The 41,854-nt window shown below is 69.2% G+C and carries 37 protein-coding genes; 15 read left to right on the top strand and 22 right to left on the bottom strand.

All coding sequences use genetic code 11. The annotated features are described in order from the left end of the window. Window positions 1-428: 428 nt before the first annotated feature. Window positions 429-2,369: a M23 family metallopeptidase gene (locus ACUN0C_RS17990; protein ID WP_445467785.1), complete on the top strand. Its 1,941-nt coding sequence runs from the start codon at window positions 429-431 to the stop codon at window positions 2,367-2,369. Window positions 2,370-2,400: 31 nt separating this feature from the next. Here the strand turns inward: ACUN0C_RS17990 and ACUN0C_RS17985 are convergent, their stop codons facing one another. The 7 genes from ACUN0C_RS17985 to ACUN0C_RS17955 form a co-directional block, all read right to left on the bottom strand. Beyond that, complete coding sequence (locus tag ACUN0C_RS17985; RefSeq protein ID WP_445467784.1) at window positions 2,401-3,243, bottom strand: MOSC domain-containing protein; 843 nt, start codon at window positions 3,241-3,243, stop codon at window positions 2,401-2,403. 152 nt (window positions 3,244-3,395) lie between these two features. Further along, the gene (gene clpB, locus ACUN0C_RS17980) at window positions 3,396-5,996 is read right to left on the bottom strand and encodes an ATP-dependent chaperone ClpB (protein ID WP_445467783.1); all 2,601 of its coding nucleotides are present in this window, start codon (window positions 5,994-5,996) and stop codon (window positions 3,396-3,398) included. A 271-nt stretch (window positions 5,997-6,267) separates the two neighbouring features. Beyond that, window positions 6,268-7,059 carry a DUF4167 domain-containing protein gene (locus ACUN0C_RS17975; RefSeq protein ID WP_445467782.1) on the bottom strand — a complete coding sequence of 264 codons (792 nt, stop codon included), beginning with the start codon at window positions 7,057-7,059 and terminating at the stop codon, window positions 6,268-6,270. Window positions 7,060-7,292: 233 nt separating this feature from the next. Beyond that, window positions 7,293-8,147, bottom strand: a complete 855-nt coding sequence (gene prmC, locus ACUN0C_RS17970; protein WP_445467781.1) for a peptide chain release factor N(5)-glutamine methyltransferase — start codon at window positions 8,145-8,147, stop codon at window positions 7,293-7,295. After that, window positions 8,144-9,220, bottom strand: a complete 1,077-nt coding sequence (gene prfA, locus ACUN0C_RS17965) for a peptide chain release factor 1 (RefSeq protein ID WP_445467780.1) — start codon at window positions 9,218-9,220, stop codon at window positions 8,144-8,146. The genes prmC and prfA overlap by 4 nt, the downstream gene beginning before the upstream one ends. A gap of 24 nt (window positions 9,221-9,244) precedes the next feature. Beyond that, entirely contained in the window at window positions 9,245-11,458 is a 2,214-nt protein-coding gene (ptsP, locus tag ACUN0C_RS17960; RefSeq protein WP_445467787.1) for a phosphoenolpyruvate--protein phosphotransferase, read from the bottom strand. A 109-nt stretch (window positions 11,459-11,567) separates the two neighbouring features. After that, window positions 11,568-12,821, bottom strand: coding sequence for an aspartate kinase (locus tag ACUN0C_RS17955; protein WP_445467779.1), 1,254 nt, complete (start codon window positions 12,819-12,821; stop codon window positions 11,568-11,570). Between the two features lie 162 nt (window positions 12,822-12,983). Here ACUN0C_RS17955 and ubiG point away from each other — a divergent pair, with 162 nt between their 5' ends. Beyond that, window positions 12,984-13,742, top strand: coding sequence for a bifunctional 2-polyprenyl-6-hydroxyphenol methylase/3-demethylubiquinol 3-O-methyltransferase UbiG (gene ubiG / locus ACUN0C_RS17950; protein ID WP_445467778.1), 759 nt, complete (start codon window positions 12,984-12,986; stop codon window positions 13,740-13,742). A gap of 6 nt (window positions 13,743-13,748) precedes the next feature. Here ubiG and ACUN0C_RS17945 read toward each other — a convergent pair whose 3' ends face one another. The 4 genes from ACUN0C_RS17945 to ACUN0C_RS17930 all read right to left on the bottom strand — a co-directional run bounded on the left by ACUN0C_RS17945 (window position 13,749) and on the right by ACUN0C_RS17930 (window position 16,128). Beyond that, window positions 13,749-14,189: a DUF1178 family protein gene (locus ACUN0C_RS17945; protein ID WP_445467777.1), complete on the bottom strand. Its 441-nt coding sequence runs from the start codon at window positions 14,187-14,189 to the stop codon at window positions 13,749-13,751. After that, on the bottom strand, window positions 14,186-15,043 hold the full coding sequence (locus tag ACUN0C_RS17940) for a carbon-nitrogen hydrolase family protein (RefSeq protein ID WP_445467776.1): 858 nt from the start codon (window positions 15,041-15,043) through the stop codon (window positions 14,186-14,188). Before ACUN0C_RS17940 ends, ACUN0C_RS17945 begins: the two co-directional genes overlap by 4 nt. A gap of 5 nt (window positions 15,044-15,048) precedes the next feature. Then, entirely contained in the window at window positions 15,049-15,300 is a 252-nt protein-coding gene (gene grxC / locus ACUN0C_RS17935) for a glutaredoxin 3 (protein WP_445467775.1), read from the bottom strand. A 75-nt stretch (window positions 15,301-15,375) separates the two neighbouring features. Beyond that, the gene (locus ACUN0C_RS17930) at window positions 15,376-16,128 is read right to left on the bottom strand and encodes a ComF family protein (protein ID WP_445467786.1); all 753 of its coding nucleotides are present in this window, start codon (window positions 16,126-16,128) and stop codon (window positions 15,376-15,378) included. Window positions 16,129-16,200: 72 nt separating this feature from the next. Between ACUN0C_RS17930 and ACUN0C_RS17925 the strand changes: the two genes are divergently transcribed. Continuing rightward, complete coding sequence (locus ACUN0C_RS17925; RefSeq protein WP_445467774.1) at window positions 16,201-17,088, top strand: methyltransferase domain-containing protein; 888 nt, start codon at window positions 16,201-16,203, stop codon at window positions 17,086-17,088. Window positions 17,089-17,100: 12 nt separating this feature from the next. Here ACUN0C_RS17925 and ACUN0C_RS17920 read toward each other — a convergent pair whose 3' ends face one another. The 4 genes from ACUN0C_RS17920 to ACUN0C_RS17905 are packed head-to-tail and all read right to left on the bottom strand — an operon-like array spanning window position 17,101 to window position 19,891. Beyond that, complete coding sequence (locus ACUN0C_RS17920) at window positions 17,101-17,283, bottom strand: Flp family type IVb pilin (protein ID WP_445467773.1); 183 nt, start codon at window positions 17,281-17,283, stop codon at window positions 17,101-17,103. A 16-nt stretch (window positions 17,284-17,299) separates the two neighbouring features. Then, complete coding sequence (locus ACUN0C_RS17915) at window positions 17,300-17,701, bottom strand: (deoxy)nucleoside triphosphate pyrophosphohydrolase (protein ID WP_445467772.1); 402 nt, start codon at window positions 17,699-17,701, stop codon at window positions 17,300-17,302. A gap of 4 nt (window positions 17,702-17,705) precedes the next feature. After that, entirely contained in the window at window positions 17,706-18,947 is a 1,242-nt protein-coding gene (gene argJ / locus ACUN0C_RS17910; protein WP_445467771.1) for a bifunctional glutamate N-acetyltransferase/amino-acid acetyltransferase ArgJ, read from the bottom strand. 11 nt (window positions 18,948-18,958) lie between these two features. Beyond that, entirely contained in the window at window positions 18,959-19,891 is a 933-nt protein-coding gene (locus ACUN0C_RS17905; protein ID WP_445467770.1) for a peptidylprolyl isomerase, read from the bottom strand. Window positions 19,892-20,114: 223 nt separating this feature from the next. Here ACUN0C_RS17905 and secA point away from each other — a divergent pair, with 223 nt between their 5' ends. Both secA and ACUN0C_RS17895 read left to right on the top strand, forming a co-directional pair. Beyond that, window positions 20,115-22,829: a preprotein translocase subunit SecA gene (gene secA / locus ACUN0C_RS17900; RefSeq protein ID WP_445467769.1), complete on the top strand. Its 2,715-nt coding sequence runs from the start codon at window positions 20,115-20,117 to the stop codon at window positions 22,827-22,829. 105 nt (window positions 22,830-22,934) lie between these two features. After that, on the top strand, window positions 22,935-24,128 hold the full coding sequence (locus tag ACUN0C_RS17895) for an MFS transporter (RefSeq protein WP_445467768.1): 1,194 nt from the start codon (window positions 22,935-22,937) through the stop codon (window positions 24,126-24,128). Window positions 24,129-24,202: 74 nt separating this feature from the next. Here ACUN0C_RS17895 and ACUN0C_RS17890 read toward each other — a convergent pair whose 3' ends face one another. The 4 genes from ACUN0C_RS17890 to ACUN0C_RS17875 form a co-directional block, all read right to left on the bottom strand. After that, window positions 24,203-25,447 carry a L,D-transpeptidase family protein gene (locus ACUN0C_RS17890; protein WP_445467767.1) on the bottom strand — a complete coding sequence of 415 codons (1,245 nt, stop codon included), beginning with the start codon at window positions 25,445-25,447 and terminating at the stop codon, window positions 24,203-24,205. A 155-nt stretch (window positions 25,448-25,602) separates the two neighbouring features. Continuing rightward, window positions 25,603-26,559: an acetyl-CoA carboxylase carboxyltransferase subunit alpha gene (locus ACUN0C_RS17885; RefSeq protein WP_445467766.1), complete on the bottom strand. Its 957-nt coding sequence runs from the start codon at window positions 26,557-26,559 to the stop codon at window positions 25,603-25,605. Between the two features lie 101 nt (window positions 26,560-26,660). After that, window positions 26,661-27,608: a site-specific tyrosine recombinase XerD gene (locus ACUN0C_RS17880; RefSeq protein ID WP_445467765.1), complete on the bottom strand. Its 948-nt coding sequence runs from the start codon at window positions 27,606-27,608 to the stop codon at window positions 26,661-26,663. A gap of 2 nt (window positions 27,609-27,610) precedes the next feature. Further along, the gene (locus ACUN0C_RS17875; protein WP_445467764.1) at window positions 27,611-27,754 is read right to left on the bottom strand and encodes a histidine kinase; all 144 of its coding nucleotides are present in this window, start codon (window positions 27,752-27,754) and stop codon (window positions 27,611-27,613) included. A 121-nt stretch (window positions 27,755-27,875) separates the two neighbouring features. Between ACUN0C_RS17875 and ACUN0C_RS17870 the strand changes: the two genes are divergently transcribed. From ACUN0C_RS17870 to ACUN0C_RS17860, 3 genes are read left to right on the top strand one after another with little or no spacing between them, the layout of a single operon-like run. Further along, window positions 27,876-28,466 (top strand): shikimate kinase, encoded by a 591-nt coding sequence (locus tag ACUN0C_RS17870; protein ID WP_445467763.1) that lies wholly within the window; start codon window positions 27,876-27,878, stop codon window positions 28,464-28,466. Beyond that, the gene (aroB, locus tag ACUN0C_RS17865) at window positions 28,463-29,590 is read left to right on the top strand and encodes a 3-dehydroquinate synthase (RefSeq protein ID WP_445467762.1); all 1,128 of its coding nucleotides are present in this window, start codon (window positions 28,463-28,465) and stop codon (window positions 29,588-29,590) included. The genes ACUN0C_RS17870 and aroB overlap by 4 nt, the downstream gene beginning before the upstream one ends. A 2-nt stretch (window positions 29,591-29,592) precedes the next feature. Then, window positions 29,593-30,870 (top strand): HlyC/CorC family transporter, encoded by a 1,278-nt coding sequence (locus tag ACUN0C_RS17860; protein ID WP_445467761.1) that lies wholly within the window; start codon window positions 29,593-29,595, stop codon window positions 30,868-30,870. 2 nt (window positions 30,871-30,872) lie between these two features. Here the strand turns inward: ACUN0C_RS17860 and ACUN0C_RS17855 are convergent, their stop codons facing one another. Continuing rightward, window positions 30,873-31,154, bottom strand: a complete 282-nt coding sequence (locus ACUN0C_RS17855; protein WP_445467760.1) for a BolA family protein — start codon at window positions 31,152-31,154, stop codon at window positions 30,873-30,875. 67 nt (window positions 31,155-31,221) lie between these two features. Between ACUN0C_RS17855 and ACUN0C_RS17850 the strand changes: the two genes are divergently transcribed. The 4 genes from ACUN0C_RS17850 to ACUN0C_RS17835 are packed head-to-tail and all read left to right on the top strand — an operon-like array spanning window position 31,222 to window position 35,765. After that, a complete protein-coding gene (locus tag ACUN0C_RS17850) occupies window positions 31,222-31,845 on the top strand; it encodes a J domain-containing protein (RefSeq protein WP_445467759.1) in 624 nt (207 codons plus the stop codon). Between the two features lie 59 nt (window positions 31,846-31,904). Continuing rightward, the gene (cobS, locus tag ACUN0C_RS17845) at window positions 31,905-32,891 is read left to right on the top strand and encodes a cobaltochelatase subunit CobS (RefSeq protein WP_445467758.1); all 987 of its coding nucleotides are present in this window, start codon (window positions 31,905-31,907) and stop codon (window positions 32,889-32,891) included. Window positions 32,892-32,895: 4 nt separating this feature from the next. Then, complete coding sequence (gene cobT / locus ACUN0C_RS17840; protein WP_445467757.1) at window positions 32,896-34,776, top strand: cobaltochelatase subunit CobT; 1,881 nt, start codon at window positions 32,896-32,898, stop codon at window positions 34,774-34,776. Continuing rightward, entirely contained in the window at window positions 34,773-35,765 is a 993-nt protein-coding gene (locus ACUN0C_RS17835) for an esterase-like activity of phytase family protein (RefSeq protein ID WP_445467756.1), read from the top strand. The genes cobT and ACUN0C_RS17835 overlap by 4 nt, the downstream gene beginning before the upstream one ends. A gap of 3 nt (window positions 35,766-35,768) precedes the next feature. On the opposite strand, the gene ACUN0C_RS17830 is transcribed toward ACUN0C_RS17835, so the two are convergent. Together ACUN0C_RS17830 and rpmB are read right to left on the bottom strand one after the other, a co-directional pair. After that, the gene (locus ACUN0C_RS17830) at window positions 35,769-36,395 is read right to left on the bottom strand and encodes a VUT family protein (RefSeq protein ID WP_445467755.1); all 627 of its coding nucleotides are present in this window, start codon (window positions 36,393-36,395) and stop codon (window positions 35,769-35,771) included. Window positions 36,396-36,402: 7 nt separating this feature from the next. Then, window positions 36,403-36,705 carry a 50S ribosomal protein L28 gene (gene rpmB / locus ACUN0C_RS17825; protein WP_445467754.1) on the bottom strand — a complete coding sequence of 101 codons (303 nt, stop codon included), beginning with the start codon at window positions 36,703-36,705 and terminating at the stop codon, window positions 36,403-36,405. Window positions 36,706-36,991: 286 nt separating this feature from the next. Here rpmB and ACUN0C_RS17820 point away from each other — a divergent pair, with 286 nt between their 5' ends. From ACUN0C_RS17820 to ACUN0C_RS17810, 3 genes are all read left to right on the top strand, one after another. After that, window positions 36,992-37,741, top strand: a complete 750-nt coding sequence (locus ACUN0C_RS17820) for a DUF3108 domain-containing protein (RefSeq protein WP_445467753.1) — start codon at window positions 36,992-36,994, stop codon at window positions 37,739-37,741. Between the two features lie 320 nt (window positions 37,742-38,061). After that, window positions 38,062-41,364, top strand: coding sequence for a helicase-related protein (locus ACUN0C_RS17815; protein WP_445467752.1), 3,303 nt, complete (start codon window positions 38,062-38,064; stop codon window positions 41,362-41,364). Beyond that, a complete protein-coding gene (locus ACUN0C_RS17810; RefSeq protein WP_445467751.1) occupies window positions 41,361-41,669 on the top strand; it encodes an RNA-binding S4 domain-containing protein in 309 nt (102 codons plus the stop codon). The genes ACUN0C_RS17815 and ACUN0C_RS17810 overlap by 4 nt, the downstream gene beginning before the upstream one ends. Window positions 41,670-41,854: the final 185 nt, after the last annotated feature.

Raw genomic sequence — 41,854 nt, 5'->3', positions numbered from 1 at the left:
CCGCCATATAGGGAACCCGTCACAAACCTGTCAAGGAGCGAAAAGGACCGAATCGCCGCGCTGGTACTCCGTGTCCCCGACAGGCGGATCGCCCCCTCCCCGAGTTGCCGGATCGCCCCCTCCCCGAGTTGCCGGGTCGGCGCCCCAGAGCGCCGGCCCCGGCGAGCGGGTTCGGCGGCTGTCGCCCGCCCCTCGAAGACCTCTCGTTAGGGCCGTGCGCGGCTCGCGCGATGGCCCTTGCACGGCTCCGCGCGACCGCCGCGGCCGCGCGGGGCCCTCCCGCCCCCGCCTCCACCAGCCGGCGCAAGGATTGACAGGCGTCGGCCCGGCTGGCACCTCTGGCCACGAAGCGGACACATTCACGATCTTATGAAGTCGCAGCCGCTTCGAGAGCGAATTGCGGCCTGGAAGGGGGGCTCGGTCCAGGAGTGATAGCTTCGCACGCGCATCACGTCCGGCGCCCGGCCATCGACCTCGGCGACGAGGAACCACTCTACATAGATGCCGTCAGACAGGGACCGCCGGACCGCCGGCGGCTTAGTCTTCGCTGGCTCGCCGCCTCGGTGCTGACGGGCATCGCGGCCATTGCGCTCGGCGGCGGCGCACTCCAGGCTGCGATCGGGCTCGGCGACGACGAGGTCCTGCGGCCGGCGATGAGCGCCGCGCGCCCGATACCGGGCGCCGGCGGGATCGCCTCCAAGGGCGACCGAATGCGGCCGGTGGCGGAATCCCAGATCGTGCGGCGTGTCATTCCGGTCTCCACCGTCACCCGGATCGACGACCGCGACGTCGTGAAGGTGCGCCCCTTCGCCCACATCGCGACCAACCTCGCCGCGCCTGTCACCCCGGCAGTGTCGGCACGTATCCCGTCGTTCAACCCGCTCAAGATCTTCTCCGACGGCGACGAGCCGGTGGAAATGGCAGCGAGCGACGCTCTCTACGGCGCGGACGTGGACGGCGAGGTCTCCATCAAGGTCAGCGACTTCCCGGCCCGCGGCGTCCTCTTCGAGGAAGCCGCGGAGCTGACGCTCGCCGACGTCCGGCGCTCCGTGCGGGAAGCCGCACCCTTCCTCGCCGACGGAGCAGTCGAGGTCGCCTCCCTGCCCTATATCGATCCGGCCCGTTTCGAGGTTGGTGCCACCGATGCGACGGCCGCGATTTCGTCGCTCGCGGTGGCCATCGTGCCGGAGAACGTCTCGCTCGTCGAGAAGTCCGACGAGCCCCAGATCGGCCCCGAGGTCGAGGAGAAGATCGCCACGGTGGGCGCCGGCGACACGCTTGCCGAACTCCTCGAGCAGTCCGGCGCGACGGCGGAGGAGATCGAGGCGGTGCAGACCGCATTCGACGCGAATTTCGGCATCGAGATCGAGCGCGGACAGAAGCTTCGCCTCGGCCTGGCGGCGGACGGCCAGGGCCGCGTCCGCCCGATCCGGCTCAGCCTCTACGGAGCGGACTCGCATCTGGGTTCGGTCGCGCTCGCCGATATGGGCGCCTTCGTGCCGGCCGAGGAGCCGGCCTTCGACGACTCGCTCTTCGCCGAGGAGGCGCCCGCACCCGCGCAGGGCAGCCTGCCCAGCCTCTATGCCGGGCTGTGGGGAACCGGGCTCGCGCTCGACGTGCCGACCCCGATCGTGGAGAACATCGTGCGGATCTTCTCCTACGACGTCGACCTTCAGGCGCGGCTGACGCCGGCGGATACGCTCGAAGTGGTGTACGAGGCCGACGGCGAGGAGGCGGAGAGCACGGAAATCCTGTTCGCGTCGCTCAGCCTCGGCGGCGTGCAGCGCCGGTTCTACCGCTTCCGCACGACGGACGATGGCCTCGTCGACTACTATGACGACGAGGGCAAGAGCGCGAAGAAGTTCCTGATGCGCAAGCCCATCGCCGGCGGGCGCTTCAGCTCCTCCTTCGGCATGCGCCGCCACCCTATCCTCGGCCGCACCAAGCTCCATTCCGGCGTCGACTGGGCCGCGCCGCGCGGCACGCCGATCATGGCGTCGGGCAACGGCGTCGTCGAGTATGCCGGCTGGAAATCCGGCTACGGCCGCCATGTGAAGATCCGCCACGCCAACGGTTACGAGACCGCCTACAGCCACATGAACGGGATCGCCAAGGACGTGAAGGAAGGCATCCGCGTCCGTCAGGGCCAGATCATCGGCTATGTCGGCTCGACCGGCCTCTCCACCGGCTCCCACCTCCATTACGAGGTGCTCGTGAACGATCGCTTCGTCGACCCGATGAAGATCCGGGTGCCGCGCGGGCGGACCCTGCAGGGGCCGGAACTCGCCGCGTTCGAGCGGGAGCGGAAACGCATCGATGCGCTCCTCGTCCGCGACGACGGGATGCGCTACGCCGCAGCCCGCAGCTGACGCCTGCGCCGTTTCGGGGTGCTCTCCCGCCTTAGCCTCGATCGGCGGACGTTCGCCTGAGCGGCCAGCCGGGTCCCCGTTCGAGAACCTCCACGACATCGCCGACCCGCATCCGCCCCAGCCGGCGCGGCACCGCATTCCAGCCGAACAGCAGTCCGGGCAGGCGCCTCTTGGTGGAGAACCGAATCCGCCGCAGCGCTTCGAGCGGCTCGGGCCCTTGCGCCGCGCCGTCCTCCTGATCGACGGTCGTGACCGCGCACCGTGCGCAGGGCTTCACGAGCTCGATCTCCACCTCGCCGATCTGCAGGCGGCGCCAGCAATCCTCGTCCCAGGCCGGCGCACCGCCGATGACGAGGCTGGGACGAAACCGCCCCATTGGAAGCGGCGCGCCCACCTCGACCTGGAGCGAGGCGAGCGATGCCGTCGACGTGACGAGCAGCGGGAAGCCGTCGGCCAGGCTCACCTCGTCGCCGGCGCGACCGCCCCAGTCCGGATCGACGGGCCGGCGCATGTCGTCGGCCTGGAAGCCGAGCCGGAGCGGCATGCCGAACCGGGCCGACAGCCAGGGTCCCGCCTCGGCAGCCTCCCGCAGCAATACGGCATCGTGCCACACCGAGGTCGCGATCACGGCCGCTCCGGCAGACGGCTGCGCCACGCCGATCGCCTCGCCGCCGAAGGCGAGCCGGAGGCCCGGCCCGGACGGCTCCGCCCGCAGGCGCGCGAGCGGCGGCAATTCGCGCTGCGTCACGACGCGGTTCGCGGCATCGACGAGCATCCAGCGGCGGTCGCCGGCGATGCCGCGTCTCTCGACCTCAGCCTCGGGCAGCGTGATGCCCCGCGCGCCCTTCACGGGATAGTATCTGATCTCCGCCACGCGCATGCGGTGCCCCATCCTCGCCGGCGCCGGCATAAGGCCGAAGCAGGCGCGAGTCGATTCGCGGAAACGAAGCGGGGGCTGAGCCGGCGCCGAAACGGAAAGAGGGGCCCGCCCAGGCCCCCCCTCCCCTTCTTCGCCGGTGGTCCGACTCAGGCCGCCTGCGCCGCGGCCTGGTCTGCGACGCGGAACAGAAGCCGGTCCGTTCCGGCCGAGACCGCGACCGTGTCGCCGTCCCGGACGTCGCCGGCGAGGATCCGCTCGGCGAGCGGGTCCTGCACCTGCTTCTGGATGACGCGCTTCAGCGGCCGGGCGCCGTAGGCCGGGTCGTAGCCCTTGTCGGCGAGCCAGCGCCTGGCGCTCTCGTCGAGCGCGACCGTGATCTTCCGGTCCTCCAGCAGCTTCCGGAGCCGGCCGAGCTGGATGTCGACGATCGTCTCCATCTGGTTCCGCTTCAGCCGGTGGAAGAGGATGATCTCGTCGACGCGGTTGAGGAATTCCGGCCGGAAATTCGACCGCACAACGGCCATCACCTGGTCGCGCACGGCGTCGACGTCCTCGTCTTCCCGCAGGGCAGCGAGATATTCCGCGCCGAGATTCGACGTCATCACGATCAGCGTGTTGCGGAAGTCGACCGTGCGGCCCTGCCCGTCCGTGAGCCGGCCGTCGTCCAGCACCTGTAGGAGCACGTTGAAGACGTCCGGATGCGCCTTCTCGATCTCGTCGAAGAGGATCACCTGGTACGGGCGGCGCCGCACCGCTTCCGTGAGCGCCCCGCCCTCCTCGTAGCCGACATAGCCCGGAGGCGCGCCGATCAGCCGGGCCACGGAGTGCTTCTCCATGTATTCCGACATGTCGATCCGCACCATCGCGGTCTCGTCGTCGAACAGGTAGTCGGCGAGGGCCTTGGTGAGCTCCGTCTTGCCGACGCCCGTCGGCCCCAGGAACATGAACGAGCCGATCGGCCGGTTCGGGTCCTGCAGGCCGGCGCGCGAGCGGCGCACCGCGGTGGAGACCGCCTGGACCGCTTCCGCCTGACCGACCACGCGCCGGCCGATCTCGTCCTCCATGCGCAGCAGCTTCTCGCGCTCGCCCTCGAGCATCTTGTCCACCGGGATGCCGGTCCAGCGCGAGACGATGCCGGCGATATGGTCGGGCGTAACGGCCTCCTCAACCATGCCCGACGCGCGGTCGGCGGCCTCGGCCTCCGTGACCTTCCGCTCCAGATCGGGGATGACGCCGTAGGCGAGTTCTCCGGCCTTGGCGAGATCGCCGTGACGCTGCGCACGTTCGAGGTCGAACCGCGCCTGATCGAGCTGCTCCTTGATCTTCTGCGCGGCCGACAGCTTCTCCTTCTCCGCCTGCCAGCGCGCCGTCAGCTCGGCCGATTCCTCCTCGAGGTCGGCGAGTTCCTTCTCGAGCCGGACGAGCCTGTCCTGGGAGGCCTGGTCGGTCTCCTTCTTCAGGGCCTCGCGCTCGATCTTGAGCTGGATGATGCGACGGTCGAGTTCGTCGAGGTGCTCGGGCTTGGAATCGACCTGCATCCGGAGCCTCGCCGAAGCCTCGTCCACGAGGTCGATCGCCTTGTCCGGCAGGAAGCGGTCGGTGATGTAGCGGTTCGAAAGCACCGCCGCCGAGACGATTGCGGAATCGGTGATCCGAACCCCGTGATGAAGCTCGTACTTCTCCTTGAGGCCACGCAGGATGGAAATCGTGTCCTCGACCGTCGGCTCGGAGACGTAGACCGGCTGAAAACGTCGGGCGAGCGCGGCATCCTTCTCGACATGCTTGCGGTACTCGTCGAGGGTCGTCGCCCCGACGCAGTGCAGTTCGCCGCGCGCGAGCGCCGGCTTCAGCAGGTTGGAGGCGTCCATCGCGCCATCCGCCTTGCCGGCGCCGACCAGGGTGTGCATCTCGTCGATGAAGAGGATGATCTGTCCTTCGGCCGACTGGATCTCCGAAAGCACGGCTTTCAGACGCTCCTCGAACTCGCCGCGATACTTGGCGCCGGCGATGAGCGCGCCCATATCGAGTGCCATCAGCCGTTTCTCGCGAAGGCTCTCGGGCACGTCGCCATTGAGGATGCGCTGCGCGAGGCCCTCGACGATCGCAGTCTTGCCGACACCCGGCTCGCCGATGAGGACGGGGTTGTTCTTGGTCCGGCGCGACAGGACCTGGATGGTGCGGCGGATCTCCTCGTCGCGTCCGATCACCGGGTCGAGCTTCCCGTCGCGCGCCTCCTGCGTGAGGTCGCGCGCATATTTCTTGAGGGCATCGTAGCCCTGCTCGGCGCCGGCACTGTCGGCGGTCCGGCCCTTGCGGATCTCGTTGATGGCCTGGTTCAGCGCGGTCGGCGTCACGCCCGCATTGGCGAGGATCTGCGCCGTGCCGGCATCCTTCTCCATCGCGAGCGCGAGGAGGAGCCGCTCGACGGTGACGAAGCTGTCGCCCGCCTTCTCGGCGAGCTGGCTCGCGGTCGCGAACACCTTCGCAAGGGGCTGGGCAAGGTAGAGCTGCCCGGAGCCGCCGGACACCTTTGGCACGCGCGCGAGCGCCGCATCGAGGGCGAGGGCGGCGTCGCGCGGTCGCCCGCCGGCTCGCTCGATCAGGCCGGATGCAAGCCCCTCGGGGTCGTCGAGGAGCACCTTGAGGAGATGCTCGGGCGTAAATTGCTGATGCCCCTGTCCCAGCGCATGGGTTTGCGCCGACTGGACGAAACCGCGGGCGCGATCGGTGTATTTCTCGAAGTTCATGCGTCACCCCTTCTGGTCTGCCGCGCCGGCCCGAAGCACCGGCGAGCGCCTGAATCCGACCCCTGGCGGCGGCCGTCCGCCTGATATGGTGTTGCCGTTCTGCAACTCAACGGGCCAGCTCGGCCGGGCGCGATTTTCGCTATTCCGGCGGGGCGCGCGTTGACTTTGCGCAATCGCGCAAGCGCCGAACCACCGGCCGGACACGGGCCGCGGCGGCGGGGCGGGCACGCCTATGAGAAAGGGCCGGCGAGAGGCCCGCCCTTCGAGCAGTTCAGCGGTCGGGGAATGCCGCGAGCGCGGCTTCGCCGTCGCGCGTGCCGCCGTCGTCGGCCTCGGCCTCCGCGGCCGCCGGCTTGCGGGTGCGGCGGCGGCGCGGCTTCGGGGCTTCGTCGAGCTCTGCCGGCGCCGGCGCCGGCGCCGATTGCACCGGCTGTTCGGAGGAAGCGTCGTCGCCGTCCGAAGCTGTCCGCAGCTCGGCCGGCTGATCCTCGTAGCGCGGCCGGCGACGCCGGTGCGAGTCGCGCTCCACGGGGCGCTCGTCGCCGTCGTCCGCCTGGTTCTCCTGCGCCTCGCGCGGCGGGCGGCGCTGCTCGTCCTGTCCGCCGCGTCGCGGCTCGCCCTGCATAGGCTGACGCTGCTCGTACGGCTGATCGTATTCCGGCCGCTGGAACTGCCGGCCATTGACCATCATCTCGTCGTCTTCATCGTCATCGTAGTCGCGATCGCCGTAGTCGCGCGCAGGATAGGGCTGCGCCGGCTGCACCTGCGACTGCGCCGCCATCACGATGCGGTTGTAATGCTCGGCGTGCTGGAAATAGTTTTCGGCCGCGACGGTATCGCCGGATGAAAGCGCGTCCCGCGCCAGCGTCATATACTTCTCGGCCACATGCATCGCCGTGCCGCGGACCTTCACGTCCGGTCCGTTCGATTCATAGCTCCGCGTGAGCGGATTCGGCCCCTTACGGTTGCGACCCCGCGACCGTCTATTCTGATTATGTCTCATGAAACCGTTCTCGTCTCTGAGGGCTGACACGCCACCGTCCTGATCCCACTTCCGGATCATGATCTGGTCATGCGATCCACGTCCGATGCGACCCAGCCCGAGGCTTTCCCCCGAGGATCCGCTGCACTCGTTTTTCGACGCAGACGAACCGGCCCGAATTCCTGAAGGCCCTCTGCCGCTCCCGCAGTCGGGATGCCGTTCTTGTTGGCTTCGGCAACGGTTCGTAGCTGGAACCTAGCGGCAATAACCCGCAGTTCCAAGCGATTTTTTGCGCTGCGCCAAAATGCAGCCGGTCAATCCGCCGTGACAGCAAGCACCGCTCTGGCATGACCCGACAGGTCGCTCCCGATCTCGCGAATCGACATATGCCGAGCCTGACACATCGCGGCGACACTGTCCGCCTGATCGTAGCCGACTTCCAGTGCAAGGAGTCCGGGGCGACGAAGACTATGTGGGGTCGCGTCTATGATTTTGCCATAGGCCTCCACGCCGCTCGGTCCGCCGTCGAGCGCGAGGCGCGGATCGTGGTCTCGAACCTCCGCCTCCAAGCCCGCCAGGTCCGCACTTCGGATGTAGGGTGGGTTCGACACGATTGCGTCGCACCGTTCCGGCAGGTGCGATGCGAAGTCGGCCTGGAGAAAGGTGATTCGGTCGCCGACGCCGTGGCGCTGCGCGTTCGCTGCCGCCGTCGCGAGGGCTTCGCTGCTGAGGTCCGTCGCGATCCCGCGCGCATGCGGCAACTCGCTCAGAAGGGCGATCAGGATCGCCCCTGTCCCGGTGCCGAGATCGGCGATCGTCAGGTTCGGTCCGGCTTGCTGCCGAGCCCAGCGCAGGACCGCCTCCACCAGGATCTCCGTGTCGGGGCGCGGAACCAGCGTGGCGGGGGAGACGACGAGGTCGAGGCCCCAGAACTCCTTCGCGCCGAGGATCCGTGCGACCGGCTCACGCCTCACGCGACGCTCGATCAGCGATGCCAGGGCGGCTCCGGCGGCTGGATCGACCTCTTGCTCGGGCCTGGCGATCAAATCGACGGCGGTGATCCCGAGCGCCCTTTCGAGAAGAAGCCTCGCATCCAGATCGGCCGTCTCGATCCCGGCGCGGGCGAGCTCCGCGCGGCTCCGGGACAGGGCCTCCCGGACCGTAATCATGCCGCCCGCTCGAACTCCGAAAGGAGCCGCGCCCGGTCTTCCGCGATGAGCGCATCGATGATCTCGTCGAGCGCCTCGCCGTCGAGCACCTTGTCGAGCTTGTAGAGCGTCAGGTTGATGCGGTGGTCGGTCACCCGCCCCTGCGGGAAGTTGTAGGTGCGGATCCGCTCCGAGCGATCGCCCGATCCGACCTGGCCCTTGCGCGCCGCGGCACGTTCGTCCTCGGCGCGCTGGCGCTCGAGGTCGTAGAGCCGCGCGCGCAGGATCTGCATGGCGCGCGCCCGGTTCTGGTGCTGCGACTTCTCGGCCTGGACGACGATGATCCCGGTCGGGAGATGCGTTATGCGCACGGCGGAATCGGTCGTGTTGACGTGCTGGCCGCCTGCCCCGGAGGCCCGCATCGTGTCGACCCGGATCTCCTCGGGCCGGATCTCGACGTCGACCTCCTCGGCCTCCGGAAGCACGGCGACGGTTGCGGCGGACGTGTGGATCCGGCCGCCCGATTCGGTCGCCGGCACCCGCTGCACGCGGTGGACGCCCGATTCGTATTTCAGGCGGGCGAAGACACCGGCGCCGCGGACGCTCGCCACGATCTCCCGGAAGCCTCCGACCTCGCCCGCGCTCGCCGACATGATCTCGACCTTCCAGCCGTGAAGCGCTGCGTAGCGCTCGTACATGCGAAAGAGATCGCCGGCGAAGAGCCCCGCCTCGTCGCCGCCCGTCCCGGCCCTCACCTCCAGGATGACGCTCCGCTCGTCGGCCGCGTCCTTCGGCAGGAGCAGGATCTGCAGCTCCTTGGACAACGCCTCGATGCGCTCCTCGAGGACACCGAGCTCCTCCTCCGCGAGGCTTCTCATCTCGCGGTCGGTGCCGGGATCGTCGACGAGCGCCGTGGTCTCCCTCAGTTCCGCCTGCGCGTCCTGAAGCTCGCGCGCCTTGGCGGCAATGGGCTCGAGCTCGGCGAGCTCCCGCGACAGCCGCACGAACTCGTCGCGCTCGGGCGCACCGGAGAGCGCGGCCGTGATCGCATCGTGGCGGTCGATGAGGAGGCGCAGGCGGGCGGTGGGGATCATGCGAGCGATATAGGCGCTGGACGGTCAGACGGGAATGCCGTTCGCCGCCGCCCAGCCGCGGAGCTCGCCGCGAATGTCAGGTGCCGACAACCCCTCGTCCAGCAGCGACAGGAGCCGTTCCCGCAGCGGCCCGAGCTCCGTGGCGCGCACCATCGCCTTGATCGGCCCCACCGACGAGGACGCCATCGACAGCGAACGGTATCCGAGCGCGATGAGCGCCATGGCCTCGATCGGCCTCCCAGCCATCTCGCCGCACAGGGAAACGGGCGCATTCGCCGCACTCCCCTTCTCCACGACGAGCTTTAGGGCGCGCAGGAAGGCGGGGCAGAGCGTGTCGAAACGGCCGGCGAGCCGTGTGTTGCCGCGGTCGCTCGCCATCATGAACTGCATCAGGTCGTTCGATCCGACCGACACGAAATCCACCGCTCCGAACAGCTCGTCGAGCTGGAAGAGCAGCGACGGGACCTCGACCATGACGCCGAGCCTGATCCGCGTCGCGCCGTCGTGGCCGTGCCGCGTGAGATGCGCAATCTCCCGCTGGACGATCGCCTTGGCGCGCTGGAACTCCGACACCTCCGTCACCATCGGGAACATCAGCCGCAGTTCGCGCCCGGCCGCCGCCCGGAGCAGCGCCCTCACCTGGGTCCTGAGGAGTGCCGGGCGATCGAGGCCGAGCCGGATCGCGCGCCAGCCCATGGCCGGGTTCTCCTCCGCCTGCGAGCGGAGGTAGGGCAGCACCTTGTCGCCGCCGACGTCGAGCGAGCGGAACGTCACCGGCTTGTCGCCCGCCGCATCGAGGACCTGCGCGTAGAAGGCCTGTTGCTCGCTCTGCCGCGGAAAGGCCGAGGAGATCATGAACTGGAGCTCGGTCCGGAACAGGCCGATGCCGACGGCGCCCGATTCCGGGAGATGGGGCAGGTCCATCATCAGGCCGGCATTGACGTGGAGCGCCACGGAAACGCCGTCGCGCGTCACGGCGGGCTCGTCGCGGAGCAGCCGGTACTGCTCCTGGCGCCTCGCCCGGAACCGGACCTTGTCGATATAGGCCGTCTCGATGTCGGTCGGCGGGCGGAGATGGACCTCGCCGGTCTCGCCGTCGACGATGATCGGGTCGCCCGCCTCGGCGAGGGCGACCGCGTCCTGGGCCTGTCCCACGGTGGCGATGCCGAGCGCGCGCGCCACGATGGCGACGTGGCTCGTCGGGCCGGCCTCTTCCAGCACGAGCCCGCGGATCCGGCGATGGTCGTAGTCGAGGAGCTCGGCGGCGCCCATGTTGCGCGCCACGATCACGGCGTCTTCCGGCAGTTCGCCCGCGACGGGCCCGTGCGGGCGCCCCATCAGCTCGCGCAGCAGCCGGTTCGCCAGGTCGTCGAAATCGTGCAGCCGGTCGCGCAGGAACGGGTCCGTCTGCCGCAGCATGCGCGCGCGGGTGTCGTTCTGCACCTTCTCGACGGCCGCCTCGGCCGTGAGCCCGGCTTCAATCGCCTCCTGCAGGCGCCTCGTCCAGCCGCGATCCTGGGCGAACATGCGGTAGGCTTCGAGAATTTCCCGATGCTCGCCGGTGCCGACGGAGGCGCTGCGGGCGAGCAGGTCGTCGACCGACAGCCTGAGGCTCGCCATCGCGGCGTCGAGCCGCTTCAGCTCGTGCTCCGAATCCTCGCCGATCAGCTGCGTGACGACGATGCGCGGCTCGTGGAGGACGACGTGGCCGAGCGCGATGCCGTCCCAGAACGACGCGCCTTTCAGGTGGACCGGCCGGTTCAGGTCGAGGTCCGCCCCCGGCGCCGTCAGATCCTCGATCTCGCCGGCGGCGAACATCTCGGCCAGCACCATGGCCGTCGTCTGGAGCGCCTCGACCTCCTCCTCGGCATAGGATCGGAACGAGCGGTTCTGTACCACGAGCACGCCGAGCGTCCGGCCGGCGCGCAGGATGGGGACGCCCAGGAACGAGTGGTAGATCTCCTCCCCCGTCTCCGGGAGATAGGCGAAGGCCGGATGGCTCTGGGCGTCGGGGAGGTTGAGCGGCCGGGCCTCGGCGGCGATGAGGCCGACCAGGCCGCGGCCGACGGTGAGCGTGGCCCGGTGGACCGACGTCGCCTTCAGACCCTCCGTGGCATAGAGCTCGAGCACGCCGTCGGAACGCAGGACATAGACCGAGCACACCTCCGCAACCATGTTCGCGGCGATGATCCTCACGATCTTGTCCAGGCGCTCCTGGGCGCCGATCGACTCCGCCATGATCTCGCGGAGCCGCCTCAGCAGCACGCGCGGACCGGGCGGTGCCCCCCGCGTAACCTGCAAGGTCACCCCTCCTGAATCGCCGGGCCGGCGGCCCGGCGGCTAGACCTCAGGTCTTGTCGAGTTCGTATATTGAATGGAGCGTCCGCACCGCAAGCTCGGTGTAGGCGGCGTCGATCAGGATCGAGATCTTGATCTCCGAGGTGGTGATCAATTGTATGTTGATACCACGGGCTGCCAGTGCTTCGAAGGCTTTCGCGGCGACGCCGGCGTGACTGCGCATGCCGATGCCGATGACGGAAACCTTCGCCACGTCGCTCGACCCCGAGACGCTCTCCATGGTGACGGCGCCTTCCAGGCTCTTGATGAGCGCCATCGCTCGCTCGAAATCGGCGGTGGGGACCGTGAAGGTGATATCGGTCGTCCGGCCGTCCTCCGAGATGTTCTGGACGATCATGTCGACATTGATCGAGGCATCGGCGAGCGGGCCGAAGATGGCTGCGGCCACGCCTGGCTTGTCCTGCACGCCGCGCATCGTGATCTTCGCCTCGTCCTTGGAGTAGGCGATGCCGGTAACGAGCTGTTTTTCCACGATTTCGTCCTCGTCGCAGATGAGCGTGCCGATCGGCTGCCCGTCCGGGCCGGCCTGGGGCGCGTCGGGATCGTCGAAGCTCGACCGCACGAAGGTCCTGACGCCGTGCAGCATTGCGAGCTCGACCGAGCGGACCTGCAGCACCTTCGCTCCGAGCGACGCCATCTCCAGCATCTCCTCGAAGGCGATCTTGTCCAGCCGGCGCGCGTTCGAGACGATGCGCGGGTCGGTCGTGTAGACCCCGTCCACATCGGTATAGATGTCGCAGCGGTCCGCGCCGACCGCCGCCGCGATCGCCACCGCGCTCGTATCGGACCCGCCGCGGCCGAGCGTCGCCACCCGGTTGTCCGGAGCAAGCCCCTGGAACCCGGCGACGACGGCGACCTGGCCCTGCGCGAACCGCTCGAGCAGCATCTCGGCCGGAATGCCGGTGATCCGGGCGGCGCCGTGCGCGGCGTCCGTGCGGATCGGGATCTGCCAGCCCAGCCAGGACCGCGCATGGACACCCATCGCCTGGAGCGCGATCGCCAGCAGGCCGCACGTCACCTGCTCGCCGGCCGCGACGACGGTGTCATATTCCCGCGCGTCGTGCAGCGGCGAAGCGCCGCGGCACAGCGCGACGAGCTTGTTCGTCTCGCCGGCCATGGCCGAGACCACCACCGCGACCTCATGCCCGGCATCCACCTCGCGCTTCACGTGGCGTGCGACGTTGCGGATGCGGTCGAGGTCGGCGACGGAGGTACCGCCGAACTTCATGACGAGACGCGCCATTGCTGCTGATCCGTGTGCGGGCGGTTGCCGGGCAGCCGATTGGTGTTCAGAATGGATGGACGGCCGCCGCAGCGGGGCGACGGCGGCGCGTTGTATCGGTTTCCGCCGGGACGAGCAACGATCCCGTCCCAATACCCTCCTGACGCTCCGGAGACGCTCCGCATGGCGAGCACGGCCGATCGCCGCACCGACAACACCGACCCGCAGGAGGTCGCGAAGTTCGCGCGCATGGCGGACGACTGGTGGAATCCCGCCGGCAAGCTCCGGCCGCTGCACCAGCTCAACCCGGTCCGGCTCGGCTACGTGCGCGACATGGTCTGCGACCATTTCGGGCGGGACGCGAACGCGCGGCCGTTCGAGGGTCTGCGGTTCGTCGACATCGGCTGCGGCGGCGGCCTCGTCAGCGAGCCGGTGTCGCGACTCGGGGCGGAGACCGTCGGCATCGACCCCGCGCCCGAGAACGTCGCGGTCGCCAGGCTCCACGCCGAGCGGAGCGGCTGTACGATCGATTATCGTGCGACGACCGCCGAAGCGCTGGTGGACCGCGGAGAAGGCTTCGACGTCGTCCTCGCTCTGGAGGTGGTGGAGCACGTGCCCGATCTCGGCGCCTTCATCGGGACCTGTGCGGCGCTGACGCGGCCGGGCGGCATGGTGATCCTCGCCACCATCAACCGGACCATGAAAGCCTACGCCCTGGCGATCGTCGGGGCCGAGTACGTGCTCCGCTGGCTGCCCCGCGGCACGCACGAATACGGCAAGCTCGTCCGCCCCGACGAGCTCGGGGCCCATCTCACCCGGGCCGGCCTGGCGGTCGGGAACGTGACCGGGATCGTCTACGACCCGCTCCGCGACCGCTGGAAGCAGTCGAGCGACACGGACGTGAACTACATGATGAGCGCGACCCGGCCGCCTGCGGACTGAAGGCGCTCAGTTCGCGTCGTCCGGCAGAACCGGCAGGGGCGCGAACGACACGCCCTCCTCGATGAGGCCCCGTGCCTCCTCCGGCGTAGCCTGGCCGTAGATGCCGCGCTTCTCCGCCTCCTCGTAGTGGATCTTGCGCGCCTCCTCGGCGAAGCGGTCGCCGACGTAATCGGCGTTGGCGATGAGCTGGTTGCGCACCTTCTTCATCGCCTCGATCATCTGCTTGCGGTCGGGGCCGTGTGCAGGCGAAGTCTGCTCGGCGCGACCCTCCGACCCTTTCCGTCCGGTCGTGATGGAGGGCGCCATCAGCGCCTTCTCGACCTCCAGGCTGCCGCAGATCGGGCACGCGACGTGGCCGGCCGCGCGCTGCGCATCGAATGCGCCGGAGCTGCCGAACCACGCTTCGAATTCGTGGCGGCCCGCACAGACGAGGCTGTACCGGATCATGATGCCGACCTGAGGGGCAGCCTCGCGGCGCCGTCCGGCAGGGCGAACGGCCGCTCGTTCTTCAAAGCGGGGATCCGCTGGCGCGCGTCGGTCGCCTTCGCGGGATCGATGTCGGCCACGAGCACCTCCGGGCCGTCGCCGCCCGCCTCCGCGAGCACTTCGCCCCACGGGCCGACGATCAAGGAATGTCCGAACGTCTCGCGCTGGTCCTCATGCCGCCCGCCCTGCGCGGCCGAGATCATGAAGGCGCCGTTCTCGATGGCGCGCGCGCGCTGGAGGACGTGCCAGTGCGCCTCTCCGGTCTGGCGCGTGAAGGCGGCCGGCGCGGTCAGCACCGAGGCGCCGGCATGCGCTTGCGCCCTGAAGAGCTGGGGGAAGCGCACGTCGTAGCAGATCGCGACGCCCAGCCGGCACCAGGGCAGCTCCGCCACGACCGCGGCGTCGCCCCCCGCATAGACCGCCGATTCGCGCCAGCTCTCGCCGTTCGGGAGATCGACGTCGAAGAGATGGATCTTGTCGTAGCGCGCGAGCACCGCGCCGTCCGGCGCGAACACGTAGGCCCGATTGGCGATCCGGTCGCCGACCCTGAGCGCGAGCGAACCGATATGGAGATGGATCCCGAGGTCCTTGGCGAGGCGCGAGAACGCGGCGACCGCGGGGTCGTCCTTCTCCTCCCGGATCGCAGCCTCGAGCAAGGCCCGGTCGCGCTGCACGATGTTCGTCATCTCGGGCGTCTGGACGTAGTCCGCGCCGAGCTCCGCAGCCGATCGCACGAGGTCCTCCACGACGGCGATGTTCCGCCCGACGTTGCCGGTCGAGCGGAGCTGGACGCAGGCTGCACGAAAGCTGCTCATCGGGGTCACGCTGCAAGCAGGCGGTCGAGCTCACCGCGACGATCCAGGGCGTAGAGATCGTCGCAGCCGCCGACGTGATGGTCGCCGACGAAGATCTGGGGGAAGGTGAACCTTCCGGACTTCTCGATCATCTCGCGACGGAGTTCCGGCGCACTGGTGGCGTCCTTCTCCTCGAAGGCGATGCCTTTGTCGGACAGCAGGCGCTTGGCGGCGGTGCAGTAGCCGCAGAACTGGCGGGTGTAGATCGTAACTCGCATGACAGCGCGGCACCTGCTGAAAATCGATGATCGGACAGTCATATAAGGTTCAACTTTGAACGCAGGAAGGGCCGTTCAGTTCGCGACGCGGGCGAAGGTGAGCACGTCGACGCTCCTGGCACCGGCGCGAAGCAGGGCCCTCGTCGCCGCCTTTGCGGTCGCGCCGGAGGTATAGACGTCGTCGACGAGGAGGATGGCGTGGCCGGCGACCGCCGGCCTTTCCGCACCGGGGACGCGGAACGCGCCCTGGACGTTCGCGAGCCGCTGGGCGGCCGAGAGCCCGACCTGCTGCCTGGTCGGCTTCACGCGCGCAAGGGCCGCAAGCGAACACGGCTTCCCGGCCTGCGTCGCAATCGCCGCGGCCAGCAGCGCCGACTGGTTGAAGCGCCGCCGCCACAGGCGCCAGCGGTGGAGCGGCACCGGCACGATCAGATCGGCCGACGCGACGAGGTCATAGCCGGCCCGCGCCATCGCCTCGGCCATCATCCGGGCGAGTTCCGGGTGATCCCTGTACTTCATGGCATGGACCAGCGCCCGCGCCGGGCCGTCGTAGATCGCCACGGCCCGGGCGCTTCGGAAAAGCGGCGGATCGGCCATCGCCTCGGGCGAGATCGCCCCCTCGCCCAGGTCGTAGGCGAAGGGCGTGCCGTAGACGGGGCACAAGGGCTGGCCGATGAACCGCATGCCCGACCAGCAGCGCGCGCAGAGCGCGTGCGGATCGGCGATCGCGCTGCGGCACACCGGGCAGACCGGCGGCATGACGAGATCGATCGCCCGCCGCAACGCGAAGCGCGCGACCGGCGGCAATCGGTCTTTGACGGCAAGCATCGTGACAGGATAGTCCGCCACGGAAACCGCGTCAGCCCGGCATGGCCGGTGCGTCGAAATCCCTGGAGCGCGATGCCCGTCCCACCGATCCTGGACAAGACCGCCCACCGCGCCCAACTGGCGCGCGCGCTGCGCCGGAATGCGCCGGGAATGGACTTCCTGGCCCGGCAGGCGGCCGGAGACATCATGGAGCGGCTTGACGTCGTCGACCGCCGGTTCGAGCTCGCCGCAATCGCCGAACCCGGCGACACCCTTGCAGAAATGCTCGCCCGGAGCAGCAAGGCCGCAACCACGGTCCGGCTTTGCGGGTTCGCCGGCGACTGCGGCCGGGGCGATCTCCCGGGACTTGTCGGGGACGAGGAGTCCCTGCCCTTCGCGCCGGAAAGCCTCGACCTCTTCGTCTCGGTGCTGTCCCTGCACTGGGCGAACGATCTGCCCGGCGCGCTGGTGCAGATCCGCCGGGCGCTCCGCCCGGACGGCCTCTTCCTCGCAGCCATGCTCGGCGGGGACACTCTGACCGAGCTTCGCCAGACGCTCGCGGAAGCGGAGGCGGAGGTCCGCGGCGGCGCCAGTCCGCGCGTCCTGCCCTTCGCCGACGTGCGCGATCTCGGGGCGCTTCTCCAGCGCGCCGGCTTCGCGCTGCCGGTCGCGGATCGCGACGTGCTCACCGTCCGGTACGATTCGGCGTTCCACCTCATGCGGGACTTGCGGGGAATGGGCGCCGCGAACGTGCTCGTCGAGCGCGACCGGCGGCCGCCGCCGCGCCGGCTCTTCCTGCGCGCGGCGGAGATCTATGCCGATCGCTTCGCCGATCCCGACGGACGCGTGCGCGCGACGTTCGAGGTGGTCTCGCTCTCCGGCTGGGCGCCGCACGAAGGCCAGCAGAAGCCCGCCCGGCGCGGATCGGCAACCGTCAGCCTCGCCGACGTCCTCGGCAAAGGTCGCAGCAGGACGGTCTGACTCGAGGCAGCCTCAGCCGGTCCCCACCATCGCGTCGATGATCTTGCGGACGTCCTCGTAGAGGCCTTCGAGGGCGCCGCCCGTGCCGGCAATGCCGATGAGCGCCGCGCCGACGATGGAGGCGATGAGGCCGTATTCGATTGCGGTCGCGCCTGACCGATCGTGCAGGAACCGTTTGATCTTGGCGGTCAGCACGCGGCCCTCCAGGCGGTCAGAGCAGATCGACGAGGTGGCTGACGAGCGGCTCGTCGGCGGCGGGCATCTCCAGCTCGCGCAGCCGGTTCGGGCGAACCCATTTCAGGGCTTCATGTACGCGTGCCACGGGCATTCCTTGCCAACGCCTGCACACGAACAATGGCATGAGAATGTGAAAATCCGGATAAGAATGGCTGGCGAATGTGAGGGGCGCGAGACACGCTTGCGTAACGCTGATGCCGAGCTCTTCGGCCAGCTCGCGGATCAGCGCCGCCTCGGGCGTCTCGCCTTCCTCGACCTTTCCGCCCGGGAATTCCCAAAGCCCCGCCATGGCCTTGCCCTCGGGCCGCCGGGCCACGAGAACGCGGCCGTCGCCATCGACCAGCGCGCACGCCGCGACGAGGAGAAGGCGCGGCACGGGATCAGGAACGGTAGTCGGCGTTGATCGCCACGTATTCCGCCGTGAGGTCGCAGGTCCAGACGCGCGCCTCGCCGTCGCCGATGCCGAGATCGGCGGTCAGCACGAGCTCCGCCCCCTTCATGTAAGCCGAGACGGCCTCTTCGGAGTAGTCGGGATCGCGCTCGCCTTCGAAGGCGACGCGGTGCCCGCCGAACCAGATCGAGAGGCGGTCCCGATCGGCCGGTTCGCCCGCCTTGCCGACGGCCATCACCACCCGGCCCCAGTTGGCGTCCTCGCCGGCGAGTGCCGTCTTCACCAGCGGCGAATTGGCGATCGAGCGCGCAACCTTCCTTGCCGAGTCCGCGCTGGCGGCGCCCCGCACCCGCACTTCCACGAACTTGGTCGCGCCCTCGCCGTCCTTCACGACCAGGTGCGCGAGTTCGCGGCAGAGATCCGCCAGCGCCGCCCGGAACGCGTCGCCATCGGCCACGTCGGCATCATCGAGGCTCGGAGCTCCGGCCCGTCCCGATGCCCCGGTCGCGAAGAGGAGCACCGTGTCAGAGGTGGAGGTGTCGCTGTCGATCGTTATCCCGTTGAAGCTGTCCTCCACCGCCTCGCGGAGCGCCGCCTGCAGCGTCGAGGGGCTCGCCGCGACATCCGTGAAGACGAAGGCGAGCATGGTCGCCATGTCCGGCGCGATCATCCCGGCGCCCTTGGCGATGCCGTTGATCGTGATGGCGGCATCGCCGAGCCGGACAGAGCGCGTGGCCACCTTCGGGTAGGTGTCCGTCGTCATGATCGCCCGGGCGGCGTCCACGATCCCGTCCGCGACGGCCTCGGCCTGCAGCCTTCCGAGATGCCGTTCGAACGGAGCGGGATCGAGGGGCTCGCCGATGACGCCGGTGGAGGCCAGGAACACCTCCTCCGCCAGGCACCCGACGGCACGCGCTGCGGCCTCCGCCGTCAGCCGCGTCGCGTCGCGGCCTTTCCTGCCGGTGAAGGCGTTGGCGTTGCCGGAATTCACCACCAGCGCGCGCGCCGTGCCGCGGCCGAGCCGCTCGCGGTCCCAGTCGACGGGCGCCGAGGCGCAGCGCGACTGCGTGAAGACGCCCGCCACCGCCGTCCCAGGATCGAACACGGCAAGCAGCAGGTCGCGGCGGTTCCGGTAGCGGATGCCCGCCTCGGTGCTCGCGAAGCGGACGCCGTTCACGACCGGCATGCGGGGATAGGACGCCGGGGCGAACGGCGACACCTTGGCGGACATCGAGGCTCCGGTCAGTTCGGCTGCTGCGGGGCGGGCGTCGCCTCGCCGGCCGGCGCTTCCGGGGCGCCGGCGCTGCCCGGCTGCGGCTCGCCGGCGATTTCGACCGACGTGTTCGCGCGGAGTTCGCTCATTGTCGTCTCGAACTTCTGCCGAAGCAGCGCGCTCTTGACCTGCTCCTTCACGTCCTCGAGCGGGGGCGGCGCGCTCTGCCGCTTCTCCTCGAGCTTGATCACATGCCAGCCGAACTGAGACTGCACGGGCTCCTTCGTGATGCCGCCCGGCTCGAGCGAGAACACCGCGGCCTCGAATTCGGGCACCATCTGGCCCTTCCGGAAGAAGCCGAGATCGCCGCCGTTCGCACCGCTGCCGGGATCCTTCGACTTCTCCTTGGCAATCGCCGCGAAATCTCCGCCGCCCTCGAGGCTGGCGATCACCGCCCTCGCCTCCTCCTCGGTCTCGACCAGGATGTGGCGGGCGTGCGCCTCTTCCTGCGAGGCGAACTTGGCGGCTTCCGTGTCGTACTCGGCCTTGATCTCGGCGTCCGTTACGGAGCCGACGATCTCCTTCTCCACGTAGAGGTTCCGCAATGCCCGGGTGCGCAGCATGTCCATGCGGCGCTCGAACTCGGCGGTCTTGTCGAGGCCCTTCTCCCGCGCGGCCTTCGCGAGCAGTTCCATGTCGACCAGCACGTCGATCAGGACGCCGCGACGGCGGTTCTGCGGGATCTGCTGCAATTCGTCGCCGAAGTCCTCGTTGGCCTGGGCCACGTCGGCTTCGGTGATGGTCACGTCGCCGACGCGGGCGAGCACCTTTTCGGGATCCGCCGCGACCGGTTCGGCGGCGGCGGCCGGCGGATTGGCCTGGGCGAGCGCGGCGGCCGGGGCGAGTGCGAGCGCCGCGGCAAGCGCGAGCGCAATCCGCGATGCGGTGCTGACAAGGGTCATCGGAACTCCATGAAGGTGTGCTCCGGCGACGGGAAGCACGTCAGATTGACAGAAATCGGGCGCGTTCTTATCTGTCCGCGGACCCGCCGTCCAGAAGGCGGGGCAGGCGCGAGGGTCGGCCACGCTCTCCGCGAGTTCCGAATTCTGCGATGTCGAGCGTCGCCCCTGGTAGCCTGTTTCTCGGACCGACCCCGATTTCCGTGCGCCGCAGGAAGGATCGTTAATGCTTGGCTTGGGCACTTTGGGCCGGATGGTCTTCGGGACATCGAGCGACCGTCGCGTCAAGCGCTATCGCCCGATCGTCGACGCGATCAATGCGCTTGAACCCGAACTTCAAGCGCTGAGCGACGAGGCGCTGCACGCCCGCACGGACGACTTCCGGGCGCAGATCGCCGCCGGCGCATCCGTCGACGACCTGCTGATCCCGGCCTTCGCCACCGTGCGCGAGGCCGCGAAGCGCACGCTCGGCCAGCGGCATTTTGACGTTCAGCTGATCGGCGGCATGGTGCTCAACGAGGGCTCGATCGCCGAGATGAAGACGGGCGAAGGCAAGACGCTCGTCGCCACCCTCCCGGTCTACCTGAACGCGCTCGCCGGCAAGGGCGTGCACGTGGTCACCGTCAACGATTACCTCGCCCGCCGCGACGCCGGCTGGATGGGCCAGATCTACCGTTTCCTCGGCCTCTCGGTCGGCGTCATCGTGCACGGGCTCTCGCAGGAGGAAAGGCGTCAGGCCTATGCGGCCGACGTGACCTACGGCACCAACAACGAGTTCGGCTTCGACTACCTCCGCGACAACATGGAGTACAATCTCGCCTCCATGGTCCAGCGCGGCCACAATTTCGCGATCGTCGACGAGGTCGACAGCATCCTCATCGACGAGGCGCGCACGCCGCTCATCATTTCCGGGCCGACCGAGGACCGTTCCGAGCTCTACGTGGCGATCGACGCCGTGATCCCGCAGCTCGCGGCCGAGGACTACGAGATCGACGAGAAGGTGAAATCGGCGACCTTCACCGAGGAAGGCACCGAGAAGGTCGAGCAGATCCTCTCCGGGCTCGGCATGCTCCGGGGCGAGTCGCTCTACGACGTCGAGAACGTGGCGATCGTTCACCACCTCAACAATGCGCTGCGCGCCCACAAGCTCTTCCTGCGCGACCGCGACTACATCGTGAAGAACGACCAGGTCGTCATCATCGACGAGTTCACCGGCCGGATGATGGAAGGCCGCCGCTATTCGGAGGGCCTGCACCAGGCGCTCGAGGCGAAGGAGCACGCCAAGATCCAGCCGGAGAACCAGACCCTCGCCTCGATCACCTTCCAGAACTACTTCCGCCTCTACAAGAAGCTCGCCGGCATGACCGGAACGGCTTCCACCGAGGCCGACGAGTTCATGGACATCTACGGGCTCGACGTCGCGGAGATCCCGACGAACGTCGAGGTTGCCCGGATCGACGACGACGACGCCGTCTACCGGACCGTGGACGAGAAGTACAAGGCGATCGTCGAGCTCATCAGGGAGTGCCGCGAGCGGGGCCAGCCGGTGCTCGTCGGCACGACCTCCATCGAGAAGTCCGAGCTCCTGGCCGACCGCCTCCGCAAGGCCGGCGTGAAGGATTTCGAGGTCCTGAACGCCCGCCACCATGAGCGCGAGGCGTTCATCGTCTCTCAGGCCGGCAAGCCCGGTGCGGTGACGATCGCGACCAATATGGCCGGCCGCGGCACCGACATCCAGCTCGGCGGCAATATCGAAATGCGCCTGCAGGAAGAGCTCGCCGACATGCCGGAGGGGGCGGAACGCGAGGCGCGGGCCCAGGCGATCCGCGACGAGGTCCAGCAGCTCAAGGCCAGGGCGCTCGAGGCCGGCGGGCTGATGGTGATCGGCACCGAGCGCCACGAGAGCCGCCGCATCGACAACCAGCTCCGCGGCCGCTCCGGGCGCCAGGGCGACCCCGGGCATTCGCAGTTCTTCCTGTCGCTGCAGGACGATCTGATGCGCATCTTCGGCTCCGACCGCATGGACGGGATGCTGCAGAAGCTGGGGCTCAAGGAGGACGAGGCCATCGTCCATCCCTGGATCAACAAGGCGCTCGAGCGCGCGCAGGGGAAGGTCGAGGCGCACAACTTCGACATCCGGAAGAACCTGCTCAAGTACGACAACGTCATGAACGACCAGCGCAAGGTCGTCTTCGAGCAGCGCATCGAGCTGATGAGCGGCGACAACATCGCCGACACCGTGCGGGACATGCGGCACGAGGTGATCGACGAGATCGTCTCCAAGCATATCCCGGAGCGCGCCTATGCGGAGCAGTGGGACGCGGAGGGGCTGCGCGACGCCGTCCGCGCCCAGCTGAACCTCGATCTGCCGATCGAGGATTGGGCGACGGAGGAAGGGATCGCCGACGAGGAGATCCGCGAACGCATCACCCGCGCCTCCGACGACCTGATGGCGCAGAAGGCCGCGCGCTTCGGGCCCGAGTTGATGCGGATGGTGGAGAAGCAGATGCTGCTCCAGACGCTCGACCATCTCTGGCGCGAGCACCTCGCGATGCTCGACCACCTCCGCTCCGTGGTCGGCTTCCGCGGCTACGCCCAGCGCGATCCCTTGAACGAGTACAAGACCGAAGCGTTCGAGCTGTTCCAGAGCATGCTCGCCTCGCTCCGCCGCGCCGTCGTCGGGCAGATGGCACATGTCGAGATTGCCGAGCGGCCTGCGCCCGAGCAGCAGGCGCTGCCGCCCATGCAGGCCCACCATCTCGATCCGGTCACGGGCGAGGACGAGTTCGCCCTCGCGGATGCGGAGCAGCAATCCGCGGCCGCATCCCGGCGCAAGGCGGACGATCCTTCGACCTGGGGCCGCGTCGGGCGGAACGAACCCTGCCCGTGCGGCTCCGGAAAGAAGTTCAAGCAGTGCCACGGCCAGGTCGTCCAGGCCTGAGCAGCGGGAGGTTGCCGGTCTGAGGGCGGCGGCGCTGATCGGCTGCTGCGGCACTTGCCGGAGCGCGGTGCCGGGCTAGTATGGGCACCTCGCCGGAGTCCCTTCATGTCCGATGCCCTGGCCCGCCGCACGGTCCGCTTCGTCAATCTGGGGCATGCGCTCGATCATTTCCTGCTGCTGATCTATCCGACCGCCGTGCTCGCCATCGCGGCCGAGACCGGGCAGTCTTACGGCACCCTGATCGCGCTCTCCACGGGCGCCTTCGTGGCGTTCGGGCTGCTGTCCCTTCCGATGGGCTCGCTGTCGGACCGCTTTGGGCGCAGGACGCTGTTCGCCGCGTTCTTCATCGGTTCGGGCCTGTCCTGCTTCGGCCTCGCCTCCGCCGACCGGCCGTTCGAGTTCGCGCTCTGGCTGACCGTGCTCGGCGCCTTCGCGGCGATCTATCATCCCGTCGGGTCGACCATGCTCGTTGCGAACGCCGGCCGGCTCGGCCGCGATCTCGGCATCAACGGCGTCTGGGGAAACGGCGGCGCCGCTCTTGCCTCCGCCGTCACCGCCTTCCTCGCAGCCAGTCTCGGCTGGCGCGCCGCCTTCCTCGTGCCGGGTGCCGTCTGCCTCGCGGTCGGGATCGCATTCCTCTGGCTCGTTCCGAGGGATCACGCCCGCCCCGGACAGGGCGCCGCGAGCGCCCCTGCCGTCCGCTTCCTTCATCCGGCGATGCTCATGGGCCTCTTCGCTCTCGCGATCGTCGCCGGCGGAATGACGTTCAACATCGTCACGATCGCGCTGCCGAAGATCGTGGACGAGCGGATGGGGGCGGAGCTGCCGCTCTGGCTCACGGGCTCGCTCGCCACCACCGTGTTCACCGTCGGAGCGCTCACCCAGCTCACCGTCGGGCGCCTGGTCGATACCGTCACCCTTCCGAGGCTCTTCCTCGGCCTATCGGTCCTGCAGCCGGTCGGCCTCGGCATCGCCGCCTTCCAGACCGGCACTCCGATGCTCTTCGGGATCGCGCTCGCGATGGCTGCGATCTACGGCCAGGTCGTGGTGAACGATGCGATGATCGCCCGCTATGTGCCGGGCGATTGGCGCGCCCGCGCGTTCAGCGTCCGGTACTTTCTGGGATTTGCGACGAGCGGGTTCGCCGTTCCGCTGATCGCGGTCCTGCACGGCGCCGGCGGCTTCGTTGCCGTGCTGCTCGTGGCCGCGTCGGCCGGGCTCGCGATCTTCCTGTGCGCAGCGGCGTTCCTGGCCTTGTCCCAGGCACGAACGCCCGATCCCCTGCCAGCCGGCGAATGACGTGACGGTGCGCGAAGGACCCGCCTCGGCGACGGGGCGCGGTCCTCAGCCGGCGGGCCGCATCACGGCGGCGGTCAGAACGGGTTGACCTTCTTCCAGACCCTGCCGAAGAAGCCGCCGGAACTCTCCGACGCCTCGGTGGCGGCATAGGCGTTTGCGACCGGCACCGGCTCTGCGGGGGCAGGCGCTGCCGCGACCTGTGCAGCCTCGGGCCTCGCAGCCGCAGCGGGCCTCGCGACAGAGCCCGTGGTGCCGGGCTCGGCCGGCGCCAGCGCGGCCGTGACGACCGGCGGCGACCCGCCTTGAGCTGCCTTGGAATACGCCATCACGGACGGCATCGCCTCGTTCGCCGGGCCGGAGCCGCTCCGCTTGAAGATACCGGCGAGCAGGGTTTCCGACCCGCCGGATTGCGGCGCCTGGTCCTTCTGCATCTTCTTCAGCTCGTTCGCCTCGAGCTTGGCGACGATGATCTGCGTCTTCGCCTCGTCCTTGGCCGCCTTTTCGCTGACGGCGACGCGGATGGGGTCCGGCACGCTCATCGGGGGACACGCCGCCGCCGGGCTGAACTTCACGCCGGCCACGGGCGCCGCATTGAAGACGTAGCGCCGCGAGCAGACGTCGACCTTCGGCTCCTGGCCGGTCACCTCGAAATGGTCGTGGCCTTCCTTCAGCATCTTCCAGAACGGCATGTTCGGATCGCCGCGGTGCTTGGCGAGGTTCTCCGGCGTCATCCGGAACGGATAGGCCTGGACCTGGAAGGAGCGCTGGCCGCCGTCGAATGCGAGCCGGGCCATCGCGTAGATCTCCGCGATCTGCTCGTCCGTCATCGCGTAGCAGCCCGCCGACGAGCACGCTCCGTGCACCATCAGGAACTTGCCCGTCCGGCCGTGCGACTGGTCGAACTGGTTCGGGAATCCGAGGTTGAACGACAGGTAGTAGGACGAGTTCGGGTTCATCTGTGCCGGCGTGATCGTGTAGAACCCTTCCGGGGCCTGCCGGTCGCCTTCCTTGATCTTCGGCCCGAGCTTCCCGGACCAGGCGCAGATGTCGTAGCTCTTGAGCAGCGCGAAGTGGCCGGTCGCCTTCTGCTTCTTCCAGACCTCGAGGACGTTCTCTTCCTTGAAGATCCGGATGAGGATCGGGCTCCGCTCCTCCATGCCGTTCGCCGCAATCAGCGACTTCATGGCCGACGGCAGCGGCGCGAGATGCTTCGGCAGCATGCCCGCGGTCATGTCGTTGCACGATGCCAGCAGCGTCGCCGAGAGCGCCGCCGCGATCAGTGCCGGCAGGAGCCGGTGTCGTGAATTAGAGGTGCGCATGGATGCCCCGCCCCTCGCCATAGCCGTTACCGATACACGGCGCAACTCTGCGAGCGTTATCGTTGACGAACCGTTACCGCAAGGCGCGGAGGCTTTTCTGCGGCAGAGACAAGGGAATCGGGAAGAGTGTTGCCGCGGCGCCGCAGGCGGGAGATTCAGCCGACCGACCGGCCGATGGCGAGGAACTTGTCCCTTCGCGCCCGCCTCAGCTCGTCCGGGGAAAGGCCGGCGAGTTCCTCCAGCGCCTCGGCGATCCGCTGACCGGTCCGGTCGATCGCGTCCGACGGCGCCCGGTGCGCTCCCCCGATCGGCTCGGCGATCACGCCGTCGATGATCTTCAGGCCCATCAGGTCGGAAGCGGTGATCTTCATCGCGGTCGCGGCGTCCTGGGCGCGCGCGGAATCCTTCCAGAGGATCGAGGCGGCGCCCTCCGGCGAGATCACGCTGTAGATGGCGTGCTCGAGCATGAACACGCGATTCGCCGTGGCGATCGCGATCGCGCCGCCCGAACCGCCCTCCCCGATGATGACGGCGACGCTCGGCACCGCGATCTTCAGGCACATCTCGGTGGACCGGGCGATCGCCTCGGCCTGGCCGCGCTCTTCCGCGCCGATGCCGGGATAGGCGCCGGCCGTGTCGACGAGGGAAATCAGCGGCAGCCCGAACCGGTCGGCGAGTTCCATCAAGCGGACCGCCTTCCGGTATCCCTCCGGCCGTGCCATGCCGAAATTGTGCTTGATGCGGCTTTGCGTGTCCGCCCCCTTCTCCTGGGCAAGCACCGCGACGGCTTGGCCGCGGAACCGGGCGAGCCCGGCCACGATCGCCTTGTCGTCGGCATACTTCCTGTCGCCGGCGAGCGGCGTGAACTCGGTGAAGAGCCGATCGAGGTACTCGCGCGCATGCGGGCGGTCGGGGTGCCGGGCGACCTGCGTCTTCTGCCAAGGCGTCAGCTTGGCGTAAATGGATTTCAGCGCGTCGCGCGCCTTGGCTTCGAGCGCGGCCACCTCGTCGTCGACCGAGACGCCGTCCTCGCCGTCCGCGAGCCGCCTGAGCTCCTGGATCTGGCCTTCGAGGTCGGCCACCGGCTTTTCGAAATCGAGGAATGTCCGCATAAGGCTCCCGCAAAGGCCCCGCGTCGGGCCGGCCCCTGATTTGGCGGCGCAAACTGGCGAGGGGGTCGGCTCAAGTCAAGGCGCAGCGCGCCGCCACCTCCTCAGAACGGCTTCCGGGCGGCCAGCGGGTGGTGCCCGGCGACGAGTTCCTGAAGTCTTTCGTCGAGGACATGCGTGTAGATCTGCGTCGTGGCGATGTCGGCATGGCCGAGCAGGGTCTGCACGGCACGGAGATCGGCGCCGCCGGACAGGAGGTGCGTGGCGAAGGCATGGCGCAGGACATGCGGCGACAGCTTTGCCGGGTCGAGGCCGGCGTTTGCGGCGACGGCCTTGAGGTCGCGCGCGAACGCCTGGCGGGTCAGGTGCCCCTCCTTGCTTGCGGCGGGGAAGAGCCAGCGGCCGGGTTCGCGTCCCGCGCCTGAACGTGCCGTCACATAGGCCGCCACGGCGTTCTTCGCCGCCTCGTTCAGCGGCACCACTCGCTCGCGGCCTCCCTTGCCGCGGACGATCAGATAGGGCCTGTCGGCGCGCGCGGCGGAGACCGGGAGGCTGACGAGTTCGGACACGCGCAGCCCCGTCGCATAGAGGAGTTCCAGAAGCGCCCAGGTGCGGAGCGCCGCCACGCCCCGCCCGGGCGGAGCTTCCGCGTCGCCGGCCCCGTCCCGGGCAGCGGCGAGCAGACGATCCACCTCTTCGACCGAGAGCACCGTCGGCAGCGGCCGGCGCGTCTTGGGGCGGTCCGTCGCGGCGGTCGGATCGTCGCTCCGTTCGCCCTCCTCGATCAGGAAGCGGAAGAACTGGCGAAGCGCGGAAAGCCGCCGCGCCTGCGACGATGCGGCGAACCCCCGCTGCGCCAGGCTCCCCACATACGCCCTGATCTCCTCCGACGTCGCAGCGGCCAGGCTGCGGCAATGCTGCCGGACATCGTCGAGATCGCGCCGGTAGCCGTCGAGCGTGTTCCGGCTCGCGCCGCGTTCGGCGGCGAGCATCTCGAGAAAGGCTTCCTGGAGACCGAAGTCGCGGCTCGCCCGTCCGGTCTGCCCGGACATCGTCAGCGGTCGAGTCGATTGGCCGGGATTCGCTCGCTCATCTCCTGCGGCGTCGGCTCGACGAAGAACACGAGGGCGAGCATGGCGCCGTAGACCAGGCCCCCGATGATCGCGATGACGAACAGAAACCGGAAGAGAGTTGGCATAGCCTCGGGAACCCCGTTTCGTCCGTTATCCCGTCGGCAGGCTTCGATTTCAAGATGCGGTCCCGTGCTTGACAGCGCCCTCGGCGGAACGCCACCTGCAGATGCTTGCGGGAAGGACAGGATGGCACTGGAGGAAACGACGGCCGACAGCGAACGCGCGAACCGGATCGTCGCGCGGCTCGGCCGCCGCAACATCGTCCTCGTCGGCATGATGGGTGCCGGAAAGACGAGCGTCGGGCGCCGCCTCGCCGCCACCCTCAGGCTGCCGTTCGTGGACGCAGACGCGGAGATCGAGGCGGCCGCGAACCTCACCATCCCCGAGATCTTCGCAACGTACGGCGAGGCCGAATTCCGGGACGGCGAACGCCGCGTGATCACGCGCCTCCTCGCCGAGGGCCCCGGCGTGATCGCCACCGGCGGCGGCGCCTTCATTGCGGAGGAGACGCGGGAAGCGGTCCGCGGCAACGGAATCTCCGTCTGGCTAAGGGCCGAACTGCCCATCCTGATGGAACGCGTGCGAAAGAAGTCGAACCGCCCCCTCCTTCAGCAGCCCGATCCCGAAGGCATCATGCGGGACCTTCTCGCACGGCGCGAGCCGGTCTACGCACAGGCGGACATTGCGATCGTTTCCAACGACGGGCCGCACCAGGCCGTCGTGGCCGAGATCCTGGACGCGCTCGAGACCCACCTCAACGAAGAGAAGCCATCGTGACCACAGACGAACGTACCGATGCCGTGGTCCGGGTCGAGCTCGGCTCGCGCAGCTACGATATTCTGATCGGCTCCGGGCTGATCGCCGAGGCCGGCATGCTGGTTCGCGACCGGCTCGGCCCGGTGCGGCTCGCAATCGTCACGGACGAGAACGTGGCCGCCGCGCAGCTCCAGTCCCTGCTTCGCGCGTTCCGGGCCGCCGACCTCGATGCCACCACCATCGTCATGCCGCCCGGCGAGGCGACGAAGAGCATGCGGCACCTGGAGACGGTCGTCGACGAGGTGCTCGAGGCTCGCCTGGAACGCGGCGATGCGATCGTCGCGCTCGGCGGCGGCGTGGTCGGCGATCTCGCCGGCTTCGCCGCCGCTATCGTCCGCCGCGGCATGTCCTTCGTTCAGGTCCCGACCTCGCTTCTCGCCCAGGTGGATTCGAGCGTCGGCGGCAAGACGGGCATCAACTCGCGGTTCGGCAAGAACCTGATCGGCGCGTTCCATCAGCCGGCTCTGGTCATCGCCGACGTCGCCGCACTCGACACGCTGCCGCGGCGCGAGTTCGCGGCCGGCTATGCCGAAGTGGTGAAGTACGGCCTTCTCGGCGACGCCGGCTTCTTCGCATGGCTGGAGGCTAATCGTGCGGACGTGTTCGACGGCGGCCCGGCGCGCACCCGCGCGATCGCCGAGAGCTGCCGCACCAAGGCGAGGATCGTCGCGCTCGACGAGCTTGAGCAGGGCGACAGGGCGCTCCTCAACCTCGGCCACACCTTCGGCCACGCGCTCGAGGCGGCCGCCGGCTTCGACCCGGACCGCCTCGTCCATGGCGAGGCGGTCGCGCTCGGGATGGCGCTCGCGCACCGCTTCTCCGCGGAGCTCGGGATAGCCCCGCCCGCCGATGCGGAACGGGTCGCGCGTCATCTCGGCGAGGCCGGCCTCCCGACCGCGCTCGCGCAGGTTCCGGGCGCTCCGTTCTCGGCCGACGAACTGATGACCCACATCGCCCAGGACAAGAAGGTCCGGCAGGGCCGCCTCACCTTCATCCTCACGCGCGGCATCGGGCAGGCGTTCGTCGCCCGTGACGTCGATCCCCGTCGCGTGCGCGACTTCCTGCACAGGGAGCTCAGCGGCTGACCATGTGGCTCACGCTCATCATCCTTTTCGTCCTCCTGCTGCTCTGCACCTCGGCGTTCTTCTCCGGATCGGAGACGGCGCTCACCGCCGCCTCGCGGGCGCGCCTGCATCAGATTGAGAAGGGCGGCGAGCCGAGGGCAGGCATCGTGACCGCTCTGCTCGAGAAGAAGGAGCACCTGATCGGCGCCCTCCTCCTCGGCAACAACCTGGTGAACATCCTGGCCTCGGCGCTGGCGACCAGCGTGTTCATCGCCCTCTTCGGCGATGCCGGCGTGTTTTACGCGACGGCGGTGATGACGATGCTGGTCCTCGTATTCGGCGAGGTGCTTCCCAAGACGTGGGCGATCACGGTCCCCGAGCGCTTCGCGCTGCGCGTGGCCCCGGTCATCCGGATCGTCGTGATCGTCTTTGCGCCGGTCGTCCTGACGGTTCAGCGCATCGTCAACGTCATCCTGAGACGCTTCGGCGTCGATGCCACCGGCAACATGCTCGTCTCGCCCCACGAGGAGCTGCGCGGCACGGTCGACCTTCTCCACCGCGAGGGCAGCGTCCAGAAGGGCGACCGCGACATGTTCGGCGGCGTTCTCGACCTGCGCGACCTCGAGGTCTCGGACGTCATGGTCCACCGCATGAACATGAAGATGATCAACGTCGACGATCCGCCTGAAAAGCTTGCTGAAATGGCGATGACCAGCCCCTATACGCGTCTTCCGCTCTGGCGCGACGAGCCCGAGAATATCGTCGGCGTTCTTCACACGAAGGATTATCTGAGGGCCCTTGCTGCCGCAAAGGGCGATCCGAACGCCGTCGACGTGATGAATGTCGCCTCCCCGGCCTGGTTCGTGCCGGACACGACGTCGGTCCAGGCGCAACTCAACGAGTTCCTGCGCCGCAAGGCCCACATCGCGCTCGTGGTCGACGAATACGGGGAGGTCATGGGCCTCCTCAGCCTTGAGGACATCCTCGAGGAGATCGTCGGGGACATCGCCGACGAGCACGATGTCGAGATCCAGGGTGTGCGGCCGCAATCGGACGGCACCATCATCGTCGACGGCTCGGTGCCCGTGCGTGACCTGAACCGTGCCCTCGACTGGTCGCTCCCCGACGAGGAGGCGACGACGATCGCCGGGCTGGTCATCCACGAGGCGCACACGATTCCGGAGCCGGGGCAGGAATTCACCTTCCACGGCTATCGCTTCAAGGTCCTCCGCAAGGCCCGCAACCGCATCACGCAGCTGCGCGTGGCGCCCTTGCGATCAGACGCCGCAGGCGCCATCTGACGTCACGTTTCCGCTGAAGATTCGCTCGGCGCATGCGCGCGGATTGCCAGGGCATGGACCCTGTCCGCCAGTTCGGCCGCCAGGATCGCATTGATCTGCCGGTGCCGTTCGAGCCGGCTCTTGCCTTCGAACGCATCCGAGACGATCTCGATGCGGAAATGGGTTTCGCCGCCGGGCCGGTGGCCCGCATGACCGGCGTGCAGATGCGACTCGTCCACGACGGTCAGGCGCCGCGGCGCCAGGGCTTCCGTCAGCTTGGTCTCGATGCGTGTCTTCATGGTCATCTGGATCGGAACTCCGGGTCGCCGGGTGTCTTGAGGGGTGGAAAGGGCATGAGGCATAGTGGCGTCGATGAAGCTTGAATCGGCCTTTTTCGACAAGATCAGGACGCGCGGCCCGCGCCAGCAGCAGCCGGCGCCGGCGGTCGAGCTCCGCGCGTGCGATGCGGAAGGCTGCGCGCTCGCGGGTGAGTACCGCGCGCCGAAGGGCCGCCACGCCGAGGGCGAGTATTTCTGGTTCTGCCTCGATCACGTGCGGGCCTACAACAAGACCTACAATTACTTCTCCGGCATGGACGACATCGCGGTCCAAGCCTACCAGAAGGACGCCTCGATCGGCCACCGGCCGACCTGGAAGATGGGTGCTGCCCGGCCCGAACAGGCGCCTCCGATGGGCGGACGCGCGAAGTTCGGATGGACCGGGCCGGCCGAGGACCCGTTCGACATCATCGGCGGCAACTTCCGCGCCCGCGCGCCCGAACGGGAGGAGCCGCGGAACGTGCGCAACATGGAGCGAAAGGCGCTCGGGACGCTCGGCCTCGACGCGACCGCGACGCCCGCGGAGATCAAGGCGCGATTCAAGCTCCTCGTGAAGCGCAACCATCCCGATGCGAACGGCGGCGACCGCTCGTTCGAGGACCGGCTGCGGGAAATCATCGAGGCGCATAACTATCTAAAGAGCGTCGGTTTCTGCTAGAGCGGAGCCGATCCAGCCAGCGACGCGGCCCGAGCCTCGGCCGGCCCAGAGAGGATTCCATGATCGAAGCAGCCGAAAGCTCCATTGCGGTGCCGGACATGACCGTTTCCGTGCGGCAGGTCTTCGGGATCGAATCCGAACTCGAGGTGCCCGCCTTTTCGGAAACGGCCGAGCACGTGCCGGATCTCGATCCGGACTATCTGTTCGACCGCGAGACGACGCTTGCGATCCTCGCCGGTTTCGCGCGCAACCGCCGTGTCATGGTCACCGGCTACCACGGCACAGGCAAGTCGACCCATATCGAGCAGGTCGCGGCCCGGCTCAACTGGCCCTGCGTCCGCATCAACCTCGACAGCCACATCAGCCGGATCGACCTGATCGGCAAGGACGCAATCGTGATCCGCGACGGCATGCAGGTCACGGAGTTCCGCGACGGCATCCTGCCATGGGCGCTGCAGACCAACACGGCGCTGGTGTTCGACGAATACGATGCCGGCCGCCCGGACGTGATGTTCGTGATCCAGCGCGTGCTGGAGGTCTCCGGCCGCCTGACGCTCCTCGACCAGAACCGGGTGATCCGGCCGCATCCCGCCTTCCGGCTGTTCGCCACCGCCAACACGGTCGGGCTCGGCGACACGTCGGGCCTCTATCACGGCACCCAGCAGATCAACCAGGGCCAGATGGACCGCTGGTCGATCGTCACGACGCTCAACTACCTGCCGCACGATAAGGAAGTGGACATCGTGCTCGCCAAGGCGACGCATCTGCGCACGCCGCAGGGCCGGGAGCGCGCCGGTCGCATGGTCCGGCTCGCCGACATGACCCGCAACGCCTTCGTGAACGGCGACCTGTCGACCGTGATGAGCCCCCGCACGGTCATCACCTGGGCGGAGAACGCCGACATCTTCGGCGATCTCGGCTTCGCCTTCCGCGTCACGTTCCTCAACAAGTGCGACGAGCTGGAGCGTCCGCTCGTGGCCGAGTTCTACCAGCGCTGCTTCGGCGCCGAGCTGCCGGAATCGACCGCGAACGTCGTCCTGAGCTGATCCGATGAGCACCGGCAAGAGGCGCGAGAGCCCGACCGAGCCGTTCAAGCGCGCCGTTGCCGCCTGCACGCGCGCGGTCGCCGGCGACCGCGACCTCGAGGTCGTCTATGCCGCCGACCGGCCGATGCTCGCCGGCAACAAGATGCGCCTGCCCGAGCCGCCGCGCCGTCTCTCTGCGCAGGACGCGGCGATCACGCGCGGGCTCGGCGATTCGATGGCCCTCCGCCTCGCCTGCCACGACGCGAAGGTGCACCGGAAGCTCGCGCCGGAGGGCCCGCTCGCGCGCGCCGTCTTCGATGCCGTGGAGCAGGCCCGCTGCGAGGCGATCGGCTCGCTTCGGATGGACGGCATGCGGGCCAACATCGCCGCGATGCTCCAGGACAAGTACCACCGCAGCAATCTCGACGAGGTCGCGGAGCGGGCCGAGGCCCCGATCGAGGACGCCGTCGCGATGATGGTGCGCGAGCGGCTGACCGGAAACCCGCCGCCCGCGAGCGCGAAGCGGGTCGTCGACCTCTGGCGCGACCACATCGAGGACAAGGCCGGCGGCGACCTCGACCGGCTGATCGACAGCCTCGACGACCAGGGCGGCTTCGGCGAGATCGTGCGCGACATGCTCGTCTCGCTCGAGATGGCCGACGAGCTCGGCACGGGCAGCGACAGCGAGGAAGAAAACACCGGCGACGACACGGAGAACCAGGCCGAGCGCAACGAAGCCGCCCGCGGCACGTCCGAGCAGGACGCGCAGGACCAGGACGTCGAAGGCGAGAGCGAGACGACCGGCGACGAGGACGACCTCGGCGAAGCCGAGGATGTGGCGACCGACGCGGAGAATGCAGAGGACGAGGATTCCTCGGCCGATCGCGAGCCGTCCGGGGAGACGCGCCGCCCCGACTGGCGGCGCCAGAACGAACCGCAGGTCGACTACAAGGTCTTCACCACCCGCTACGACGAGATCATCCACGCCGAGGATCTCTGCCCGCCCGAGGAGCTCGACCGCCTGCGGAGCTTCCTCGACAAGCAGCTCGCGACGCTCCACGGTGCCGTCGCCCGTCTCGCCAACCGGCTGCAGCGGAAGCTGCTCGCACAGCAGAACCGCGCCTGGGATTTCGATCTCGAGGAAGGGCTGCTCGACCCGGCGCGGCTGACGCGCGTCGTCACCGACCCGTTCTCCGCGCTCTCCTTCAAGCAGGAGCGCGACACGGATTTCCGCGACACGGTGGTGACGCTGCTCCTCGACAATTCCGGCTCGATGCGCGGCCGCCCGATCACGGTCGCGGCGACCTGCGCCGACATCCTGGCGCGAACGCTCGAGCGCTGCGGCGTGAAGGTCGAGATCCTCGGCTTCACCACGCGCGCCTGGAAGGGCGGGCAGTCGCGCGAGGAATGGCTGCGCGCCGGCAAGCCCCAGCATCCGGGCCGCCTCAACGACCTCCGCCACGTCGTCTACAAGGCGGCCGATGCGCCGTGGCGCCGTGCGCGCCGGAATCTCGCCCTGATGATGCGCGAGGGCCTCCTCAAGGAGAACATCGACGGCGAGGCGCTCGAATGGGCGTTCCGACGGCTGATGGGACGGCCGGAGCAGCGCCGGATCCTGATGGTCATCTCCGACGGCGCGCCGGTCGACGATTCGACGCTCTCGGTCAACAGCGGCAACTATCTCGAGCGGCACCTCAGGCACGTGATCGAGCAGATCGAGAAGCGCTCGCCGGTGGAACTGATCGCGATCGGCATCGGTCACGACGTGACGCGCTATTACAGCCGGGCCGTTACCATCGTCGATGCGGAGGAACTCGCCGGCGCGATGACGGACAAGCTCGCCGAGCTCTTCGACAGCGCTCCGCCGGCGCCGGCTGCGCGGCAGGCGGGAACGCGCGCCGCGTGAGGAAGAGCGCCAGGCGGGCGGCGGTCGTCCTCCTCCTTCTCGCCGCCGTCCATGCCCCTGCGGCAGCGTTTGCCGGCGACCCGATCGCCCTGAACGTCCGGACGATCGAGCGCTTCGGCATCGCTCGCGAGACCACCCGCTTCGGGGCTCTCGAGTTCCTCGGCGGCATCGACCTCACTTCGCGCGACCGGCGTTTCGGCGGGCTTTCCGGCATCGAGATCGATGCCGAAGGCCGGACGGTCACCATGGTTTCCGACGACGGCTATGTCGTGAGGGGCAACCTCGCCTACGAGGACGGCACGCTCTCCGGCCTGAACGACGCCCGCATCCGGCCGCTCTTCGACGATCCGCGCTCCAAGCACGAAGCGGACGCCGAGGACATCGCGCTCGATCCGGCGGATCCCTCGCGCGGCCTGATCGCGATGGAGCGGCGGGCCACCCCCCTCCTCAGCTTCCGGCTCGATGACGGCTGGCCGGCCGACCTCGAGCCGGTCGACGTGCCCGAGGCCGCGAGGAACCTCCGCTACAATCGGGGCCTCGAGAGCGTCGCCTACGCACCCGCAGGTTCGCCGCTCGCGGGGCGGGCGGTGATCGTCGCGGAACGGGCCCGCGATGGCGGGAGCGAGACCGTGCCGGGCTGGATCCTCGGCGGCGGATCCTTCGCCATTCGCCGGCGCGACGCGTTCGACGTCACGAGTGCGCGCTTCCTGCCGGACGGCGACCTTCTGATCCTGGAGCGGCGCTTCACCCCGATCTCCGGCGTGGCGATGCGCATCCGCCGCATCGACGGCAGCGCGATCCGAGACGGCGCGGAGCTCGACGGCGAGGTGCTCGTCGAGGCCGGCATGACGGAGCAGATCGACAACATGGAAGGCCTGGCCGTCCACGAGGACCGGGACGGCCGCGTCGTGCTCACGATCGTGTCGGACGACAACAAGAGCATCCTGCAGCGGACGCTGATCCTGCAGTTCGCCCTTGCGGACGACTGACCGTCAGGCCGCGACCGGCCGGGTGGCGTCCGCCACGACGCGGTACGGCAGGAGCGCGAGGCCCATCATCATCATCTTGACGGCGAAGTCGCCGAGCGCCCAGGACACCCAGCGCGGCGCTTCCGCGCCGAGCACGCCGAAGAGCGGCGCCCATTCGGTCGCGAAGGCGTCGCCGCCCCCCAGCACCGCGAAGGCCGGCGCGAAGGCGAGCGAGAAGAAGATGAGCGTGTCGAGCGCCGAACCGAAGAGGCTCGAGATCGCGGGCGCCTTCCACCAGGCCTGCCGGCGCAGCCGGTCGAAGACGGCGATGTCCAGGAACTGCGCCGCAAGAAACGCCGATCCCGACGCGACCGCTATGCGCGGTGTGGCGAGCAGGATCGACAGCACGACCGCGATCGCGAAGCCGACGAGGACGACGCGGCGTGCGGCGGCCGGTCCGAGATTGCGGTTCGTGAGATCGACGACGAGGAACGAGACCGGATAGGTGAACGCGCCGAAGGTCAGGATGTCGGCCAGCTCCAGCCGCCCGATCGAGGCCTCGACCGGGTACTGGACCAGGATGTTCGAGGCGACCACGACGGTCGCCATCGCGGCGACGGCGACCGTGAAGCCCCGCAGCGCGGTGGTCATCGGAGGCTCAGGCGGCGGAGGCTTCCGCCTCGGCCTGCTTCTTCATGATCTCGCGGCGAATCAGCTGCGCCTTCGGGGAAAGGTCATCCTCCCGCGCCTTCAGCAGGAAGGCGTCGAGGCCGCCCCGGTGCTCGACGCTGCGCAGCGCGGCCGCGGCGATCCGCAGGCGCACGGTGCGGCCGAGCGTCTCGCTGGCGAGCGACACGTTGCACAGATTGGGCAGGAACCGGCGGCGCGACTTGTTGTTCGCGTGGCTCACATTGTTGCCGGTCAGCACGGCCTTGCCGGTCAGTTCGCAGCGGCGCGCCATGATAAACCTCTTCGCTCTCGGGTCCGGCCAATGGACAACGCGCTTCGCGCAGGATGCACGGAAGCGCCGGCCGAACCGATCTGTTTCCGGAATTGGCCTCGTATAGTGACGCCGCCGCGGGAGGTCAAGCGAATGGCAGGTGACGGGCGACGGCCGCAACGCCGCAGTTTCGGCCCAATCCGGCTCTAGCCGCACCTCTGTGGCATAGGCGAGAGGGATTACCGTGCGCGATCGTGGGAAGCGGCAATCCGGTCTCCGGCAACCCGGCCTCGCGGCTGCAGCGGCGATGCTCGCGCTCTGTTCGCATGCGGCCGCGGCAGCGACCATCGAGGCGCGCTACAACGCCTCCCTCATCGGGCTGCCCGTCGGCAGCGCCAGCCTCAGGATCGAGACGGACGGCTCCGCCTATCGGATCGCCGGCCAGGGCGGCGTCGGCGGCCTGAGTCGGCTGCTCTCGAACGCAAGGAGCTCGATCAGCGCCGCCGGAGCGATCCCGGGGCCGGCGCCGAGCCCGGTGTCGTACCGGCAGGCGATCACGACCGGCGACGAATCCGAGACGGTCACAATCAGCTTCTCCCGCGACGCGATCGCCGCGGCATCGATCGAGCCGGACCGCCCGAGGCACCGCAGGAACCGCGTTCCCCTCTCCGACGGCGACTTGCGGAGCGTGCTCGATCCCGCGAGCGCGATCGTCGTCCCGCTGAACGGCGCCTCCGGCCCGGAGATCTGCGAGCGGACCGTGCCCGTGTTCGACGGCAGGCAGCGCTTCGATATCGTGCTGAGCTACAGCCGGACCGAAACCGTGAGGTCGGTCGACGGATATGCGGGCCCGGCGCAGGTCTGCGCGATCCGCTACGTCCCCATCGCCGGCCACCGGGCGAACCGCCGCACGATCAAGCAGCTCGCCGAGAACCGCGACATGGAGATCTGGCTGGCGCCCATCGCGCCCGCCGGCCTGGCCCTGCCTGTCCGGCTGCGGGTCGCCACCGGAATGGGTCCTCTCGTGCTGCGCGCCGAACGGATTGCGCTGCAGTGACCCGCACCTGACCGGCGCTCCCGCGCATACCGCATGGCGGGTCCCATTGCCGGCGACGGTCCCAATTTGCGTGTCAAACCACGCCCGATCGCCTATATCCAACGCACGGGGCGCGGAAAGCATGTTGGGACCGGCTGGAATGCGCGAATCTTTCGGGGCAGGTGATGGCCGGATGGACCCCCGCCCCTATCCCATGACGGTCCCCGCGGCGGGCGCCTCCCCGCGCCTTTTCGCACCAACCGGCTTGCGTCACGGGCGGCAGCGCGGTCGCCGCGGCTCGCCCCCTGCCCCCCTCGGCCTGAAATCGCACTGATCGTCGCATGAATTCGCAGAACGCCCGTTCCCGGCGCTGGAGCGCCCGGAACGTCACAGCGGTCCTCGGGCCGACCAACACCGGCAAGACGCATCTTGCGATCGAGCGCATGCTCGGCCACGAGACGGGCGTCATCGGCCTGCCGCTTCGCCTCCTCGCGCGCGAAGTCTACGGCCGCGTCGCCCAGCGCGCCGGGATCGACCAGGTCGCGCTCGTCACCGGCGAAGAGAAGATCGTCCCGGAGCGGCCCCGCTACTGGGTCTCCACCGTGGAGGCGATGCCGCGGGAGACGGACGCCACCTTCGTCGCGATCGACGAGGTCCAGATCGCCGCCGACCTCGAGCGCGGGCACGTCTTCACCGATCGGATCCTGAACCTGCGCGGAAGCCAGGAGACGCTGCTCCTCGGCGCCGGCACGATGCGCGGCATCATCGAGCAGCTCCTGCCCGGGGTGCAGATCATCACCCGGCCCCGCATGTCGGTCCTGAGCTATAGCGGGCAGAAGAAGCTCACCCGGCTTCCCGAGCGGTCCGCGGTGGTGACGTTCTCCGCCGACGAGGTCTATGCGGTCGCGGAGCTGATCCGCCGCCAGCGCGGGGGCGCCGCGGTCGTGCTCGGCGCGCTCTCGCCGCGCACGCGCAACAAGCAGGTCGAGATCTTCCAGTCGGGCGACGTCGACTTCCTGGTTGCGACCGACGCGATCGGGATGGGCCTCAACCTCGACCTCGATCACGTCGCCTTCGCCGCGCACCGGAAGTTCGACGGCTACCAGTTCCGCGACCTCTTGGCGGCGGAACTGGCGCAGATCGCCGGACGTGCGGGTCGGCACATGCGCGACGGCACGTTCGGCGTCACCGGCCGCGTCGACCCGTTTCCGGACGCGCTCGTCGAGGCGATCGAAACGCACCGCTTCGAGCCCGTCCGAACGCTGCAATGGCGCAGCGATGCGCTCGACTTCTCCAGGCTGGCCGCATTGAAAGCGAGCCTCGACGAACCGCCCGACGTCGAAGGCCTGACCAAGGCGCCGCCGGCCGACGATCAGGTCGCGCTCGAGATGCTTGCGCGCGACGAGGATGTGGCCGAGCTCGCGCGCGGGAGCGACAATGTCCGGCGCCTGTGGGACGTCTGCCGTCTTCCCGACTACCGCCGGATCGCGCCCGCGCAGCACGCCCAGCTGGTCGGCGACATCTTCCGTTTCGTGGCCGACGGCGGCGTCGTTCCCGACGACTGGATCGCCTCCCAGGTGCGACATGCCAGCCATACGGAGGGCGACATCGACGCGCTGTCGAGCCGCATCGCGCATATCCGGACATGGACATTCGTGGCAAATCAGCCGAATTGGCTTGCGGATCCGGCGCATTGGCGCGATGCGACGAAGGCAGCGGAGGACGCACTCTCCGATGCTCTCCACGAACGCCTGACCCAACGATTTGTCGACCGGCGCACGAGCGTGCTCATGCGCCGCCTTAGGGAGAACGCGATGCTCGAGGCCGAGATCACAGCCTCCGGCGACGTCCTGGTGGAAGGCCAGCACGTCGGGAGCCTTCAGGGCTTCCGGTTCACGCCGGATGCGGGCGCCGAGGGCGCCGACGCCAAGGCGCTCCGGGGAGCGGCGCAGAAGGCCTTGTCGACCGCGCTCGTGGACCGTGCCGAACGCCTTGCCAAGGCCGGCGACGGCGAGATCGTCCTCGCTTTCGACAATCATCTGCGCTGGCGCGGCGAACCGGTCGCCCGCCTCGTCGCTGGCGAGCACGCCCTGAAGCCGCGCGCGGTGCTGCTGGTCGACGAACAGCTTTCGGGGCCCGGGCGCGAGCTCGTCGAGAACCGGATCAGCTCGTGGATCTCGACCCATGTCGGGGCCGTGCTGAAGCCGCTCGTCGACCTTGGCGAGGATCAGGCGCTGACCGGGATGGCCCGCGGTCTCGCCTTCCGGCTCGTCGAGAACTTCGGCATTCTGGACCGGCGCGACGTGGCCGACGAGGTCCGCGGCCTCGACCAGGACGCCCGTGCGAGCCTGCGGCGCCACGGCGTTCGCTTCGGCGCGCATCACCTCTACATCCCGGGCCTCCTGAAGCCGGGGCCGAGCACGCTCGCCGCGCAGCTCTGGGCCTTGAAGCACCGCGACGGCGAGGTGCCCGGCCTGCCCGAAATGTCCACCATCTCGAGCTCGGGTCGCACCTCGGCGAGCGTCGACCCGAGCTTCGATCCCGAGGTCTATCAGCGGTTCGGCTTCCGAAGCTACGGCAGGCGCGCCGTCAGGATCGACATCCTGGAACGGCTCGCAGACCTGATCCGGCCGGCGCTCGCCTGGCGGCCGGGCGCGCCGGGCATGAAGCCGGACGGCATCTTCCCCGGCGGCGGCTTCACCGTCACGCCGGCGATGACATCGCTTCTCGGGGCGTCGGGCGAGGACATGGCCGTGATCCTGACCGGGCTCGGCTACCGCATGGAGCGCCGCCCGAAGCCCGCTCCCGAGCCCGAGGCTCCTGTACAGACCGCGCCGGGTGCGGAAGCCTCGCCCGATTTGGAGGCGGACGCCAGCGGAGCTCCTTCGGCAGAAGGCGGTGAAGCGCAGGCAGCCGAGCCCGATCTGGAGCTGGCGGACGTGATCGCTGGAACGGCCGATGGGACCGAGCCGGAGGCCGACACGCTCACCGATGCCGTAGGCGCCGGCGCGCTCGACATCGCCGAAGCCGCCTCGATTGCGGCCGGGCACGCGCCGGAAGGGGCGCCGGGTCCGGAGCCCATCGCGTCGGACCAGGCCGCCACTGCCGAGGAAGCGGGCGCTGCGCCCCCGGAACCCGCAGAAACCGATGGTGCGGAGAAGGCGGACGAGCCCGCGCTTGTCCCCGGGTCCCCCGAAGTGGCAGACGATGCCGCGGGCGGCGAAGCCGAACTCGTAGAGGTGTGGCGGCCGTCCTATGGCCGGGGCCGCGACCGCAACAGGAATGCCCGTGGCTCGGGCCGGCCGCAGAAGCAGGGCCGCCAGGGTTCGACCACCGGCGAAGCCCGTTCGCCGTCCCAGCCAGGCGAGCGGCCGGCGCGCGAGAGCCGGCCGGAGCGGGGCGAGCGCCGCGATCGGGCGGAACGGCGCGACCAGCCCGAGCGCGCGCCGGGCCAGGACCGTCCCGATCGCGATGGGCGACCGTCCCGGGACGAGCGGCAGGGCCGCAAGGGCGGCGGATACCGCCCCGAGCGGCAGGAGCGTCCGCGCGAACAGACCCGGCGCGAGCGGCAGCCCGACCCCGACAGCCCGTTCGCCGCCCTCGCCTCCCTGAAGAAGGCGCTGGAGGATACCCGCAAGCGATGAATGCCCCGGACGGGCAGCGCATCGACAAATGGCTCTGGCACGCCCGTTTCGTCCGCACGCGAACCGGCGCGCAGCGGCTGATCGACGAGGGAAGCCTGCGGGTCAACCGCGACAAGGTCGAGGCGTCGAGCCGCCTCGTGCGCCCCGGCGACGTTCTCACCATTGCCCTCGGGCGCGCGATCCGCGTGGTTCACGTACTCGCGCTCGCGGACCGACGCGGCTCCGCCGAGCAGGCGGCGCTGCTTTACAGGGATCACGAGACGGACAGGCGCGACGGCGGTGCGGAGCCGTCGGAGGGTCTCTGACGGGGCTGCCGGCGTCGCATCTGCGCGGCAGATGACGTCCACCGGGGCCGCCTTGGAATGCGTTTCTCCGGCCGCCCTCGCAAGCGCGCGAACGTCCCTTGCGGCGGCGCCCCGAAACTTGCTACGCCGCCTAGCGATCGTCCGAGCCGGAGCCAGCCATGACCTATGTGGTCACCGAGAACTGT

The organism is Faunimonas sp. B44 (assembly GCF_052655945.1).
The sequence above is the reverse complement of the archived record's forward strand: the minus strand, read 5'-3'. Positions and strand labels throughout refer to the sequence as shown.

Excerpts from the sequence above, each read along its gene's own strand:
- clpB (WP_445467783.1), bottom strand. The coding sequence starts at position 5,996 with ATGAACTTCGAGAAATACACCGATCGCGCCCGCGGTTTCGTCCAGTCG.
- ACUN0C_RS17975 (WP_445467782.1), bottom strand. The coding sequence starts at position 7,059 with ATGATCCGGAAGTGGGATCAGGACGGTGGCGTGTCAGCCCTCAGAGAC.
- prmC (WP_445467781.1), bottom strand. The coding sequence starts at position 8,147 with ATGATTACGGTCCGGGAGGCCCTGTCCCGGAGCCGCGCGGAGCTCGCC.
- prfA (WP_445467780.1), bottom strand. The coding sequence starts at position 9,220 with ATGATCCCCACCGCCCGCCTGCGCCTCCTCATCGACCGCCACGATGCG.
- ptsP (WP_445467787.1), bottom strand. The coding sequence starts at position 11,458 with ATGGCGGAGTCGATCGGCGCCCAGGAGCGCCTGGACAAGATCGTGAGG.
- ACUN0C_RS17955 (WP_445467779.1), bottom strand. The coding sequence starts at position 12,821 with ATGGCGCGTCTCGTCATGAAGTTCGGCGGTACCTCCGTCGCCGACCTC.
- ubiG (WP_445467778.1), top strand. The coding sequence starts at position 12,984 with ATGGCGAGCACGGCCGATCGCCGCACCGACAACACCGACCCGCAGGAG.
- ACUN0C_RS17945 (WP_445467777.1), bottom strand. The coding sequence starts at position 14,189 with ATGATCCGGTACAGCCTCGTCTGTGCGGGCCGCCACGAATTCGAAGCG.
- ACUN0C_RS17940 (WP_445467776.1), bottom strand. The coding sequence starts at position 15,043 with ATGAGCAGCTTTCGTGCAGCCTGCGTCCAGCTCCGCTCGACCGGCAAC.
- grxC (WP_445467775.1), bottom strand. The coding sequence starts at position 15,300 with ATGCGAGTTACGATCTACACCCGCCAGTTCTGCGGCTACTGCACCGCC.
- ACUN0C_RS17930 (WP_445467786.1), bottom strand. The coding sequence starts at position 16,128 with ATGCTTGCCGTCAAAGACCGATTGCCGCCGGTCGCGCGCTTCGCGTTG.
- ACUN0C_RS17925 (WP_445467774.1), top strand. The coding sequence starts at position 16,201 with ATGCCCGTCCCACCGATCCTGGACAAGACCGCCCACCGCGCCCAACTG.
- argJ (WP_445467771.1), bottom strand. The coding sequence starts at position 18,947 with ATGTCCGCCAAGGTGTCGCCGTTCGCCCCGGCGTCCTATCCCCGCATG.
- ACUN0C_RS17905 (WP_445467770.1), bottom strand. The coding sequence starts at position 19,891 with ATGACCCTTGTCAGCACCGCATCGCGGATTGCGCTCGCGCTTGCCGCG.
- secA (WP_445467769.1), top strand. The coding sequence starts at position 20,115 with ATGCTTGGCTTGGGCACTTTGGGCCGGATGGTCTTCGGGACATCGAGC.
- ACUN0C_RS17895 (WP_445467768.1), top strand. The coding sequence starts at position 22,935 with ATGTCCGATGCCCTGGCCCGCCGCACGGTCCGCTTCGTCAATCTGGGG.
- ACUN0C_RS17890 (WP_445467767.1), bottom strand. The coding sequence starts at position 25,447 with ATGCGCACCTCTAATTCACGACACCGGCTCCTGCCGGCACTGATCGCG.
- ACUN0C_RS17885 (WP_445467766.1), bottom strand. The coding sequence starts at position 26,559 with ATGCGGACATTCCTCGATTTCGAAAAGCCGGTGGCCGACCTCGAAGGC.
- ACUN0C_RS17880 (WP_445467765.1), bottom strand. The coding sequence starts at position 27,608 with ATGTCCGGGCAGACCGGACGGGCGAGCCGCGACTTCGGTCTCCAGGAA.
- ACUN0C_RS17875 (WP_445467764.1), bottom strand. The coding sequence starts at position 27,754 with ATGCCAACTCTCTTCCGGTTTCTGTTCGTCATCGCGATCATCGGGGGC.
- ACUN0C_RS17870 (WP_445467763.1), top strand. The coding sequence starts at position 27,876 with ATGGCACTGGAGGAAACGACGGCCGACAGCGAACGCGCGAACCGGATC.
- ACUN0C_RS17860 (WP_445467761.1), top strand. The coding sequence starts at position 29,593 with ATGTGGCTCACGCTCATCATCCTTTTCGTCCTCCTGCTGCTCTGCACC.
- ACUN0C_RS17855 (WP_445467760.1), bottom strand. The coding sequence starts at position 31,154 with ATGACCATGAAGACACGCATCGAGACCAAGCTGACGGAAGCCCTGGCG.
- ACUN0C_RS17850 (WP_445467759.1), top strand. The coding sequence starts at position 31,222 with ATGAAGCTTGAATCGGCCTTTTTCGACAAGATCAGGACGCGCGGCCCG.
- cobS (WP_445467758.1), top strand. The coding sequence starts at position 31,905 with ATGATCGAAGCAGCCGAAAGCTCCATTGCGGTGCCGGACATGACCGTT.
- cobT (WP_445467757.1), top strand. The coding sequence starts at position 32,896 with ATGAGCACCGGCAAGAGGCGCGAGAGCCCGACCGAGCCGTTCAAGCGC.
- ACUN0C_RS17830 (WP_445467755.1), bottom strand. The coding sequence starts at position 36,395 with ATGACCACCGCGCTGCGGGGCTTCACGGTCGCCGTCGCCGCGATGGCG.
- rpmB (WP_445467754.1), bottom strand. The coding sequence starts at position 36,705 with ATGGCGCGCCGCTGCGAACTGACCGGCAAGGCCGTGCTGACCGGCAAC.
- ACUN0C_RS17820 (WP_445467753.1), top strand. The coding sequence starts at position 36,992 with ATGCTCGCGCTCTGTTCGCATGCGGCCGCGGCAGCGACCATCGAGGCG.
- ACUN0C_RS17815 (WP_445467752.1), top strand. The coding sequence starts at position 38,062 with ATGAATTCGCAGAACGCCCGTTCCCGGCGCTGGAGCGCCCGGAACGTC.
- ACUN0C_RS17810 (WP_445467751.1), top strand. The coding sequence starts at position 41,361 with ATGAATGCCCCGGACGGGCAGCGCATCGACAAATGGCTCTGGCACGCC.